We start from the raw sequence: 57,671 nt of genomic DNA on the forward strand, positions 1-57,671 counted from the left end.
CGATCCCAACTGCCAGCCGATCGATGCCTTCTCCTCGAACGCCACGATCAGCGACGCCGTCTACAATTATGTGACCGGCGACGGCAGCCGCCGCCAGCAAAACGATTTGCAGGTCTTCAACGGCGTCATTTCCGGCACGCTCGAGAAATACGGGCTCAAGAGCCCGTTCGCGACCAGCGGCATCGGCTTTGCGGTCACCGGCGAATATCGCAAATACCGCAATCAGTCGCAGGGCTTCGGCGCCTGGTCGACCTTCACCACCTTTGACGGGCGGACCAGCGTGAAGGAACTGGGCGGCGAGATCGACATCCCGCTGATCGAGGACAAGCCGTTCTTCAAGGAACTCAGCATCAACGGCGGCTACCGGATCTCCGATTACGACGTCTACCAGAAGCTGATCCGCAGCTGGAAGGCGGAGGCGAGCTGGGCGCCGGCCGACGGGCTGCGCTTCCGCGGCAGCTACAATCGCGCGGTGCGCGTCGGGGTGCAGCAGCGGCTCGAGGGCGAGAACCGCTACCCCAATAACCTCCAGCTCGATCTGTGCGCCCCGCCGCGCGCTGCGAGCGACGGCAAGGGCGCGACCCGCTATACGTTCGACCAATGCTCGATCGGGATGACGCGCGCGCAATATGACGCGCTGGGCAGCTACACCGGGTGCGATTCACAGGGCTTCTGCCCGACGACGCTGATCAACGGCGGCAATCCGGACCTGCAGCCCGAACGCTCGCGCAGCAAGACGCTCGGCGTGGTGCTGCAGCCACGCGGCATTCCCGGCTTCACGGCCTCGGCCGACTGGTACGACATCAACATCCAGGGCGCGTTCGAATGGACACGGATCGGGATGGCGTTCAACCAATGCTACGACAACAAGGTCGAATATTTCTGCCAGTTCTACAAGCGTGATCCGCAGACCGGGCAGCTGCTGGTCGCCGACGCCCGCTACAACAATTCGGGCTATACCGCGACGCGCGGGATCGACTTCAGCACCAGCTATTCACTCGATCCCAAGCGGCTCGGCATCGCCGACAACCTCGGCACGTTCGGGCTGAACTTCAACGGCACGCTGACCACCAAGTTCGAGCGGCAGTTCGCACCGGGTAATACACCCTGGTCGTGCCTCGGTTATTTCGGGTTCGCCTGCGCCGACCCGATGCCGCGCTGGCGGCATGTCGCGGGGGTCAACTGGCAGCTGCCGTGGATCAAGGGCGGCATCGGCTTCACGTGGCGCTATATCGGCGGGACCGAGAATTCGAAGCTGTCGAGCAGCACGGTGCTGAAGGCGGCCGCGGGCCAGACCTATCCGCTCGCCAACCGCATCCCCGCCTACAGCTATTTCGATTTCAACGCCAACGTGACGCTGGTGAAGGGGATCGACGTGCGCTTCAACGTCCAGAACCTGTTCGACAAGGACCCGCCGCTGATCGGGCAGGACCTCACGTACGGCACCGGGCAGTATTTCAACACCTACCCGACCTATTATCAGGTCCGCGGCCGGACGGTGCGGGTCGGCCTGTCGGCGCGCTTCTAGGTGGTGCGTGCGCCCCGGTGTCGGATTATGCGACGACACCGGGGCGCGCCAAGTATCGGCACGCTCTCATACCCGGCGGTATTGGCATCCGATCCGCAGACCCCAGGCATACATGAATATATTTCCATATTTACATAGGCTTCGGCTGCATCGATCACGTTTTTACTCCTGCACTCCAACAGGATAGATTCCACTTCGAGTTTCTTAGTAACTTGTCATATTTATTCCTCCGCCCTAATCTTTCCACGGATCGTCGGTCGAGCCGATGACCTTGGAGAGGAGTTGAACCATGTTTTCATGGAAATCAGTCTGTTGTCTGGCGTCCGCGCTGATCGCTGCGACGACGCCCGCGCTGGCGGAGTCGGTCGCGATCAACAACGGATCGCAGTTCGCCGATACGGCCGGCAATGCGATCCAGGCGCATGGAGCCGGGATCATCAAGGTCGACGACACCTATTACCTCTTCGGCGAAAACCGCACCGGCTATCTGTTCAAGGCGGTCAGCATGTACCGCTCCACCGATCTGAAGACCTGGACCTTCGCCAGTGACGTGCTGACCGCGGCGTCGGCCACCAGCCTCAACACCTCGAACATCGAACGGCCCAAGATCATCTACAACGCCGCGACGAAGAAGTACGTGCTATGGGCGCACAAGGAAAACGGCACCAACTATAACGAGGCCAGGGTCGTCGTCGCGACCTCCGACACGGTCGACGGCAATTACGTCTATCAAAGCGAGTTTCGCCCGCTCGACAACGAGTCGCGCGATATGACGTTGTTCCTGGATGACGACGGCACCGGATACCTCATCTCCGCCGCCAAGAACAATTACGACCTCAACATCTACAAGCTCAACGACAGCTTCACCGGCATCGACTCGCTGGTAAAGGTGCTGGCGGGCAATCACCGCGAGGCGCCGGCGGTGTTCAAACGCGACGGCGTCTATTTCCTCATCACCTCGGCCGCGACGGGATGGAACCCGAACCAGGCCGCCTATCAGACCGCCACCAGCATGGCCGGCCCCTGGACCGCGCCGACCACGTTCGGCGACCCGCGGACCTACAACTCCCAGTCGACGTGGGTGCAGCCGCTGACGGGGGCGGGGACGGGGCCGTGCCGAACGGCTGCGCCTTGGGCGCGATGCCTTTCCAGCGCTCGGGCATATCGACCTCAAGGTGGTCACCGCTGCCGATGTCTTGGCGATGGTGCGCAGCGTCAAGGCGCGCGGCGCACTCGACGTCAGCCGGCGCCTGAAGCAGCATGTCAGCCGGATCTACCGCTTCGCCATCTCGGTGGGCTGGGCGGAGCGCGATCCTGCTGAACATCTCGGCGACCTGCTCAAGGCGAAGCCGCGGGTGCGCCACATGCCGCGGGTCGGCGTGGACGAGCTGCCGGAGCTTGTACGCGCGATTGATGGCTATGATGGTGACGAAGCGCCGAGGTGGCGGGCGGTCACCCGCGCGGCGTTGCTCTTCACCTACTGACATGGGCGCGGACCAACGAGACGCGGCTGGCGACATGGGACGAGTTCGAGGGGCTCGATGGTCCCGAGCCGCTGTGGCGGGTGCCGGTCACCCGGATGAAGATGCAACGCGAGCATCTCGTGCCGCTGTCACCCGCAGTGGTGGCGCTGCTGGCTGACGTGCGCCGCTACAGCCGTAGCCGCTATGTCTTCGCCGGCGAGAAGCCGGAGCAGGCGATCTCGCAGAACACGATGATCTACGGCTGCTAGCGGATAGGGTATAGTGGCCGCCAGTCCGTCCACGGCTTCTGCGGTCTCGCCTCGACATGGGCCAATGAAACGGAGTGCTATCGGCCGGACTGGATCGAGCTGGCGCTCGCCCATGTCGAGCGCGACGAGGTGCGCGGCGCCTACAACACCGCACTATATCTCACCGCGCGCCGCCGCATGCTGTGTGCATGGGCGGAGTTCGTCACCGGCATGACGGCGGGCGCCGCCGGATTAGCGGCGCGGCAGCTCGTCGACGTGGAAGAACACCGGATTGTGCAGCCGGACCTCCAGCTCGCTGGCGCGCCAGCCGACGCAGCGCCTCGAGATGGCGATCTGTCGCGGGAAGCTGCCGTCCGCCACCTTGCGGTACAGCGTCGAACGGCTAGGGCCGGTGCGCTCCACCACCGCGCCTAGCCGGATGATGCGTTCGGGATGCAGTGAACGGTCCATGGCGTGCTCGCAGCTTCAAGGGGTGTTGCAGACATAGCGGGACAGGGGTGCGAGTGGTTGCAAGAGTGGCGGGAATGCATCACTGCCGCCGGGTGTGCGCCATGCCGGCACCGCGTACGATGCTTTTCATTGACCTGCGTCGAAATAAATATCAGTCAGACAGATTGGGCAGGTGCACCGTCATCGAGGTGCAGCCGAAGCCGTAGAGCAGCGGGTCGGGCCCCAGCGGATGCCGATCCTCGTAGTTGAGCCATGCTGCCACGTTGGGATGTCGGGCGCAAGCCCGATCGTCGCTAGTCTCATGTCCGACATGGTGGGGCCGCCCGGCGGCGACACGAACGTCATGCCCAGGCGCCCCTGGTGGAACATCTCGGTCCTTACGATGGTCGCGCGTGCCGATCCACACAGTTCGTCCATCCGCAAGCGGACCCTTGCGTCGGCGCTGGCATCAATCACGAGCCGTCCCTCGGTCCTTGCCTTGAGTTCGTCGATCCCCAAGGTTGCGATGTCGTCCCGCACAGCCGCGGACTGGCCCTCGTCATGCCAGAGCGCGTCGGCCAGCCGCTTCGCCTAGTCGGCCTTGTTGGCGTAGACGTCCTTAGTGCGGGCTGAATGCCGGGTCAGGTTGTGCGGGTGGATCCGGTCCTCGTCCCAGACCAGCACGTCCTCCATTCCAGAGCGGCCGAGGCTGTCGTATATCGCGCTGCCCAAGGCGCCGTGCCCAAGCAGCGCGACGGGCGGCAGCGGGGCGACGCCGGCCACCCAGCGCATGAGCGATGGTCGTGACGGATAGTCGCCGACGGTCATTTCGATGCGGGTGTCGGCGTCGAGGATGTCCTTGTCGAGATCCTGCGAGATCAGGAAGTCCCGCAATTCGAAGCTCCGGGTGGCGGGGATGTCGGAATAGCCGAAGAATGCGCTCATGATCGGCGCAGGTCGCCATACTCCTATGATGACCACCATCGCCTTCCCGCCCGGCGGCGGGCGGTGGCACCGAAAGGGGACGCAAACTGCTGGCAGACGCCCGGCGCAGCGATGCCCGCCAGCTGCTAATGTCCGCCCTGGGAGTCGGAATCGTGACCGTCACTTCGTTAATCACCGCCATCGAGGAGCCGACCAACTTCAAGCGGTTGCGATTTGTCGGCGCCTAGGCGGCGTGGACAAATTCGAGCCAGTACCTTGCTGTGGCGAGGTGAACCATGCCGAGGAAGCTGCTGGCCAGCTGGTCGTAGCGGGTGGCGATGGCGCGAATGATCTTGAGGTGGCCGAACATACGCCCGATGCGGTTGCGTTGCTTGTAGAGCGTTCGGTCATGTTCGATCCTCATTCGGCGGTTTGACCTGCCGGAGATGACGGGTTCTATGTTTCGCTTTGCAAGGTCGGCACCATCCCCGGCGTCTGGGCGGACACGTCCGCCGGCATTGCGGCGAACACGGTCCGCGTGCGTGGTATCCCGCTCGACGGCTATCGGGCGGCCGCGATCGAAGAAGACGGGCTGCCGGTGCAGCACAATACCTTGCCCTGGACCGATGTCGACCAATTCATCCGCCCGGACCTCGGTCTCGAGCCGGTTGACTATGTGCGCGGCGGACCGTCGGCGATCTTCGCCAGCAGCGCCCCGGGCGGTATCCTGAATCTGCGTACCCGCCGTGGTGGCGATCGTCGCGCGGGCGGGTGGCGCATCGGTGGCAATAGCCGTGGTCTGGTCCGCGTTGATGGGTATGCGGGCGGCCCGGCCGTTGACGGCTGGCACGTCATGACCAGCGGCACCATGACCCGCGACCCCGGCGTGCGTCGCATCGCGGCGCCCCTTGGCGGCTGGCAGGCGCGGCTGCGCGCGGATCATGACCTGAGCGCGCGGGGACGGTTGTCGCTGGGGGTACGCCTGCAGCGCGGATCCAGGCGAAGAACGTCGTGGCGGCGGTCAACCTCTTCAAGCTCGACATGACGCGTTATCCGACTGCCGAGGAAGGCGTGGATGCGCTGGTCAAGGCCCCTTCCAATGCCCAGGCTTGGAATGGCCCGTATTTGCCGCAGGAGACCGCGACCGTCGATCCATGGGGGCGCAAATATCTGATGCGGAGCCCCGGCGAGCACGGCGACGTGGATGTCTACAGCCTTGGCGCGGACGGGCAGCTTGGCGGAACCGGTGAGGCCAAGGATGTCGGCAATTGGTGAGCCTCGCGTCGCCGCGGCGCAGAGCGGGTACACGCTGCTGGAGGCACTGGTGGTGCTCGCCATTCTCGGGCTGGTCGCCGGGATCGGCTTTCCGCAGATCGACAGGGCGCTACGTCTGCAAAGCGCCCGGGAAGGCGCCGCGCGGCTCGAACGCGCGCTCCATGGGGCGCGGGCGACGGCCCCGCGGCGAAGTGAGGCGGTGCGCTTCGTCGTCACGCCAGACGGGCATGGTTTCGGCTACGGGGAACGACTCGAGCGGCTGCCTGACGATCTCGTCGCCGCGTCGCCGGAAGGCGACATCGTGTTTTTCCCGGACGGGAGCGCGCATGGCGGCACGCTTGAACTGCGCGGATCGGATCTGGTGCGCGGCTGGCGCATTCGCGCGGTCGGTGGCCTGATCGAGCGGATGCCGTGAGCCGGCGTGCGCAGACCGGGTTCAGCCTCTTGGAGTGCCTGGTGGCGCTGACCGTCATCGCGACGATGGCGGCGATCATGATGCAGGTGATCGCCAGCAACGCCCGGGCGACCCGTGATCTCGCCGAGAAGCGGATGGCGATCTTGTTGGCGCACTCGCTTCTCGCGCAATCCGTCATGCTGCGCGGCACCGCCCGGGCGCGCGACGAGGGGCGATTCGGCGTCCTCGCGTGGCGGATCGATCGGCGTGCCGCCCCGGGCGACGCCGCGGCGGCCGTCCCGCTGGAAGAGGTGGAGGTTTCAGTTGCGGACCACCACTCGGGCCGGTGGCTGACGCGGGTCAACACCCTGCGACTGGTACGCTGAGTGATGCGCACTGTCATGGCGCCGCCATCCGCCCGTGCCGGGTTCACGCTGATCGAACTGCTCGTCGGGCTTGCGGTGATGGGCATGGCGGCGACGATGGTCATGCAGGTGCTGGGCATCGCCGCCATCCTCGACAGGCGGGAGCAGCGAGGCGACCAGGCGCTCGACGAGGTAATCGCCGCCGAGCATTTCCTGCGCAGTCAGGTCGCGCGGCTCCGTCCGTTGCCCATGGTGAATGCGGAGACGCCGGCCATCCATCTGCGCGGGACCGCGACAATGCTGGGCGTCGCCGGTCCACCGCTCGACCGGAACGCGTCAGGCTCGTTGCAATGGTTTCGGCTCATCCGCAGCGCTGAGGGCGCGTTAATCCTGTACACGCTGGGAATGCGGCGAACGGGCGTCGATGTCGGTGGGCATGATCTGACCGGCTGGACACCGCACGTCGTGATCCGCGGCGTCCGCGACCTGTCGATCGCCTATTTCGGCCCGGCCCGTGGGCGCGCTCCGGGGGAGCGATTGCGCGGCTGGCAATCGGTCTGGTGGGAACGGCCGACCCTGCCCGAACTCATCCGCATCCGCATCGGCTTCGCTCCTGGCGATCCGCGCGTCTGGCCTGACCTGCTGATCCAGCCGCAAGCGACCAAATATGGCATCTGCCCGGTCGATCCGACGACCGGGCGCTGCGTGGAGGAGCGATGAACGCGTGTACCGTTCTCAACGCCGACTTGCGGACGCTCGGGCGGTGGGCGGCGCAGGGCTGGGCATGGTGGGTCACCGAATTGCACGCGATCGTCCCGGCCGGCGCGCGCCGCGAGGAGCGAGACCGGCTGCCCGCCTTCCGCCTGAACGGCGCTGCGCTTGAGCCTGCCGAGCGGGTCCGGGCAGGGGGGGGCGTGCGGCGGGGCACACGAGCGATCGTCCGCGTCCCGTCCGATCGCTGCCTCATCAGGTCGATCGAGCGGCCGCTGATGAGCGACCAGGACCTGCAGCGCATGATCGCGTTCGAGCAAGAGACATTGCTGCCCTTCCCGCCGGACACGTCACTCGTCGCTGGCACGCGGCTCGGGCCGGCCGGATGCGGATCGCGGTCGCCGGGATGCCGAAGCAGACCGCTTGCACCATCGCGGCGGCGGCCGAGCGGCTCGGCATCCAGCCCGTGCAGGTACGGCTTGACGGCCCGCTGCCGGTCGGCGCTGTCGATTTCGCTCCGGTGATGCGAGCCGTGGGGCTGACGGCGATCACCCGCAGCGCGATGCCGTGGGCCTGGGGGTTGGTGGGCTTGCTGTTCCTCCTCAACGTGGCGGTGATGATACGGCGCGATGCGGATCCGGTCGCCCGGCTCGACCGGATGGTGCAGGCGCAGCAGCCCGCGCTGGCCGTCGCCCGCTCTATCGATCGCCGCGCGGCCCGGGATCGCACGATGCGCCGTCATGTGCTGGCGGTGCGCGCGCGTCACGATGCGCTGGGCACGCTGGTGCTCGTCAGCCGCGTGCTGCCGCCGGGCGTGCGGGTCCAGCATTATGGCTGGGACGGCGAGACGGTGCGGCTGACGGGCGACAAGCCGCCGCGAACCGACATCACGCGGGCCTTGCGCCGTGCCGGCCGGTTCGTCGCGGTGCAAGCCCTGACCGACGAGGCACTGCCAGCGACATCGGGTGGCGAGCCGTTCGATCTGACCGCTCGGATCCGACGGTGACGCGCGCGCTGTCTCCTCGAGAGCGGCGGCTCGTCGCGCTTTTGATCCTCGTCGCGCTGCTGGCGCTATGCTGGTTCGTCATCGTTTCGCCGATCGTGGCCGGCTTTGCGGAGCGGGCTGCGGCCCGTGATGCCTTGTCGCTGCGCTATATGCATGATCTCCAAACCATCGCCGCCATCCCGCGGCTGCGCCGTCAAGCAGAAGAGGAGCGGGCCGCGCTGGCGCCGCTGATCCTGCGCGTCCGTGGCGGCGACGATGCGCGCGAATGGCTGAAGTCGCGACTGCAACGGACCGTCGAGCAGAGCGGCGGCGAATGGCGCGATGCAGTCGATGCCGGCGCGCCGCCCGGCTGGGCGGGGGCGCGGGCCGATGCCCGCCTGACGGAGCCGCAACTCGTCGGAGTCCTGAAGGCGTTGCAGATCGGCCCACCGTGGCTGGTGGTCGGCCGCCTGACCGTCGTCGCTGATGGAGCCGCGGTCCCGAAGGATCCATCCGTTCTGGAGGTGCAGGTCGACGTCATGGTACCGATCCGTGCTGCCGCCACTTGATCGCGCGGCGCGCCTGCCGTTCGCCCTGGCGGTCCTTCTGCTGATCCTATTGCTTTACCAGGTTCAGGCGGGGAGCGAGGTCATACCGCTAGAAGCGGGACCGATCGGCAGCGGCCCGCGTCAGCCGTCGCCTGCAGCTATCGAGGCACCGGTATCCACACCGGCGGTGATCCTCGCCCGCTCGATCTTCGCGACGGCGGGCAAGCCAACGCCGGCTTCGGCCGAGGACCAGCCGCTTGCCGGGGTGACGATCGCCGGGTCGATCCGCTCCGGCGAGCGGCAACTCGCGGTGGTGCAGGGACCGGGCGCCGTCACCCGTATCGTCGCAACCGGCGGCCGGATCGGCGACTGGACCCTGGTCGGGCTGCGACCCGACGGCGCGGTCCTGCGTCGCGGTGGCCGGCAGATCACCCTGCCGTTCGGTGCGCGGACCGCCAGCGCTGCGCCCCCCCAAAGGAGTTCCTGACGATGCGTAAGCCGGTTGTCGCGGCCACCCTTCCACTGTTGCTTGTCTCGCCCGGCTGCGCGCCGCATCCCGCGTCGCTGCCGCTCGAGACGCCGGCGCCGCCCGCGATCGGTGCCGGCGGCGAGCAGGCGGATGCGCAGCTACGGTCGACGATCCTCGGCGGGACGCCACTGGAGCCGGCGCGTAACGACCCGGCGGGCGGGGCGGCCCGCCCCCCGCGGGCCGGCACCATTGGCTTGAACCTGCCCCAGAGCGACATCGGTGCGGCTGCGGCGGCGGTCGAGCGGGTGACGGGCATCCCGATCCGGGTCGATACGGGCGCCGCCGGCACGGTGACGCTCGTGACGCCGGGCAAGGTGGCGCGATCCGGAGTCTTGCCGCTGTTCGAGGCCGCGCTGAAGACCGCCAATCTGGCGCTGGTTCCGGCTGGCGGCGGCTATGTCGTGCGTCCGGTGGCGACCGCGCAAGCACCGGTGGCGAGCGATACGGTCGGCTACGGGACGGAGGTCATCACATTACGCTTCATCAACGCCGACGAGCTCCGCAAGGTGCTCGACGGCGCAATCCCTGGCGTGGTCAGCGCGACCGACTCGTCCGGCAACCGCGTCACTATCGCCGGCACAACCGGCCAGCGCAACAGCGCGCACGATCTGATCAGGCAATTCGACGTCGACTGGCTGCGCGATATGGCGTTCGGGCTGTTCATCCCGGAGCGCACTGACGCACGGTTGATCGCGCCCGAACTCGACAAGCTCATCAACGCCGAGAATGCCCCAACCCGCGGGCTCGTGCGGCTGATCACCATGGAGCGGTTAAACGGTATCCTCGCGATCAGCCGCGAACGGCAATATCTAGACGACATAAAGCGCTGGATCGAGGTGCTCGATCATGAAGGCGAGAGCGCTGTGAAGCGCATCTACGTCTATCGTGTGCAGAACGGCCGCGCGCGCGATCTTGCACGCACGCTGAACCGCGCGTTCGGCAACGGCGGCGGCGGGGATACCGACGAGATCGGCGATCCGTTCGCGTCCACAACGGAACGCGGTGGACGGGGCGCCGGTCCCGCATCTTCCCGCCCGAACGATGCACCGAACTCACCGGTATCGCGCCCGGCGGAGCCGCGCAGCGGACAGGACCCTTTGGTCCAGACGCCGTCCGGGCGGGAGATGAACGGCCGGGTCAGCGCCGACGAGGTCAACAACGCCGTCGTGATCTATGCATTGCCGCGCGACTATGCGGTCATCGAGGATGCGTTGCGCAAACTCGATGTGCCGCCGGTGCAGGTCATGATCGAAGCTGCGATCACGGAAGTGACGCTCAACGAAACACTGCGCTACGGCGTGCAATGGAACTGGCTCACTGGCGACAGCAACTTCCGCGTCGCCGACGGTGCGACGGTGCCGACCGCCCCCGGGCTGCCGGGCTTTTCCTATTTCCTTGCCGGGCGAAGCATCCGCGCCGCGCTCAACGCGCTTGAGCAACGGACCCATGTCAAGGTCGTGTCGGCGCCGAAGCTGGTGACGCTGAACAACCGGACCGCCGCCTTGCAGGTGGGCGATCAGGTGCCGGTGTCGGCCGGCAATGCGGTGAGCGTCCAGAACCCGCAGGCGCCGATCGTAAACTCGATCGAATATCGCGACACCGGCGTGATCCTGAAGGTCACACCGCGGGTCAATGCCGGTGGTGCCGTCCAGCTCGACGTGTCGCAGGAGGTGAGCGACGTCAGCACCAACGGCAATACCGGCGCGGAGCAGACGACGCCCTCGCCGACGATCTCGACTCGTCGGATAGCGACGACCGTCGCGGTGCAGGACGGGCAGGTGATCGCGCTGGGCGGACTGTTCCGCGATGCGCGGTCCTCCGGCAAGCACGGCCTGCCGCTGCTGTCGCGGCTTCCAGTCCTCGGCAGCCTGTTCGGCAGCCACAACGACCTGCAGGCGCGCACCGAGTTGATCGTGCTGCTGAAGCCGCATGTTATCCGCACGCCGGATGACGGCCGTGCCGTCACCGAGGAGTTGCGCGCCAAGCTGCGCACGCTTGAACCGTTCCGGACTCAGGGCAAGATCCCGTGATCGCCCGGCGCGAGCGCGGCTATATCACGGTCGCCGCTGCGGCGTGTATCGTCGTCTTCGCGCTCATCGCCATGACCCTTGTGTCGTCGATGCAGATAGCGACGGACGACGCCGTTGCCGAACAGGCGACATTACGCGCGGGCGCGGCGGCGGATGCCGGCTTCGCGCTCGTCATGGCGCGGCTGCTCTCGCCGGAGGCGGGCGAACGCGCCTTTGCGGATGGTCGCACCCGCACGTTCCATTATCGTGACGCGGTCATCCACGTTCGGGTCGAGGATGAGCGGGGCAAGATCCCGCTCAACGGCCTGACCGAAGATGTCGCGACGCGCCTGCTGGAGGCGGCGGGGGTGGAGGGCGGACGGCTGCTGGTTGCACGCGACTCGTTGCTGGACTGGCAGGATGCCGACGACATGCCGCGCCCGTTCGGTGCCGAGCGCGGCGATTATGCCGACAGCGGCATCCGCCCCGCCAACGGCGATCTGGACTCGATCGACGAGTTGCGGCTGGTGCGTGGTTTCGACACGCGCACGATCGCGAACCTTCGATTGCTCGCGACGGTCTATGTACCGCCCGGCCGGTTCGACCCGCGCGTCGCGCGGCCGGAGGTGTTGGCGCTGATGTCGGGGACCGGCGCAAAATCGGCGATCGCCGCCATCGAGAGAGCCCGGGAGCGGGCCAGGCAACGAACCGCCATCGCCTTCTCCGGGCCGAAGGACTGGCGCGGTCGCTCGTTGTCGATCGCCGTCGAGGCGCAAGTGCCCGATGGCAGGGCGGTGCGCCGGAATGTCGTCCAGTTCACTGGCGACGCCGCCGTCCCGTATGTGGTCATCGCCGCCGACTGAGTCTGCGCGTCATGGTCGTCGCGGGATGGCCGGCAATGTCAGGCCCCATGGCGTGAACGGCGTCGAAACGGAAGACGGACCATCCACGTGGGTCGGCGGCAAGGCGGCTAAAGGCGCGGCTGCGATGTTCGCGCGCTGCAGATAGAAGATGTGTGCGCCGATCTTCGTCGGTCTGACCAGCGTCGACGCCCAATAGAGGTGGACGTAATCGGCGTGATAATGCGTGGCAAATGGCACGCGCGACGGCAGGCGCCCGGCCAGCGCGTCGATGGCGACGACCCGGGCGGCTTGCAGGACGCGAGCCGGAAGCTGGCGGCGGTAGAGCGAACCGTCACAGGTGAAGGTGAACTGGCACCCGGTGCGACGCTTCGCGCCCGCGAACACCACACCGCATACCGTCTTCGGAAAGGCTGCGTCGTGCCAGCGATTGAGCACCACTTCCGCCACCGCCTGTTGCCCCGCCAGACTTTCGTAACCGGCCTCATAAGCAATAGCCAAGCTCAGACAATGCACAGCCGTTGCGGGATCCTCGATAGTAGCGGGTGTGAATTCAACTGCTTCTGCACGCGCTGCGCAAGATGATAGGCAGACGGCCGCAATCAGCGCTCGTAGCATTACCTGTTCCTGCGCCGGACATCGCCTGATCGGGACTGCGTATAACAGGTGCACTATGCCTTTTTGATGACGCCCGATATTATCCCGCCCGCCTTTAATGACGCCGTCATGTTCGCGCCTGATAGGAACCGGGTTGGTCCTGCTGACCGGACGGGGCATGGGTATGATTATCAAGCCGATGATTGCGGCATCGGTCCTGGCGCTCGGAACAATGGGGGTGCTGCCGATGGAGCGAGGCGTCGCGCACCGGCAGGATGGTGCCAGGCCAGCGATGTTGCCGCCGCGCGTGCTGCACTGTTTGCTCGGTCGGGTCGTGAACTTCGACGCGTCGCGTGACCAGCCGGTCGCCGAATATCGGTACGATGGACGCCATCGCCTAACCCTGTTCCTGCCCCCCGTTCCTGCGAGAACCACACCGCCGCCCGATGCCACCGCCGCCCCTGAGCCGGTGGACCCCCGCACACGGATCGTCGCTGATCCCGATGGTATCGCCGGGGCGGCAGCGTCCAGGCCGTTCCATCGCGTAGTCGATCTATGGCCATCGCGCGTGGAGATGATGACGCCCCTCAGCGACGTGGTCGCCAACGTGATCGTGATCGCGCAGGTCACGCCCGACCAAGCCGATGCCACGATCTTCATGGCCCGCGCGAACGATGCCACCACTTATGATGTGCAGCATCTTTATTTCGGCCGATGCCGCGTTGCCCGATCCTGAGTGAACTCTGCAGGCGCAGGGACGGGCAGGGTGCCCCAACGCCCTCGCACCGGGCGAGCACGGCATGACGGTTCAGCTCGGTTGTGTTCTCGCTGACGGCAATTCACGAAAGTCGCCACACCCGGCGATGGCGGCGTTCTGTCGGACGAACCGTCAAATTAACCACGCCGTGCCGATGACGATCATCTATTAATTCATCGGGCCGATGATTGCACGAGTGGACTGCGAGTACGGCCGGGCCGATGCGGTGCGACCCCAGCGGGTGTTGGGCTTGTCCGTCATGGTGAACGTCAACGTACCGCCGGCCCGGATCTCAGAGTCTCTGAGATAAGTGCGGCCGAGCGGCCGATCGTTCAGCGCGATCGAGCCTATGTACCGGTTCGCGTCGGAAAGATTCCGGGCGTTGACGGTGAAGGTGCGCCCGTTCGGCAAGCGCAGTTTCGCGCCGGAAACGAACGGGCGTCCGATCACATATTCGTTGCTGCCGGGCGCGACCGGGTAGAAGCCGAGCGCGGTGAAGACAAACCACGCTGACATCTGACCCAGATCGTCGTTCCCGCTGAGCCCGTCAGGCGTTGCCTTATACTGGCTCGCCACGATCTGCGCGAGGCGCTCCTGCGTCCGCCACGGCGCGCCGGCATAATTGTAGAGATAGGCGACGTGATGGCTTGGTTCGTTGCCGTGGATGTACTGCCCGATCAGCCCGGCGATGTCCTCGGCATGGCTGTAATCGAGCTTGGACATGTCATAATCGAACATCGCGTCGAGTTTCTTGATCGCGCGCGCGTCGCCACCGAGCAGCCGGAACAGTCCCGCCTGATCCTGCGGCATGAACCAGCTATATTGCCACGCATTGCCCTCGGTATAATCGGAGCCGTAGTTGATCGCGGTCGGATCGAATGGCGTCCGGAACGCGCCGTCGCTGCGGCGGGCACGCAGCCAGCCGGTCTTCACGTCGAAGCTGTTGCGCCAGAAGGTCGCCCGACGATCGAAGCGCGCCGCCACGTCGGTGCGCCCCAGCGCCCCTGCCATCTGCGCGATCGTCCAGTCGTCATAGGCATATTCGGCGGTCTTTGACGCCGCCTCCGGTTCGCGATCGATCGGGACATAGCCGCGGGTCATGTACTCGCCCAGCCCGCCATAGGGAGCGTAGCTGGCGCTGGCGACCATCGCGTCGAGCGCGGCATTGGCATCGAAGCCGCGAATGCCTTTCATGTAAGCGTCGGCGATCACCGGAACCGCGTGGTAGCCGATCATCGTCCAGGTCTCACGCCCGGCAAATTGCCAGACGGGCAAGATGCCGTCCGGGCTGAAGCGCTGGCTCGCGAGCAGCGAATTGACCACATCGCTAGTCGTGCGTTCGGGCTGCACCAGCGTCAGCAGCGGATGTTCGGCGCGGAACGTATCCCAAAGCGAAAATGTCGATCGCTGCGTATACCCCTCGGCGCGGTGGACCTGATCGTCGGGTCCGCGCCAGCGACCGTCGGCATCGCTCCACACGCTGGGCGCGATCAGGCTGTGGTAGAGCGCGGTGGCGACGATCGTCTTCATCGGCGTCGGCGCATCGATCTCGATGGCGCCAAGTGCGTCGCGCCACGCTGCCTGCGTTTGCGCCCGGACGGCGTCGAAATCGCCCGGCTCGGCGTCGAGATTGGCGACCGCTCCGGCTTCATCGACCCCCGATAACGCCACCTTCACCTCGAGCGGGCGATCAAGCGCGCCGAAATCGAGCCGCGCTTCCAGTGCCCGACCCAGCTTCTCGGCGAGCATGTCGGTGCCGCGTCCCGGCGGTGCAAAGCCCTTGTACGTGACGTCCTTGTCGCGATCGAGCAACGCGTGGCCGGTCAACGGCGCGGAGAAACGCATCGCGAAGAACAACTTGCGCCCCGGTGCCCAGCCGCGCGTCTCGCGAAAGCCGGTCAGCGTGCCGTCGGGACGCAGGTGCAGCCCGGACCACAGGATCTTCCCGGGATAATTGTAGAGCGAACTGCGCAAGTCGACGATCAGATGCGCGGCCTGTCTGGCGGGAAACGTATAGCGGTGAACACCAATGCGCGTGCCCGCGGTCAGCTCGGCGCGGACCTTCGGGCCGTCGAGCGTCACCGCATAATAGCCGGGTGTCGCCTGCTCGCTGGCGTGCGAGAAGCGCGAGCGATAGCCGGGCACCGCCACGGTGCCCGGATCCATAGCGACCGTTTCGCCGGACGTGGGCATGACCAGAATGTCACCGAGATCGGAGTGACCCGCGCCGGAGAAATGCGTGTGGCTAAAGCCTTCGATGGTTGGATCATCGTGCCGGTAGCCCGCGGCATGCGCGTAGCATTCCCGGATGACGCAGGCGGTGTCGGTGTCGGGCGACAGTTGCACCATGCCGAACGGGGCGACCGCACCGGGAAAGGTATGGCCGTCGCCGCCGGTGCCGATGAATGGATCAACGGCGGCGATCGTGTCGGCGATTTGCGCCGCCACCGGCGCAGCGGTGAGGGCCATCGTCAGCGCGGCGACGCCAAATGCCGCGAGCGGGTTCCGCCGCTGATCGTTGCTCATCACGCGCTCCGTCGTTCATGCCGATCGAGCGGGGCTGATGGCATGTGAGCAGAATAAAAACAGCAATTTTCGTGATTTGCTTGGAAGGATCATTCCCGGGAAGCCAAGCCACGGTTGCACCAACAGCAGGTGGCGCAAGGAGCGTCATCGGCAACGACGATGATCTTGTGTTCCGCGTGTCCCGCGAGCCGGGTTCGCGCTGTTACCGTTATCGCAACCTGCATTAAGGCATTGATTACAAAACATTTCTGCGGGTTTCTATTTGACAAGTTGTTTTCTTTATTGCGACAAGCCGGTTGTCGTAGCGGCAACGAGCGGGTGCGCCTCTTCAGCGTGAACCGACGCCATCTCAGGAGCGTGACGTTGCTGCGACACACAGGGAGCCGGTTACGGGCTGACGCTCGGCCGGGACAAGGGAGAGGTTGAATGTCCGATCGTCACCATCGGCCGGGTGTGCCCGGGCGACGTTTGATGACGTTGCTGCTGGCGACCGCCGGCTTCAGTGTCGCCGCTGGGGTCCATGCCCAGGAAACCACGCCAGCCACCGCGCCCGCGGTCGCGCCTGATGCCGCCACGCCGGCCGCTTCGGTCCCGGATAGCAACGTCGGCACGGCGCAGGACGCCGGTGCCGCACCCACCGGAGCTGCAGCGGCAGGCGACATCGTCGTCACCGGCTATCGCCGCTCGATCGAGGAGAGCCTCAGCCGCAAGCGCGAGGCGAACGCCTTTGTCGACGTCATCACCGCCGAGGATATCGGCAAATTTCCCGACAAGAACGTCGCGGATTCGCTCCAGCGCGTCCCGGGCATCATCATCGACCGCGACGGCGGCGAGGGCTCGCGTGTCAGCATCCGCGGTCTGCAATCCGACCTGACGCTGACGCAGCTCAACGGCAATTTCATCGCTTCCGCCGATGATAACGAGCCGTCGCGCTCGTTCAACTATCTGCTGCTGCCGTCGAACATGATCGGCAGCGTCGACGTCTTCAAATCGCCCGAGGCACGGCTTGACGAAGGCGGGGTCGGCGGCACGATCATCCTCCACACGCGGCGTCCGCTCGACCTGAAGTCGTTGAGCGGCTTCGTGTCGGTCGAGGGTACCTACGCCGATGTGACCGAGAAGGTGCAGCCGCAGATCGGCGGACAATTGTCGTGGAAGAACCAGGACGAGACGCTCGGTTTCCTCGTCGGTGCGACCTATCAGGAGCGGACGGTGCGCGATCACCGCGCCGCGGCGTCGAGCTGGAACTGGTGGACCTACGACCGTGCGAATGAGCCCGCCACCGACGTCAACGGCAATCCGTACGCCAATGACGATGCGATCTCCTATTGGCCAGAGGACAGTGGCGCGACGACGCAGGCCGGGCAGCGTTTCTCGGGCTATTGGGCGCCGCAGCAGGTCAGCCAGACCGTCACCGAGCAGAACCGCAAGCGGCTGGGTATCCAGGCGACCGCGCAGATGAAGCCGTTCGACGACTTCACCGTCACCGCCAATTACTTCCGCTTCCAGGTCGACGACGATTATATCAGCAACGGCATCCAGATCCCGGAATGGGGATATGGCAACTTCTTCTCGGGCGCGACGCTCGACAAGAGCGGCACGATCTTTCAATCCGCGCAATTCCAGGTGCCCGCGGATGGCACGGGATGCCGCGTGCAGGTCGGCAACCAGCCGCCGTGCACGATGGAGACGCCGCAGATCTACGGCACGTACAGTCGTGAGAAGGCGGTTTCGAACACCTTCGACGTCGAGGGCGCGTTCAAGCGTGACCGGTTCGAGGCGGTGTTCAAGCTCGGCAAGACCCGCGCGACCGGCGGCCCGTCCGCGCGTTTCAGCGTAGCGGCCAAGCCGCGCGTCGTGAACGGCATCGTCGGGATCAACGGCAACCAGTATAGCGCGTGGAACTTCACCGATCAGTCGGCGAACTTCGAATTCTCGCCGGAGCTTCAGGACAATATCAACAACGGCCTGACGCAGATCGATCTGGGTTCGACCAATTCGTCGTTCAACCGCAGCTCGATCGCGCAACGCTATACGCAGCTGGACCTCACCCGCCGCTTCGAAGCCTTCCTCGATTCGGTGCAGGTCGGTGCCAAATGGCGCGATGGACAGGTCAATCGCGCGACCGGACGTAACGAATGGTACGCGGATCCCGCCACCGAATTGCGCTACCAGGACACGCCTGGGGCGGCGACCACCCGGCCGGGCTTCTTCTTCGACAAGCCGCTCGGCAATATTGCCGGCGGTTTCAGCGGCAATGCCTTTCCGGCGATCGATTTCCGCAACTACCTCGGCTATCTGAACAGCACCTACGGCGACGCGGTGCGTGTCGATGAGACCGGGTTCGTTTACGGCATCGGGGAACGCATCTGGGCCGGATATGTCCAGACCAATTTCAAGACGGAGCGTTTCCGCGGCAATCTGGGTCTGCGTTACGTCAACACGCGCCAGACCGGTGTCACGTCCGACCGGTTGCAGATCCTGAACGATTATTGCGTCAACGCAGAGGGTGGCCCGTTCGTGACGCCACCGGTCGGCGCGGACGGCAATTGCATCACGCTGCCGCTCGCGCAGCGCGAGACGATCGTCAACACGAAGCTCGACCAGACGCGAACGTACAGCGACTGGCTGCCGAGCCTGAACGCCTCGTACGACCTAACCGACAACCTGCTGCTGCGTGGCGCGGTGGCGCGGGTGATCGCGCGACCGGCGTTCACCAACCTGGGGTCGCAGCGCAGCCTGACCTATCGCTCGCCCGAATATGCGTTCGATCGCCGGCAATTCGGCGAGCGCGAGGGCTGGTCGGGATCGGGCGGCAATGGCGCGCTCAACCCCTTCAAGGCGTGGCAATACGACATCGGCATCGAATGGTATTTCAAGCGCGGGTCGGTGCTGGGTGCGACCGCGTTCCGCAAGGATGTGTCGGACTTCATCGTGCCGCTCGTGCTCGACGTCACGCAGAACGTGAACGGCGAGCCGGTGCTGATCCAGCCGTACAGCACGGTCGCCAACGGCTCGAACGCGCGCTCACAGGGTGTCGAGCTCTACGCGCAGCACACGCTCCCGTTCGGGCTCGGCGCACAGGTGAACTTCACCTACAACGACACGTCGGTGGCGCAGATCACGCTGGAGGGCCAGAACGTCGGCAGCTCGCCGCTGGTCGGCAGCGCCAAGACGCAGATCAACGGGTCGCTATTCTACGAGAACGATCGCATGCTGTTGCGCACGTCGTACAACCGGCGCGGCGAGGTGGTGCGCGGGCTGCAATCCGGACTGAACGTCTATGACGATCCCTATGAGCAGATCGACCTAAACGCCTCGTATAATCTGTTCGAGAATTTCGTCCTGAGCGCCTCGGTGATCAACCTGACCAAGTCCGAACAGCGCCAGCATCTCGGCAACGACACCGGCGCGCGGTTCATCTCGAACGTCTATTCCGGCCGACGTGCGTATGTCGGCGTATCGTACAAGTTCTAATGCCGGTTATCCTTCCCCCCTGGGTGGCCGCGGTGCGGCCACCCGCTTTTTTGACAAGGGGCGCTTGATGAAGAAACGTACGGTAAGCAGATGGGCGAAGGCAACGCTGGTCGCCGGCGCGGCGCTGTTGTCGGCGGGTGCGCTATGGGCGGCCAATCCGATCGTACCCGGCTGGTATGCCGATCCGGAGATCCGCATCTTCGCGGGCGAATACTGGATCTACCCGACCTATTCGGATGACCCCGCCACACCGGCCGCGTCGTCGCGCTTCTCCGCGCAGCAACTCGAGGATCGCAAGCGCCGGATGGTGCGACCGTCCTATGCCAGGCAGACATTCTTCGACGCGTTCTCGTCGCCCGATCTGGTGCATTGGAGCAGGCACCCCCGCGTGCTCGATGTCGAGAATATCGGCTGGGCCGCTTATGCGATCTGGGCGCCGTCGGCGATCGAGGTGAACGGGCGCTATTATCTGTTCTTCAGCGCCAACGACATCCAGAGCGACAAGGAAGTGGGCGGGATCGGCGTCGCGGTCAGCGACACGCCCGGCGGCCCGTTCCGCGATGCGCTCGGCAAGCCGCTGATTGGCGCGTTCCACAATGGTGCGCAGCCGATCGACCCGTTCGTGTTCCGCGACGACGATGGACAGGTCTATCTCTATTATGGCGGGTGGAAGCATTGCAACGTCGTCCGGCTGTCGGCCGATCTGTCGACGGTCGAAAAGCACCCCGACGGCACGACGTTCAAGGAGATCACGCCGCCGGGCTATGTCGAGGGCTCGTTCGTCATCAAGCGCAAGGGCGTCTATTACCTGATGTGGTCGGAAGGCGGCTGGACCGGACCGGACTATCGCGTCGCTTACGCCACCGGCGCGTCGCCGGTCGGGCCGTTCACGAAGCGCGGGACGATCCTCGCGCAGGACATGAAGGTGGCGCGCGGGGCAGGGCATCATTCGGTGGTCAACGTGCCGGGCAGCGATGACTGGTACATCGTCTATCACCGCCGTCCGCTGAACGACGACAAGGGCGAGCACCGCCAGATCGCGATTGAGCCGATGCACTTCGCCGCCGATGGTTCGATCGTGCCCGTCACGCTGACCGACACCGGCGTCACCACGCCGCACCCGCTGCGCCGAAAGGAAGTCCGTTGAACAGCAAGCTGATGCGCAAGGCCATTGCGGCGCTGTGCGCGGGGACGATGATCGCTGCACCGGCGACGACCGTGGCGCAGGACACGCCGGCCGCTGCGATCGATCTCGTCAATCCGCTGATGGGTACCGACTCCAGCTACGAGCTGTCGTACGGCAACACCTATCCGGCAATCGCGCTGCCGTTCGGCATGAACGCATGGACGCCGGTAACCGGAAAGATGGGCGACGGCTGGGGCTATACCTACAGCGCGCACCGTATCAACGGCATCAAGCAGACGCATCAGCCCAGCCCATGGATGAACGATTACGCCGCCTTCGCGCTGCTGCCGATGACCGGCGCGCTGAAGGTGAAGGAAGCCGATCGCGCCTCGTGGTTCAGCCACAAGGCCGAGGTCAGCACCGCCTACGGCTACAAGGTCTATCTCGCCGATTATGACGTGACCGCCGAGGTCGCGCCAACGGAGCGCGCGGCGCAGTTTCGCTTCACCTTCCCGAAGACCGATCAGGCGCATGTCCTGCTCGACGGCTATTCGGGCGGGTCGATGGTGTCGATCGACATGAAGCGGCGGCGGATCACCGGCTACGTGCGCAACAATCACGGCGGGGTACCCGCGAATTTTCGCAACTGGTTCGTCGCCGAGTTCGACCATGACTTCACCGTGACGCGCACCTTCGATGGCGCCGGCGCGGTGTCACCGGGGAATCGTGCCGAGGGCGATCATGTCGGCGCGGTGGTCAGCTTCGCCACGCGCGCGGGCGAGCAGGTCGCGGTGCGCGTCGCCTCGTCGTTCATCAGCGCCGAGCAGGCGCAGCGCAACCTTGATCGCGAGATCGGGCGCGATACTTTCGCGACCACGCAGGCGAAGGCGAAGGCGGCGTGGTCGCGTGAGCTCGACCGGATCCAGGTCGACGATCCGGACATCGACAATCGTCGCACCTTCTATTCGGCGCTGTGGCGGATGCTGCAATTCCCGCGGCAGTTCCACGAGGTCGATGCGCGCGGCCAGCAAGTCCATTACAGCCCCTATGACGGGCAGGTGCATGCCGGGCCGTTGTACACCGACAACGGCTTCTGGGACACATGGCGCGCGGTGTTCCCGTTCTTTGCGCTAATGTACCCCGAGCGTGACGGCGAGATCATGCAGGGGCTCGTCAACACTTACAGGGAATCGGGCTGGCTGCCCGAATGGGCGAGCCCCGGGCATCGCAGCGTGATGATCGGGTCGAACTCGGCCAATCTGATCGCCGACGCCTATCTGAACGGCGTGCGCGGCTTCGACGTCAACACGCTCTACGAGGCGATGGTCAAGAACGCGACCACCTCGCAAGGTCGCCCGCGCGATGCCAAGGGCAAGGTGCTGACCGCGGTCGGGCGCGAAGGTGTCGAGCTGTACAACCAGCTCGGCTACGTCCCCTATGACGTCGGCATCAACGAGAGTGCCGCGCGGACGCTCGAATATGCCACTGCCGATTTCTCGCTGTCGCGTCTCGCCGCGGCGCTCGGCAAGAACGACGACGCGGGCAAATATGCGGCGCAGGCGCAGAATTATCGCAAGCTGTTCGACCCGCAGAGCGGGTGGATGCGCGGGCGCAACCGCGACGGTTCGTGGTCGACGCCGTTCAATCCGTACAAATGGGGCGACGCGTTTACCGAAGGCAATTCAGTTCATTACAGCTGGTCGGTAATGCAGGACGTGGCCGGCCTGATCGATCTGATGGGCGGGCGCGAGAAGTTTGTCGCGCGGCTCGATTCGGTCTTTTCCACCCCGCCGATCTTCGACGACAGTTACTACGGGCAGGTCATCCACGAAATCCGCGAGATGCAGATCGTCGACATGGGCCAATATGCGCACGGCAACCAGCCGATCCAGCACATGATCTACCTGTACGACTGGGCAGGGGCGCCGTGGAAGGCGCAATTCCATGCGCGCGCGGTGATGCGCAAGCTCTACTCGTCGGCGCCTGACGGCTATCCGGGCGACGAGGACAATGGCCAGACCTCGGCCTGGTACGTCTTTTCGGCGCTCGGTTTCTATCCGGTCACGCCGACGGTCGGGCAATATGCGATCGGCAGCCCGCTGTTCCGGCGCGTGCGGGTGACGATGCCGGGCGGCAAGCTGCTGACGATCGAGGCGCAGAACAGCAGCCGCGACAACGTCTACATCCAGTCGGCGACGCTGAACGGCGCGACGCATGACCGGCCGTGGCTGTCGCGCGCGGCGTTGCAGGCCGGCGGCACGCTTCGCTTCGTCATGGGACCGACGCCGAACAAGGCATGGGGTGCGAAGGCGGAGGCGGCCCCGTTCTCGATGAGCGAAGGAAACGGGCTCATCGAACGACGGTGATGGTCGCAAGCGGCACCCGGTAGGAGACCATCTGGCGAGCGATGACGGAACGTCTTTCCCTTCATGCAAGGCAGTCAGCGCGGGAAGGGTAGCGGTCATTGTCTACCCGGCCTCCTGAGGGCGCAGGCGGGCCCCTATGTTCTCGCCCGCGCCGGTGCCGCCGATCGGGCGCGCGCGCTGCTCGACGGTATGTTCGAGCCCCGTCGCGGCGAGCCCGGCACCTTGAGTCACGACCTCTGGCAGCATCGAACCAGGCCCGGCCGGTTCGGGCGCGAGCGCGTGGGCCGGTCTGGCCTGTTCCGTCCGGTCGGTGGCGCGAATGGCTCAACGGTTCTTACGGCCGTGCGGCGCCAGACGACTGGCCATCGCCACCAATCCTGCTAGCAATCGCACATGCTCAGATCACGGATTAAACGCCACGAAGCGATGGTCGAACGCATGTTCGATCGCCTTGCTGCAATAGAAGCGTCGATTACAGCCTTGGGCGACGAGGATCTGCTCGATCTCGCCGACATCTTTGCCGACCGCGGCCCAAGCCCGCTTCGCGAGATGACCCAGGACGAAATGGGTCGCCGCCACATCAGCTTATGATACGACCGCCATCACGATTCCGCCGTCTGGACGGGGCGCTCGCCGACCTTCCCGTTGAGCAGCCGATGCTGCTCACCGGGCTTGATGGTTTCCTTACCGGATTGCTTGTGTCTCCGCAGGCCGTGCCGGCTGACGAGTGGATGACGGTCATTTGGGGGCCGGACACCCCGGGCGTGCCGCCCTTCGACGATCCGCTCGACGTGCGATGGTTTGTCGCGGCGGTGGCGGCCCGGCAGGCAGAGATCGCCCGCGACCTTTCCCGTGGCAGATTGCAACCGATCCTCGACATCGACGAGCGGGATCGCGACGTGATCTGGGAGGACTGGATGATCGGGTTCGCCGAGGCGGTCGCATTGCGTCCGGATGCGTGGAGCGCGCTGTCGAAGGATGACGATACCGCTGAGCCGTGGTCGCAATTGCAGACGCTGATCAAGGCGGCCCGAAACGATGGCGATATGGACAGCGTGGAGGTCAACGCTCTTCAGGACCATGCCGTAAGCGACCTGACGGACGCGGTGCTTCGCCTTTATGCGGTATTCGGTCATTCTGCCGGACTTGCCGTGGCGCCTCAGTCCACGACGCCCGCGCGGAAGACCGGCCGCAACGATCCGTGCCCTTGCGGCTCAGGCAGAAAACACAAGCGTTGTTGCGGCTGAGAGTGGCCGACGATCCATCGCCGCCCGCCCGCGGTAGTTGCCGGAAAGCGCGTTTCAGCGACCGGGACGATAGCACCGCCTGACCCGACGATGCCTCGTCGAGCGGTTCTGAACGGCGGGCGATCAGACCGGTTGCAGACCATAGGCCTTGATCCGCTCGATCAGGTCGCGGTGACGCGGCAATTTGGTCGCCATCGTGCCGGTTGCGGTGTCGTTTTCGCGGCGCAGGCGGTGGGCCAGCGACGTTTCGCCCGCGATGTCGAGCGGGTTCACCGCGGTGCGAAAGCCCATGCCGTACAGGACATATTGGTAACTGGCCGCGGGAAACACCTCTTCGAGGCGATCGAACTCGTCGTAGAACCACGGCGATTGATGCGCCCACAGCTTCAGCAGGTCATTCAGCCGCGCCGGAATCGTCGCCGGATCGACATTGTCGCGCCAGAACGCGGTATCGCGCCGTTTGGTGAGCACATAATGCAGCTTCAGAAAGTCGATGATCCGTCCCCAGCGATAAAGGGTGACGTCGTTGAAGCGCCGCGCGACGATATCCATCACGCCCCGCGTTGCGGGCATTTGCTCGGCGATCAGCTTGGCGGACAATTCCACCAGCACGATCGCCGACGCCTCCAGCGGCTCGAGGAACCCGGCGGCGAGCCCGACCGCAACGCAGTTGTTTTTCCAGAACCTTGCGCGATGGCCGGAGCGGATCCGGATCTTGCGCACCGGCAGGTCCGCCGCGCCCGCGCCCAGATACTGCCGGAGTTCGCGCTCCGCCGCCTCGTCGGTGATGTGGCGGCTGGAGAAGACGTGGCCGACCCCGCGCCGCGTCGGCAGACCGATGTCCCAGATCCAGCCGGCCGACTGCGCGGTCGAGATCGTGTGCGAGGCGATGGGGGCGTCGGGATCGTCATAGGGCATCTGCACCGCCAGTGCGGTGTCGCAGAACAGCACGTCGTCACACGGCACGAACGGCACCGCCAACGCCTCGCCGATCAGCAGCGCCGAGAAGCCGGTACAATCGACGAACAGGTCGCCGGCGACCCGGCCGGCCTGTTCGGTCACCACGGCGGCGATGTCGCCGGACTCGGTCTGCTCCACCGAGCGGACGTCGGCCGGCACATGCCGCACGCCCAGCGTGCCGGTGCAATGGCGTTGCAGGAACGGAGCGAACTTGCCGGCGTCGAGATGGTAGGCGTAATTGGCGACCGCTTCATATTCGGCGGTGGCGATCGTCTTGGGCGCCAGCCCCGCGTCGCATACTTGCCCCTGCGGACAAACGGCATCGCAGAAGCTGGTCGCGCCGCCCTCCGCCAGCCAGTGCGGCGCGAGGTTCAGTTGCGCGAAGCCCTGCGGCAGCATCAGCGGGTGGTAATAGGCATCGTCGGCAGCCCCTGTGGTCCAGCCCACGAACCGCGCGCCCTGTTTGAACGCGGCATCGCACTCGCGGAACAGATCGGTCTCTGACACACCCATCTTGCGGAGCGTCGTCCGCAAGGTCGGCCAGGTGCCCTCGCCGACGCCGATGATCGGCACGTTCGGCGACTCGACCAGCACGACCTCGAATTGGCCGGCAGCGATCCGCGCCTTGTGGCGCGCCGCGATCACCCCGGCGGTGAGCCAGCCGGCAGTGCCGCCGCCGACGATCACCACGGTCTGCACGGCCCCGCTCACTGCGCTTGCCCGGCGCATGCGCGCCGGATCGCTACCGGCCCGCGGCACGGACGATACGAGAGCGTTATCATCACTTCTGTCGCGCCCCTATCTGCCACTCTCCTGGCCGCGATATGCTGCCGTTCCGCAGGACCGGTCAATGGTGAAGCACGCAGCGCGTCCAGATTCCATGAAGTTAGGGTTCATCCCGAAGCATCGGCCATTCTTTACAACTCTGCGGTGTCACATAAAGGCAGGATGAGCGGTCGTTAGCATTGATACGATCTGCCACCGTCGCCTCCGCAGCAAAAAATGATAGCGCTAAAATTAGCGATTGTAGGCCCGGCAATGTTGTGCAACGTTTCTTATCGAGGAGCCGGGGCTGACGTGCGCAGCAAGCACGCAGATGTCCGCGGCGGTCGGTGAGGAGGGGTTTCCCATGTCCGAGAAGTGCGTCGTCGCTCGTCTTTCGTCGCGTGCAGCGTTGAGGGGGGCTTGCAGTCTGGTCGTGCTCGCGCTGGCGACACCCGCCTTCGCGCAAACGACCCCGACACCCGCCGATACCACCGACTCGACCGCGGTCAGTCTGCCCACGAACGGGCAGGGGACGCAGGGTGAGGAAGTCGTCGTTACCGGCCTGCGCGGCTCGTTACAGCGCAATCTCGACCTGAAGCGCAGCGCCACCGGCGTGATCGACGCGATCTCGGCGGAGGACATCGGCAAGTTCCCCGACTCCAACGTCGCCGCCTCGCTCCAGCGTTTGCCGGGCGTCTCGATCCAGCGCAGCGGCGCGCGCGGTGAGCCGACCGGCGTGACGGTGCGCGGCTTCGGCGGCGATTTCGTTGCGACGCTGTACGACGGTCGCCGGATCTCGACCGCGACCGGCGGGCGCGCGATCGATTTCTCGACGGTCGGTTCGGACTTCGTCGGTCAGCTCGACGTGCTCAAGACGCCCGACATGGCGCTCAATGCGTCGTCGATCGGCGCCACGATCGACATCAAATTTCCCAAGCCGATGGACCATCCCGGCTTCCGCCTCGCCAGCTCGGCCTCGGCGTCGATCCAGGACGGCGCGGGCAAGATCGTACCGTCGGGCGGGTTGTTGCTCAGCGACACGTTCGCGGACGACACCTTCGGCATCCTGGTCGACGGCATCTACACGCGCCACGATACGAGGACGAACCGCGTCGATACCAACGGCTGGCAGGGAACGCGCTTCGCGCCGTGTCAGCTGACGGCGGCCTGCGCCGACGGTGAGAATACGTCGGCGACCCAGACCAAGGTCGGCTGGTATCCGCAGGATTACACGATCGCACGCGACTATACCAAGGACGAGCGGATCGACGGCCGCATCGCGATACAATGGCAGCCCAGCGACGACCTGCTGCTGACGATCGACGACAATTTCTCGCGGCAGGACATCCACACCACGGTCAACGGAATGGGCGTGTGGTTCAATTCGGGCGCGCTCCAGAACATCAAGCAGGACGCCAACGGCACCGTCATCGACTTCACCCAGGCCGGGTCGCCGATGGACTTCGTTGCCAACGACAACCGGCAGGTGTTGCAGACGAACCAGCTCGGCGCGAACCTGAAGTGGAACGCGAGCGAGCGGCTCCATTTCGACCTCGATGCGGCATGGGGGCGCAGCTATCTCAACCCCGGCGACTTCGTCGCCAACCGCGGCGGCGACATCGGCTATGGCGGTGTGCTGGGTGCCAACACCGGCGTGCAGGTCACCGGCAAGAGCAGCGACAGCTTCCCGACCCTCGTTGGCTACGGACCGAACGGCGATCCCGCGCGGTTGATCGACCCGACGATCATCGGCACGCACGTCCTCACCGATTCGACGCAACGCAACCGCGACGACGTCAAGCAGATCCGGCTGACCGGATCGTGGGAGCAGGACCAGCTCAAGATCCGCTTCGGCGGCCAATACATCCACGACCGCTTCCAGCTGCATAACGAGAATACGTTCTACAACAATTTCTGGCAGTCCTATGCCGGCTATGGCCCGCCCTCGGGCCGCAGCAGCGGCGTGCTGATCCCGGCCGGCTTCATCACCGGAACGTTCAACACCCGCGATTTCATCCCCGGTTTCTCGGGGTCGCTGCCCGCGGCGCTGCCGATCTTCAGCGCCACCGCGCAGGAGAACCTGCAACAGAGCTTCGGCAACCCCTATGAGAAGAACATCCCGGGCTTCAATTATCCGGGCGCGACCGACACCGGTAACGGGCTGCTGAACTATCGCGGGCTGCAAACGCCCGTGACCGATCCGGGCAGCGTGCAGAACATTCTCGAGAGCACCTGGGCCGCGTTCATCACGATCAGCCAGACGACGCAGATCGCGAACATGCCGTTCCACATTGCCTTCGGTGCGCGCGAGGAAGTGACGCACATCACCTCGGCCGGTCTTGGGACGGTGCCGACCAGTCTGAGCGTGCCGTCGAGCGACCCGACGGCGTTCGTCTTCGCCTTCTCGGGCACGACGCCGGTGTCGACCAGGTCGAACTATTCCTACTTCCTGCCGAGCCTCGACCTCAGCCTCGACGTGACCGACCAGCTCAAGCTGCGCTTCGACGCGTCGCGCACGTTGACGCGGCCGCCGCTCAATCGCCTGACTCCGGTGCTCACCGGTGTCGGCGGGCGTGTCAACGCGCTGGTCGCGACGGGCGGCAACCCGAACCTGCAACCGTATCTGTCGGACAATTTCGACGTGGCCGCCGAATGGTATTATCACGCCAATTCGTACTTCTCGGTCGATCTGTTCGCCAAGCAGGTGACGAACTTCATCGTCGCCGGATCGCAGCGCCAGACGATCAACGGGGTCGTCGATCCGACGACCGGACAGCCCGCCGTGTTCACGGTGTCGAGCTATCTGAACGGGCCGAACGCGACGGTGAAGGGCGTCGAGGTCGCGTTGCAGCACGTCTTCGGCGATACCGGGTTCGGCTTCCAGGCGAATGGCACGTTCGTGCAGACGAACAAGCCTTACGACCGCTTCAATATCTCGCAGAGCGGTTTCGCCGTGACGGGACTGGCCAATTCCGCCAACTTCGTCGGCTTCTACGACAAGAACGGTTTCCAGATCCGCGGTGCTGTAAACTGGCGCGACAAATATCTGTCGCAATTCGGACAGGTCCAGAACAACTCGGCGTTCGGCACCGAGCCGACGTTCGTCGACTCACAGGTGCAGGTCGATCTGAGCACCAGCTACCAGATCAACAAGAACCTCGACATCTTCTTCGAGGCGCTCAACCTGAACAATGCGGTGCTGAGTTCGCACGGACGCTTCGACAATCAGTTGTTGCAGGTGTTCGACTATGGGCGCCGCTTCACGCTGGGCGTGCACTTCCGGATCTGACCGGCCGCACCCGCTCCGGGTCGGCCGGGGCGGGTGCGATGATGCTCGCGCCGGGGGCGATGGTTCGGGTATAGCGCGACATACACAACGGGGAGGGCATCGGAATGCAGCAATCGGGCGCACTCGCCGTCGACGTCGGTGGAGCACCGCCGGACGCCCCCGCCTGGGAGTTGCTCAACACCGATACCCATGCCGGGCTGCGCGTTCGTCCGGCGACGGCTGCCGGCCGCCATTTCGTACAGGTCGTGCCCGACGAATGTGCGAGGATGGCGGCGCGTTGTCCGTTGCTGTTCACCAAGCATCCGGAAACGGGGCAATTCTACATCGGTGCGCTGTTCGGGTTCGAGCCGGGTGAGAACCTGCTCGTCGACGCGGACGGTCGGCTCGACGGCTATATGCCGCACGATCTGGAACGGGCGGGCTTCTTCATCGCCGGCGACGACATCGCGATCGACCGCGCGCACGCGCGCTTCGCGACCGCGGATGGCGTGACGCTGTTCGATGGGGGAAGCCGGCTGCGGCAGGTTCAGCACGCACTGGCGGCGATCAACGCCGGCATCGAGCAGACCCGCTCGCACGTCGCGCACCTGCTTCGCCAGCAACTCATCGAGCCGATCGACCTGACGTTGAGCTTTGATGACGGGCGCAAGATCACGCTCGACGGATTGTACACGATCAGCCGCGACGCTCTGGCGCAGCTCGGCGCAGCGGAGGTGGCCACGCTCCACGACAACGGCGCGCTTCGGCTCGCCTATACGATGGCCAATTCGCTCGATCAGATCGCACTGCTGGCGCGTCGCCGCAACGACCGGCTCGCCGACGCCTGATCCGCCGCGGCGATGCTGGAAACCTTTGCTCCCGGCGAGATCGCGGACGCGGCCGACTTCCAGGCGCGGGTGGTCGCGCGCTGCCAGCCCGCGATCCTGCGCGGGCTCGCCCGCGACTGGCCGCTGACGGACGCGGCCGCGTCGTCATCGCAACGGTTGCTGGCCTATCTGCACGGGCTCGACGCCGGAGCAACGGCCGAAGCGTTCGTCGGCGACCGGGCGATCGCAGGCCGCTATTATTACGACAGCGATCTCACCGCGTTCAATTTCAGCCGCCTCAGCGCGCCGCTCGCGACGATCGTCGCACGGATCGTCGCGACCGCCGGCGTGCCAGACGAACCGACGATCTATGCCGGCTCGCTTCCGACCGATCTGTACCTGCCGACGTTCGCGACCGACAATGCGATGCCGCTGGTCCCGGCGTCGGCGCGCCCGCGGCTCTGGATCGGGCACGGCTCGACAGTCGCCTGCCATCACGACAATTTCGACAATCTGGCCTGTGTCGCGGCCGGGCGGCGGCGCTTTACCTTGTTCCCGCCCGACGCGATCGGCGATTTGTACGTCGGACCGATCGATCACACGATGGCGGGGCAGCCGGTCGCGATGGCGGTCGGCGCGCCGCCAGACGACCCGCGTTTTCCGCGCTTCGGCGCAGCGCGGGCGCGTGCCCTGACGGTCGAGCTCGAACCCGGCGACGCGCTCTACCTGCCCAAGCTGTGGTGGCATCAGGTCGAGGCGCTGTCGCCGCTCAACATTCTCGTCAACTATTGGTGGGATGCCTCCGCGACCGGCCCGGATACGCCCTATACCGCGATGCTGCTCGCGATCGCGACGATCGCCGAGCGACCGCCCGCCGAGCGCGCCGCGTGGCGGGCGTTCTTCGATCATTATGCCTTCCGGCCGGACGGTCATCCGCTCGCGCACCTGCCGGAGGAGCGTCACGGGATCCTGGCGGCTGGTCGTCGCGGTCAGTTGCGCGCGGCGGTCATGCGGCTGCTGCGCGGCGCCTGAGCGCGCGGCGTCGGCGTCCGCGACCATCTCTGTTCGCGAATGACCGCTAAACTCGCCGCCATTTTGCGCTAAACTACCGTGATGCGCATCCTGACCCCCGCCGCCCTGCTGTCCGCCTTCGCTATCGCCGTCGCCGTAGCGGGACCTGCGACTGCCGCCGATTATGCCACCCGCGAGGTCGGCGCCTGGATCGTCGCGGTGAGCAGCGATGGCAGGGGCTGCTTCGTTACCCGCACCTACCCCGAACCGCGGGGCACGACGTTACAGTTCGGGCTCGACATCGACGGCAGCAACCGCCTGACGCTGCTCAATCCCAACTGGTCGATCCGCGCGCGTGAGCAGCTGAAACTCGACTTCCGCCTCTCCAATTCCGCGTTTCCGCGGCATGTCGCGATTGGGATCGCGCCGCAGGGCAAGCGCGGCTTCGTCACCGACTTCGGCGTTACCTTCCCGCGCAGCTTTGCAACCTCTGATTATCTAAAGGTCCGGCGCGGCGAGGTTCCGGTCGAGGAGCTGAGGCTCGACGGCAGCGGTGCCGCCGTCGCCGCACTTCGTAGCTGTGTCGATCGTCAGCGTACCCCCGCGGTCGGCAAACCGGCGCGCGATCGTGGCGATCGCATCCCGCTGGACCCGTTTGCCGGTGCCGCGCGCCGCGATTCGAGGAAGTAACGAACCACCCCAAACCGTTCAGCAATGGTTAATAAGGAACTATTGTTGGAGTTGCGGGATGGCTGACACACATTCTATCACGAACATCACGGCAGTTCACACCTCGGTTCGGCGCATCAGGGCCTCGGTTGATCGCCTCGTCTCTTGCCGCTGCGCCATCTTCCGGGCTCCCTCGCCTGGCTAGAGATTATTTGGAAGATTGTGATGCTTACCTCCTTTGCCAAACTCTCCCCCGCGGTTGCGATCCTGCTGATCGCGCCGACCCTTGGCGGCTGCGCCACCAAGAAGTACGTGCGTGAGCAGATCGAGCCGGTCAGCGCGCGTGTCAGCACGCTGGAGACGCAGCTGCAGGCCACCGACGGCACCGCCAAGCAGGCGCTCGCCGAAGCGCAGGCCGCTTCGGGGCAGCTCCAGCAGAGCGGGCAGCGCCTCGATCAGCTCAACGGCCGCGTCGATGGCGTCGAGCAGCGCCTCCAGCAGCAGGAGCAGCGCGGCAAACGCCCGCGTCACTAAGCGACGTCATCCGGATCGTGCGTGCGCAGAAGTCCCGGCGGGTCGACTGACGCGTACGAGAGTTGACAAACATCCGGCGGCCGTCCCCAGTGGGCGGCCGCTTCCGGCTTGTGGCGGCATAGAATGATTTTACAGATACTTACCGGCATTGCGCTGATCGCTGCCGGCGCACCATCCGGGCCGAAGGCCGCGAAGGCCAAGCCACACCGTCCCGCGCCGGCAAGTTCGCCAGCATCCGCGCCGCTGCCGGTTCTGCAGCCGTCGCCCGATGCTATGCGGGTCGCCGACTGGATCGCCACGTCGCGCGACAATCACGCGCTGCCCTATGCCGTTATCGACAAGCGCGACGCCTCCCTGATCCTCTTCGACGGAACGGGTAAAAGAATCGCGCAGGTGCCGGTGCTGCTGGGGATCGCGTCCGGCGACGACGCCACGCCCGGTGTCGGCAGCAAGAAGCTCGGCGAGATCGGGCCTGCCGAAAAGACGACCCCCGCCGGCCGCTTCCTCGCGAAATTCGGTTATGCGTTCGGACGGCAGCGCGTGCTGTGGGTCGATTACACGAACAGCGTCGCGATCCACCCGATCCCCGGCGACGCCGCCCGATCGGAGAAGCGCCGCGCGCGGATGCTCTCGCCGGAACCGGAGGACAACCGCATCACCTTCGGGTGCATCAACGTTCCCACAGCCTTCTACGCCGCGGACCTTCGGCCGCTGTTCCAGAAGAAGGGCGGCTATGTGTACGTGCTACCTGACACGAAGGCGATGGAGGATGTCTTCCCGCGGCTGCGTGTCCACGCGCTGACCGCGGGCAGGGAGGCGGCCTGACCCGGCATCGTGAAGACCACACCAACGATGGTGACGATCGTCGCGTAAAGCGCTGTGAGCACTGATCGATGCGATCGCGGTGCGAAAGCCGGCGAGCAAAGGCCGAGCATCCCGCAAAAGTCGCACGCGCAGACGCTATTGCAGGTCATTATCAATGATGGCATGGGCGGTCCGAAGGGGGACCATCTATGTTGGCTATGCTGCGGGCTCGCTCCGCGAAGGCGCTTCTTTGCTCGGTGTCGTTCGTCTCCGCCGGCTCATTGAGCCCCGCGGTCGCGACCGCGCAGCAGAATGACGCAGGACCGGGCGATGACATCGTCGTCACCGCCGATCGTCAGGACAGCTTCGGAGCGGATTATGTGCAGGCTGGCACGTTCCGCGATGCGCGGCTGATCGAGACCCCGCTGACCGTTGCGGTGATGACGAAACAGTTGCTCGATGCGCAGCAGGCGCGGTCGATCAACGATGCCGTGCGAAATACGGCCGGGGTGAGCCAGGCCCAGATCAACACAAGCATCTACAGCAATCTGGCGGTACGCGGGATCACGCTGAACAATTTCACCAACGTCCGCTGGAATGGCGTGCTGCCGGTCGTCAATCTCGTCGAGCAGCCGATCGAGAGCAAGGACCGGATCGAGGTGTTGAAGGGCGCTGCCGGCCTCTATTATGGCTTCGCCACCCCGTCAGGCATCGTCAATCTCGTTACCGAGCGCCCGACCGGTGCGGCCGTGACCCGGTCCGAATGGCAAGCTGACGCGAACGGCTCGGCCGGCATGAACGTCGATGTCGGCCGTCGCTTCGCGAACGCGGGCGTTCGCGTCAACGCCGGCACGGGTATCCTCAAAACGGGGGTTCGCCGCACCGAAGGAACACGCAGCTTCGTGACCGGCGCGTTCGACTGGAAGCTGGCCGGCCGCGTCCAGCTGCTGCTGGATGCCGAATATATCGACCGTACGATCTCCGAGCCGGCCGAATTCAGCCTGACGCCGGTGAACGGCACGATCACCCTGCCGCCGCTGCGCTCGTCGCGCACGAACCTCGGCGCAGACTGGATGCAGGCGCGCGGCAGGGAGACCAATCTGCTCGCGCGCATGAATGTCGACGTTGCGCCCGGCTGGCGGATCGCGGCGGCGGTCGGGCGGTCGTATCTGACGCGCAACCGCGCCTATTCGTCGTTCGGCCGCTTTGATCCGGAGACGGGCAACGGCACGCTGACGGTCGCGCAGACCACCGGGAACGACTACACCAATGCCGTTTATCGCGGTGACCTGTCCGGGACGGTGCGTACCGGACCGGTCGAGCACAACCTTCTGATCGGCATCGCCTTTCAGACGCGCGACGGCAACGTGCCAACCGCCGTGCGTCGTACGTTCGCGCAGAACCTCTACGATCCGGTCGCCATCCCCTATCAGCCGTCACCGCCCCGAATAATACCCAGCCCGACCCGGACCGAAGATCTCGGTATCTACGGCTTCGACCGGGCGTCAGTGGGCGACTGGCTGCAGGCGACGGTCGGCTGGCGCAAGACGCGCTACACCGACGTCAGCCGCACCAGCCTTTACAAGGTGACGCCCGACACCTTCTCCTATGGCCTGATGGTCAGGCCGGTGCGCTGGATCAGCGCCTATGCCAATTATATCGAGGGTCTGGAGCCTGGCCCGATCGCGCAGCAGATCGCCAACAATGCCGGCGAGATCCTGCCCGCCGCGGTCAGTCGCCAGAAAGAGGCCGGGGTGAAGGTCGAGCCGCTTGCCGGTATATTGCTGACCGGCACCTGGTTTCATATCGCGCGTCCATCGGCCTACCTCAACAGTGCCAACGTCTTCGTACAGGATGGCGAAGCGACCTACGAGGGCGCAGAATTCAGCGCGATGGGCGAGATCGGCCGACACCTGTCGATTACCGCGAGCGCCATGACGCTTTCCGCGCGGCAGCGGACGGGCGCCGCCACTGTCGTCGGCAAGCGGATCGAGAATGCGGCGCCGTTCTCAGGGTCGATCTTCGCCGAATATCGTCTCCCGTCGCTCTCGGGGCTGAGCGTGTCGGCCGGCGTCTTCCGGGTGGCGCAACGCGCGGTCAATGCGCTCAATCAGGGTTTTGCGCCGGGTTACACGACCGTGGACGTGGGAATGGCCTATCGCTTTGCGTTGCTGGGGAAGGGCGCCACAGTCCATGCGTATGGCGACAACGTCACCGACCGGCGCCACTGGGCAGCTACCGGATCAAGCCTGCTCGCCCAGGGGCTGCCACGGACCGTTCGGCTGAGTCTGGCGCTGGATCTGTAAGAGTTCCAGGTCGCGACCGAGGGGCGCGGGTCCTTCACCAATCCTCGGCCAATTGAGGAATGCGGTCGGCCATGAAGTCGAGCCATGCGCGAGCGCGCGCCGATGGCCGCCGCCGTGCGTGTGTGACCGAATGGATGGCGCCGAGGTCGATATAGTCGGCATCGAGCGCGATCTCGACCAGCTCGCCACGCCGGATCGCGCCGGCCGCGATGAAGCGTGGTCCATAGACAAGACCTTGCCCCGCTACCGCCGCGCGCACCAGCGCCTCGCCATTGTTGGCGTGGAGCCAACCACGCACGGGCACGTGGTGGGCGCCGTCACGTCCAAAGCCCCAGAAGGCGGTACCGGTCAGCGTGGCAAGCGTGTAGCCGAGGCAATCATGGTCACCGAGGTCGGCGAGCGTCGCTGGCATGCCGCGTTCGGCGAGATAGGCGGGCGACGCACAGATCGCGAGCCGCATCGGTGCGAGCCGGCGCGCGATGAGGCTGCTGTCGCTCAGCCGCCCGATGCGGATTGCCAGGTCCCAGCGCTCCTCGAGCAGGTCGACGTGGCGATCGTCGAGTCCCAGCTCGACCGTGACGCCGGGGTGCAGGCGGTGGAACTCGGCCGCCAGCCTCGCGACGTGCATCACCCCGAACGTCGCGGGTGCGCTGACCCGCAGCAATCCCTCGACCGTCCGCGATTGCGCCGAGGCGTCGGCATCCGCCTCGGCGATTTCCGCGAGGATCCGCTCGGCGCGGTCGAGATAGGCCAGGCCGGCATCGGTGAGCGCAAGGCGACGGGTGGTGCGATTGACGAGCGTCGTTCCCAATCGGGCCTCAAGCGCGTCGAGATGCCGTGCCGCCATCGTCGGCGACATGCCCATCGCGCGACCCGCGGCCGACAGTCCGCCCAGCCGGATCGCGCGGACGAACACCTCCATGCCGGTCAGACGATCCGCCACTTGCTACTCCCGGTTCAAGGTTATTGCACAAAAACATCGATTATCACGGACGGATACACGATCCATATCGGCGGGCGAAAGGATCGAACATGCAGCAACCGACCTTCTTCCTCCCGCATGGCGGCGGCCCCTGTTTCTTCATGGACGATCCGCGCGGCACCTGGACCGGTATGGCGGCGTTTCTCCGCGCGCTGCCGGCGATGCTACCGGAACGCCCGAAAGCTGTTCTGGTCGTGTCGGGTCATTGGGAGACCAACGGATTCGCCTTCACCGGCAATCCGGCACCGCCGCTTCTTTACGACTATTACGGCTTTCCGGACCATACCTACGCGTTGCGCTACGACGCACCGGGGGCGCCGGTGCTCGCGAAGCGTGCGGCCGCGCTGCTGACCGTGGCGGGGATCAGCGCCACGATCGATCCGGCGCGCGGGCTCGATCATGGCGTGTTCGTGCCGCTGAAGGTCGCGCTCCCTGATGCCGATCTTCCGGTGGTCGAAATGTCGGTCGATCGTACGCTCGACCCGGCGCTGCACCTCGCGGCGGGCGAGGCGCTGTCCGCGCTGCGCGATGAAGGTGTGCTGATCCTCGCGACGGGAATGAGCTTCCACAATATGCGTGGGTATGGCGATCCGCGCTTTACCGCGCCGAGCGCCGCCTTCGACGCATGGCTGACGCAGGCCGCCGCCAGGCCTGGCCCGATACGTGCGCGAGAACTCGCGCAGTGGGAGGGCGCGCCCGCCGCCCGCCTGTCGCATCCTGCCGCCGAGCATCTGCTCCCGTTGATGGTCGCCGCGGGTGCCAGCAACGGGGGCGGCGAACGCATCTATTCGGAAAAGGTCATGGAAACGATGATCTCCGGCTTCCGCTTCAACTGATCCGCAAGAGGAGTAACGAACATGACGATTGCCGTTACCGGCGCCACCGGCCAGCTCGGCCGCCTCGTCGTCGAGCGTCTGACCTCGAAGGTCGACGCCGACGGGATTGTCGCGCTCGCGCGGTCGCCGGACAAGGCCGCCGACCTCGGTGTCGCGGTGCGCGCCTTCGATTATGCCCGATCCGGCGCGCTGGCACCGGCGCTTGCGGGGGTTGATACGCTGCTGCTGGTGTCCTCGAACGCGATTGGGCAGCGTACCGCGCAGCACCGCAACGTCATCGCCGCCGCAAAGGAAGCCGGCATCGGCCGGATCGTCTACACCAGTCTGCTGCACGCCGACACCTCGCCGCTCGACCTCGCCGCCGAGCATCGCGAGACCGAGGCCGCGCTCGCCGCGGCGGGTGTGCCGGTGACGATCCTGCGCAATGGCTGGTATACCGAGAATTACCTTGGCGCGGTGCGCGGTGCGCTGGCGAACGGCGTGTTGATCGGCAGCGCGGGCGGGGCCCGGATCGCGAGCGCCGCACGGGCGGATTATGCCGAGGCGGCGGCGGTCGTGCTGACCGGCCCCGGCCATGAAGGCCGCACGTACGAACTGGCCGGCGATCTCGCCTGGACGCTGACCGACTTGGCGGCCGAACTGTCGCGTCAGAGCGGGCAGGAGATCGCCTATGAGAACCTGCCTGCCGCCGACTATGCCGCTGCGCTCAGGCGCGCTGGCATGCCGGACGACCTCGCCGCTGCGATCGCCGGCTGGGACGTCGCCGCGTCGAACGGCGCGTTGTTCGATGACGGTCGCCAGCTCTCGATGCTGATCGGGCGCCCTACCACGCCGTTGCCGAACACTGTGGCAGCCGCGATCGCCTGACCCGTTCCGGCCGGGTGCGACGCGATCGCGCCCGGCATCGCTCACTGGAGGAAAGCTCTTATGTCACTCTGGCCGGCGCGTGTGCTCAGCATGCTGCGGATCGTCACCGCGCTGCTGTTTCTGGAGCACGGTTTGATGAAACTGTTTCACTTCCCCGTGGCACAGCCCGGCGCACCCGATCCGCTGCCGACGCTGCTCGTCGTGGCGGCGGTGCTGGAGATCGCACTGGGTGTGCTGCTGGCGCTCGGGCTGTTCACGCGCATCGCTGCCTTCATCGCCGCGGGCGAGATGGCGGCCGCCTATTTCCTCGGCCACCTGCCGGCGGGCTTCTGGCCCGGCGTCAATGGCGGCAGCGAGGCGATCCTCTATTGCTTCATCTTCTTCTACATCGCCTGTGAGGGCGGAGGCGGGTGGGGGATCGACGCGCTGCGTGACCGGCGGGCCGTGCGATCCTGAAGATCGTTCACCCTGACGCCGGACGGTACCGGGTGGCCGCGACGGTGGCCCAACCGGCGCAGATGCTGCTAACCGCCATCCACGCGGAGCATGGCGGGCGAAGCAGGGCAGGGCGGATGGAGCAGGCATGATACGGTTCGATGTCGTGATCGTCGGTGGCGGCCATGCCGGCGCGCAGGCGGCGATCGCGCTGCGGCAGGCGAAGGTGACGGGTTCGATCGCGATTGTCGGCGAGGAGGCCGAGCCGCCCTACGAACGCCCGCCGCTGTCGAAGGAGTATCTCGCGGGCGAGAAGCCGTTCGAGCGGATGCTGCTGCGGCCGGTCGAGAAATGGGCCGACCTCGGCGTGACGCTGCTGACCGGCCGACGGGTGATCGCGGTCGACCCCGCAGCGCACACCGTCAGCACCGGCGACGGCGAGACGCTCGCTTATGGCGACCTCGTCTGGGCGGCGGGCGGCCATCCCCGCCGCCTGACCTGCACCGGCCATGATCTGACCGGTGTCCATAGCGTCCGGACGCGCGCCGATGTCGACCGGATGATCGCCGAACTGCCGGATACGCGGCAGGTAGCGGTGATCGGCGGTGGCTATATCGGACTGGAGGCAGCGGCCGTCCTCACCAGACTGGGCAAGAAGGTTACCGTGCTGGAGGCGCAGGACCGTGTGCTCGCGCGCGTCGCCGGCGAGCCGCTGTCGCGCTTCTACGAAGCGGAACATCGCGCGCGCGGTGTCGTCGTCCGCCTCGGTGTGACGGTCGAGTGTATCGAGGCGCGCGACGGGCGCGCGTGCGGCGTACGGCTTGCCGGCGGAGCGATCGTGTCCGCCGAGATGGTGATCGTCGGCATCGGCATCGTGCCCGCGGTCGAACCCTTGCTGCGCGTCGGCGCTGCGGGCGGGAACGGCGTCGCGGTCGACGGCCATTGTCGGACCAGTCTGCCGCATATCTACGCGATCGGCGATTGCGCGCTGCATGCCAACGTCTTCGCCGACGCCGCCTCTATCCGCCTGGAGTCGGTGCAGAACGCCAACGATCAGGCGGCGGTCGCGGCGAAGACGATCGCGGGCATCGAGGCGCCGGGTAATGCCGCGGTGCCATGGTTCTGGTCGAACCAATATGACCTGCGTCTCCAGACGGTCGGGCTGTCGATCGGGCATGACACCGCGATCGTCCGCGGCGATCCGGCGGAGCGCAGTTTCTCCCTGGTGTATCTGAAAGCCGGGCGCGTGATCGCGCTTGATTGCGTCAACGCGACGCGTGACTTCGTCCAGGGCAGGGCGCTGGTGGCCGGTGGCGTCGTGGCGGACCCGGCGCTGCTCGGCGATGTGTCCGTTCCGCTCAAGTCGCTCGCGGAGTAGCAGGAGCGAGCGGCCGCACCGCTCACGTCCGGCTTCCGGCGCCATCGAGCCAGTGATCGTCAACTCGCCCGGCGATCGCGCCTCGCGAGCAGCGAGGTTGCGCTACCGCGCGTGACATGCCGGCCTGACAGTCGGAAGCGGTGTTGCCGGCGCGGCGTGCCGCCCTCTTACAACATTCTGGCGCTAATCAGAAATTTGTCAGGCCGAGGCGGCTTGACAGGTAAGACAGCTTGGTCGAGGTAGCGCTATCAATTCGGTCGATCGGTCGATCCGTCGGGTGCGCGTCAGCGCGGTCCGCGGGATCGCCGGGGAAGCCAATGAGCGTCCGGAAACGGGCGCCGGAACGACATGGGCGCGCTCACGAAGAAGCGGTGCCCAAGGGAGAGGAACAACCAATGAAGAGCCGTGATTTCGCTCGCGCCACCCGTACGCTGCTGCTCAGTGCAACCGTCCTCGGCGCTGCCACTTCGTCCGTGGCCTCGGCGCAGGCGGTTCCGCCCACCGCGACGCAGGCGCCCGCAGATGGCCAGGACAATGGCCCCGCGACCGCGCCGATCCCGCAGACGGATTCCACCCAGGGGGCGCCGGGCGAAGACATCGTCGTCACCGGCTATCGCTCGTCACTGGCCAAGTCGACCGAGTCCAAGCGCGCCTCGACCGGCTTCACCGATTCGATCTTTGCCGAGGACATCGGCAAGTTCCCAGACACCAACATCGCCGAGTCGTTCAACCGCATCCCCGGCATCACGATCACGCGCGACGTCACCGGCGAAGGCACGAACGTCGCGATCCGCGGGCTCGGCTCGAACTTCACCAACGTCACGCTGAACGGCGCGACGATCGCGGTCGCGTCATCGGGGTCGACCGACGCGCAGGGCACCGACCGTTCGGTCGACCTCAGCTTCTTCCCGACCGACCTGTTCACGAAGCTGACCGTCAACAAGAGCTATACCGCCGACCTGCTCGAAGGTGGTGCGGCCGGTAACATCGATCTGCGCTCGGCGCGGCCGTTCGATCGCCAGACGGGATTCCTGGCCTATAACATCCAGGGCACCAAGCAGTCGCCCGAGGACCGGATCGGCGCGCGCGGCTCGCTGATCGGCAGCTGGCGCAGCGAAACGTTCGGCATCCTTGCCGGCGTGTCGGCGCAGCGGCTGTTCACCGACACGCGCGGGTTCGAGACGATCGGTTATACCAACCCGGCGCTCACCGCCGCGCAGTGCGGCGCGACCTCGGGCTGCAACACCACCGGCGGCGGCAACTGGACGATCCCGGCGACGGTGCCGGTTGGCGCCGGAGCCGGGCTGGTCGCCGGCACGACGATCGATCAGGCCTTCCTGCTCGCCAACAATCCCGGCGCGACGATCCAGCAGATCGACAACGGGCTGCTCCCGCGCCTCGGCCGCTCCACCAGCATCCGCGGTCCGCGCGATCGCTTCAATGCGATCGTCAGCGCCGAATGGCAGCCGACCGACACGCTGCATTTCTACATCGACGGCCTGTACGGCTATAAGAAGAACGAGCTGATCCGCGAGAACATGGCGTGGATCGTCCGCAACGGCGCAGCGATCCCGACCAATCTCACCTTCGACAAATCGGATTGCAGCGCGGGCTGCACCGTCACCGGCGGCACCTTTGCCAACGTCCAGTTCTTCAACGAATATCGGCCCTACATCGAGACCACCAAGCTGGTCAGCGTCAATCCGGGCGGCGAGTGGGAGATTTCCGACCGCCTGAAGCTGACGCTGCAGGGCAATTACGCGCGCTCGACCTTCCACCGCGAGAACCCGACCGTCGGCATGACCACGCCGCTCGGCGTCGGCAACACCGTCACTTTCGCCAGCGATGGCGGCGTTCCGACGATCACCAGCGGGCTGGACCTCAACGATCCCAACAACTTCGGCTGGTACACCGGCAGCCGCGTCGGCGTGAACGACGAACGTCGCGTCAACGAGAACAAGGGCTTCCGTGGCGACGTGATGTGGGGCGACAAGTCGCTCAACCTGCGCGTCGGCGGCTCCTATGACGACGTGTCGCGCCGGATCAGGAGCTTCGACGCGTCGCAGCAATGGCAGAACGCGGTCTGCGGCAACAATCCCAGCGCGTTTGTGCCGTCGCCGAACAGCCAGCCGCCGTGCGAAGGGCTGAACGCCCCCGGTGCGGCCCCGACCGGCTATCCGACCTATCCGGGGCTCGGCACCGGCTACAGCGCTGGCACCGCGACCCCGCTGACCTATGGCGGCTCGCTCGTCCCCAACAGCGCCGCGCCGACCTATCTGAAGCCCGGCCCGGCCGGCTTCGTGACGGTCGACTTCCCGGCGTTCGCTGCGGCGACCAACTATGATTTCTACCACGACAATGCGGCCGAGAGCGGTTCGTCGACGACGGGGGCGAGCGGTGGTTTGATCCGCGAGGTCAACAAGGGCCTGTTCGCGACCGTCAGCGGTGCGCATGAACTCGGTGAGAACATGCTGCGGTTCAACGTCGGCGTGCGCTGGGTCAACACGATCCAGACGATCTCGGGTCGCGTCTCCGTCCCCGATCCGCGCAACACCACGGCAAGTGGTGCCAGCTTGCCGGACGGCAGCCGTTATCCCAACATCGTCACCATCGCCGATACGCGCAACGTCTATTCAGAATGGCTGCCGGCGGCGACCTTCGCCTATGACGTCGGCGAACATGCCGTCGTGCGCGTCGCGGGCTCGCGGACGATGACGCGCCCCGATCCGTCGGCGCAGTTGCCGGGCGTCAACTTCAGCGCTCCCTCGGCGGATCAGGCCGGGATCGGCAACCCGGCGCTCGCGCCGTATCTGTCGACCAACCTCGATCTCGGCTTCGAATATTATACCGGGCGTGAGGGCGTGGTCAGCTTCAACGCGTTCCGCAAGTCGATCGAGGGGTTCACCACCACCGCGATCAACACGGTGCCGTTCTCGAACCTCGCGCAATACGGCATCACCTACGACACGCTGAACCCGACCCAGCAGATCGCGCTCAACTCGCGCGGCGGGCCGACCGCGGCGCAGGTGCAGGTGACCTCGCAGGTCAACGTCGCCAACAAGCTGACGATCAACGGCCTCGAATTCCAGTGGGTGCAGCCGCTCGACTTCCTGACCCGTGCGATCGGCGTGACCGGCTTTGGCTTCAACGCCAATGCCACGATCGTCGACCAGCGCAGCGATGGCCCGGCGGTGGCGTTCGGCGTCTCGCCGTTCACGTACAACATCACCGGCTATTACGAGAAGAACGGCGTGATGCTCCGCGTTGCGACGACCTCGCGGCAGGGATCGCAGAACAGCGGTGCGGCGCAGAACGGCATCCCGGCCGCGGCGCTGTACGGGACCGACTATACGACCTACGATTTCTCGTCGTCGTTCGATCTCGACAAGCTGCTCGGCATTCCGAACGCGCCGCAGCTGACGTTCAACATCGCCAACTTCACCGACGCCACGCTGCGCTCGTACTTCCAGTTCGAGAACGCAACCTTCACGCAGTACAAGCCCGGTCGCCAGTTCCTGATCGGCCTGCGCGGGACGTTCTAGGAGCTTGTCGGTCAACCCTGAACCGTCGTCCCGGACTTGATCCGGGACCCCGCTTCTTCGCCACTGAAGTGGAAAGCGGGACCCCGGATCAAGGCTCTACTGAGCTTGTCGAAGTATCCGGGGTGACGAACGAGGAAGATAGTCGATACGAACAGTCAGGAACATTCGATTATGAGCGCGATTGACGATGCGGTCTCGCGGCGCGCGATACTGTCCGCCGCCGGCTTCAGCGCGATGCTGGCCACCATGCCCGCACATGCGGCAACGGCGGGTGGCGATGGAGAGACGCTCGACCCACGCACCGCCTTCCCGCTGATTCAGGGGAGCCGCGTCGCCACCGTCGTCGTCGATCGCGAGGCGGACAGCGCGGTCCAGCGCGTCGCCACCAGCCTTGCGAACGACCTCGCCCGCGTCGCCGGTACGCGCGCGAAGCCTATCCCACAGCAGGTCGACGGCGTCAGCGGACCGGTCGTCCTGATCGGCGTGCTCGGCCAAAGCAAGGCAATCGACGCGCTGGTCGCCGCCGGCAAGATTGCCGCAGACGATCTGCGCGGCGAATGGGAGGCGTTCCGCCAGATCGTTGTCGAACGGCCGTGGCCCAACGTGCCGCGCGCGCTGGTGATCGTCGGTGCGGACCGGCGCGGCGCGGTGTTCGGCAGCTATGACGTGTCGGAACGGATCGGTGTCTCGCCGTGGCACTGGTTCGCCGACGTGCCGGTCGCTCGCCGCAAGGAGGTGCTGTTCCCCGCCGGCTCGCGCAGCGACCAGCCGAAGGTCCGCTATCGTGGCTTCTTCATCAACGACGAGGACCCGTGCCTGAAGGGCTGGGCGACGAAGAAGTTCGGCGGCGTCAATTCCGCGATGTACGCGCACGTCTTCGAGCTGCTGCTGCGCATGAAGGGCAATTATCTGTGGCCCGCAATGTGGGGCAAGGCGTTCGCCGACGACGATCCGAAGAGCATGGTGCTGGCCGACGCGATGGGCGTGGTGATGGGCAATTCGCATCATGAACCGATGCTGCGCGCGCAGGCCGAATGGCATCGCCACAAGGAAGACCCCACGCGCGGCGGCGCGTGGGATTATACGAAGAACACCGCCAATCTGCGCACCTTCTGGCGCGGCGGCATCGAACGCATGATGTCGAAGGGCGACGGCACGGGCTATGAGTCGGTCGTCACCGTCGGGATGCGCGGCGACGGCGACGAGGCGATGGCGGAGGGCACCGCGACCGAATTGCTCGAACGCGTCGTCGCCGACCAGCGCGCGATCATCGCCGAGGTCACGCACCGCCCCGCCAGCGAGACGCCGCAGGTCTGGGCGCTCTACAAGGAAGTGCAGGATTATTACGACAAGGGCATGAAGGTGCCTGACGACGTCACCTTGCTGTTCTCGGACGACAATTGGGGGCAGATCCGTCGCCTGCCCAATGCCGGCGCCGCACCGCGCACGGGCGGCTACGGCATCTATTATCACTTCGACTACGTCGGGGTGCCGCGCAACTACAAATGGATCAACACCAACCAGATCGAAAAGGTCTGGCAGCAGATGGACCTCGCCTATCGCGGCGGGGTGCAGACGATGTGGATCGTCAATGTCGGCGACATCAAGCCGATGGAATATCCGCTCGGCTTCTTCCTCAAGATGGCGTGGAACCCGGAGGCGATGACCCCGCAGGCGCTCGCCGACTATCCACGTGCGTGGGCAACGGCGACGTTCGGTGCGGCGCAGGCCGAGGCGATCGGCGCGATCGTCACCGACTACAGCCGCTATGCCGCGCGGCGGAAGCCCGAGCTGATCGACCAGAACAGCTTCCCGCTGGGCGGCGTCACCGCGACCGAACTGGACGGCGGCGTGTTCGGCGCGCTGGTCGCCGAATGGGACGATCTGGAGCGGCGGATGCTTGCGGCGCGCGCGATGCTCCCGCCTGCATCCCGTGACGCCTATTTCCAGCTTGTCGAGCATCCGGTCGCCGCGATGGCGAATTTGTACCGGTTATTTTACGCCGCGGCGTGGAACCAGCGGCTCACCGGCAGCAACGATCCGCGCGCCAATTACTTCGCCGACCAGGTCGAGGCGACCTTCCGCCGCGACGCCGAACTGACCCGACAATACCACGAAATCAACGGTGGCAAGTGGGACGGGATGATGGCGCAGGTCCATATGAGCTACGTCACCTGGAACGACCCGACGCAGCAATCCATGCCCAGCATCACCCGCGTCGCCGCCGACACACCAATCTCCGAGCGCAACCGCCTGCCACGCTTCGCGAAACCGCCGGCGGGCCGCGCGAGCGAGGTCACCGTTGAGGCGATCGCTTTCACTCGTGCCCATGGAGCAAAAGGGCTACGCTGGACTGCGATCCCGCATCTCGGGCGAACGCGCGGCGCGATGGTCGCACTGCCGCAGGGACGACCCGCCACGACCGCCGAGGATCAGGTGGCGCTCGACTATGATGTGACGCTCGCCGCTGGCGGAGAGGCGCAGCTCACGCTCGATCTGGCGCCGTCGCTCGACACCACCGGCGGCAAGGGCGTGCGGGTCGCAGTGGCGTTCGACGATGGCCCGGTCCGACTGCTTCAGGCGCGGCTCGAGGCGACTGGTGGCGCGCAGGACACGCCGGCTAAACAGGCGTGGGCGGCGGCGGTGAGCGACAATGTCGTGCGGCTCTCGGTGGATCTCGGCCGGGTCGTCGCCGGCCGGCATACGATCAGGGTGTTGCGGATCGACGACAATGTCGTGCTGGAACGGCTGATCATCCGCACCTGATCGCGCGCCCGATCAGCGCCGGTCGAGCCCGATCCGCGCACCGATGTAGAAGAACCGGCCCAGCGGCGAGATCGGCACATTGGTGCCATAGGCCGCCGGGTCAGGCTTCTGGTCGGTCAGATTGGTAACGCCGCCGTAGAAGCCGAACCCGTCCGGGACCTGATAGGCGATTTGCAGATCGTGCTGCCACAGGGGCGCGAAACGCAGATAGTCCGCGGCGGCGATGTCGGGATTGGCAGCGGTCTCGTTACGGGTGAAGGCACGCATCGCGTTGAACCAGCGCAGATTGTAGTTAACCGACACGCGGTTCAGCGTCCAGGTTGGCGCGAAGTTCGCGTTCCACTGCGGCGCGCCGGGCGTGTCCAGAATGTTGGTCTGCGGCGCCCCCGGGATCGCGACGAACGCCAACCGGTTGAGATAGCCGCCGATCAGTCGCACATCGAACGTCCCGACGCGGGCGGTGGCGAGACGATAATCGAGATTGAGGTCGAGCCCGGCCGTGCGATAGTTCGCGACATTCTGCGGCGAAACCGTGAAGCCGTTGAGCCGGCCGGTGCCGCTGGCGCGCGTGTAGGAATCGCAGAAAGCGTTATCGAGCGTCGGCTGGTCGACGCACAGGTTGATGAGGTCGTTGGCCTGGACGGTGTTGATCGCGTCCTTCAGCAAAATGTCGTACCAGTCGGCGGACAGCGTCAGGCCGGGGACGAAGCGCGGGCGCAGCACGACGCCGGCCGTCCAGGTCCGCGCACGTTCGGGGCGCAGCGCCAGGTTGCCTTGCGAGACGCCATTGATGACGAAGCCGGTGTCGCTCTCGCCGAGCAGTGTCGTCCGCCCGGCTGCGGTGAGCTGCGCGCGGCAATTGGCTTCGCGATACTGGGTGCCGTTGCCGACCGAGCGCGTGGTGCAGGGATCGTCGAGGAAGCCCTGCGACGTGCTACGTGGCTGGAACAGCTCACCGATATTAGGTGCGCGCACCGCTTGCCCGTAGGAGCCACGGAATGAGATATCGTAGATCGGTGCGTAGATGCCGGTGAACTGCCAGGTCTCGGTCTTCCCGACCGTCGAATAATGCGAGTAGCGTCCAGCAGCACCGACCGACAGCAGCTCCGCGAACGGCCGGTCGCGGACGATCGGTACGTTTAGCTCGCCGAACGCCTCCCACACCTCGAAACTGCCGCGGCTCGGCAGGACGACCGCCGGCTCGTCCGTGCCGAAATAGGCACCGGCGACGAGATTGGCGTTGGGGTCGAAGCGGCTGCTGTCCTTGCGATATTCGCCGCCGAACGAAAACTGCACGGGCCCGCCCGGCAAGTGGAAGAGCTGGCCGAAGTCGCCGCTGACCGAGGCGCTGGCGACCTGCTGCTCGATCCGCGCATAGCTGCGGTCATTGCGCTGGAAATAGCCGAGCTGCGCATCGCCGGTCGGGCCGGCGCCGAACGGATTGATCGGCCGACAGCCATTCGACGGATCGGTGAGCGTCGAGCGACACACGACCGAACCGCCGGGGCCGGCGACCGCGTCGAGTGCTTGCAGATACGGCGCGGCCAGTCTGCTGCCCAGCCGGGTAATCTGCACGTCGGTGCGGCCAAATTGGTAATAGCCATCATAGGTCGCGTGATCGCTCAGCCGCCCGGAGGCGGCGATCACGCCGCGATACGTCTCGCGCAGGTCGCGCTCGCCCAGCCGCCCGAAGTCGATGTTGTGGCGGTTGAAGAACAGCCCGTCGGCGCCCGCCGTTGCCGCCGCGGTGCGGATCGATGCCGGCACGAATGGATTGTCGAGTGCGATCGGCAGATAATAGGTCTCGGGGTACTGGCCGAACGTCGTCGCCTCGGTACGCACATATTTGGCGTCGATCGACAGCTTGAACGCGTCCGACACCGCGAACGAAGACAACAGGTTGACGGCGTGGCGCTCGATGCCGGGCGTCAGATCGCCCTGATAGAAGCCGGGGACGTCGGTGCTGACCCCGCCCTGCCAGTAATAAGCGATCGGGCGCCCCGGATCGTAGGGGCGGCCGAGCCCGTCGAAACTGGGGTTGGACTCACCACCGACGAAGATCGCGCCGAGCGGCGACACGTAGGTGTAATGCAGGTCGCCAGCGAGGATCTGGTCGGGAGCGCGCGGATCGTCGGGCTGGTCGGCGGGGTTGGGGACCAGGAACTTCCGCCGGCCCTGCCGAAGGTATTTGCGGGCCTCGTAGGAAATGCGGGACTCGCCGCTGTATTCGTAGGCGAGCGTCACGTTGGCGCGGCCATCGGCGAAATTGCGGCCGGCCAGCAGCGAGGCGAAGCGGGTCGCGCCATCGCCATATTGCGAAACGCCCATCTGGGCTCGGGCGGCGACGCCGTCGAAATCGCGGCGCAGTACGAAATTGACCACACCGGTCACACCGTCCGCGCCGTAGATCGCCGAAACCGCGCCGGTCAGCACGTCGACCCGGCTGATGAGGTCGACCGGGATCGCGTTGATGTCGACCGCGGCGTTGCTCGCCTCCGCCGCGACATGGCGACGACCATCGACCAACGTCAGCGTCCTGTTAACACCGAGATTACGCAAATTCAGCTGGTTGAGCCCGGCCTGACCGAACTGCGCGTTTGAAACCGCATCACCGCCACCGGCACGCGTGCTATCGCGCGAATTGACCAACGCAGGAACGCGCACCAGGAAATTGGTCACGTTGACGTTGCCTGACTCGCGGATGGCCTCGGCGTCGCTCGAGATGATCGGATTGGGAGCCTCGTAATCGGGGCGCCGAATGCGGGATCCGGTGACCACGATGTCGTCGGACGCGGGTGCCTCCGCATCGCTCGTCGTTGGCGTGGTTGGGGCCGTTTGCGCAAGCGCAGCCATCACCAGCAGCGGTTGGGCGAGCATTGTCGTACATGTCAGCAATGTGCGGATCGTGGTGGTCGGCATGTCCTCGCCCCTCTGTCCGGAGCGGGCGGTTCGGATATCCGCACTTGTTCTCCAGCGTTCGGCACTTGTTCCATGATTTGCCTTCGTAGGCAACTTCAAGTAATAACACGAATTAATTAACCCGTTGATGTATGTTCGTCGGGATGGCGACGATGCGGCAGACACAAATGGCCCGGGGGTGGGGCGGCCGAAGCTACTGGTCGCCTTCAGCCACCACTGTCACAAGCCGTGTGATGAACGACGGAAAAGAGCTGGACTGGACGCGCCGCATGGCGCTGCGTGCGGCGTCGGCCGGAAGCGCGGCGTTGCTGCTCCCCGGCTGTCTCTCGCGGCGCGATCCGTCCGCCTTGACGTTCTGGGCGACCGGCTACGAGGGCGATTATGCGCCGCACCTGATGACCGCGTTTACCGCGCACACCGGCATTGCGGTCGAGACGCAGTCCTTGCCCGGCACCGCGGCGCACGAAAAGTATCTCACCGCGCAAGCCGGCGGCACGCTTCCGGACGTGATGATGCTCCCGTCCGGCTGGGTCGGCGAGTTTGCGATGATCGGGGCGATCGCACCGCTGCCGGACCTGGCCTTAGCCGGAGACACTTTTCCCGGCGTGGTGCCACCATTGACGGTGGCCGGTGTGCCGTACGCCATTCCATGGTCGGTCGGGAGCCAAGCGCAGTTCTTCCGGCGCGATCTGCTCGCCGAGGTCGGCTATGATGAAGCGCCGCTCAGCTGGGATGGCTGGCGTGACCTGGGTGCGCGGCTGAAGCGCCGCCATCCTGACCGTTATGCGGTGCTGATGTTCCTCAACTGGTGGGACACGTTGATCACCTTTGCAGGCCAGACCGGCGCCTATCCGCTCCGCGACCGCGACACCCGCGGCAACTTTCGGACCCCGGCCTATCGCGAAGCGCTTGCCTTCTACGTGTCTTTATTCGCGGACGGCTTTGCGCCGCCGGTGGCGTCGAACGAGGTGCAGGACCCGTTGGCGGCGTTCGCGCAAGGGTGGTTCGCGATCTATCCAAGCGGTCCGAACCTGCTCACCGATCTCCACCGTCGCACCGCCGAGATCGCGCCCGAACGGTGGGGCGTGGCTCGGATGCCGGGACCGAACGGCCCGGGCCCGGTCTCCGCGATCAACAACAGCATCGCGGTCGCGGCACACACGCGGCGCCCCGACGATGCATGGCGGCTCGCCCGTCACGTCACCTCTGCGGAAAGCGAATTGCGGTTCCAGCACATGATCGGCGTCCTGCCGGCACGGCGCAGCGCCTGGCGCGACCCGCAGCTGGCCGATCCGGTGCTGCGGCCGTTCGCCGATCAGATCGAGCAGCCGGCGCGGCAGCCGGTCATCGTCGAGTGGGAGCGGATCCGGCTGGAGGTGCAGATCGTCGCCGAGCGTGTCGTCCGCGGCGGGCTGACGATCGACGAGGGGCTGGCAGCGATGGATGCACGTGTCGATGCGCTGCTGGCGCAGCGCCGCCGGCTGGTCGCAACGGGAAGGATCACATGACCCGGCAGGAGCGCACTGCCTGGACGTTCGCGGCGCCGGTGCTGGTGGCGATTGCGCTGGTCTTTGTGCTGCCGACCTTGTTGGCGCTGGGATTGAGCGTCACCGACTACAGCATCTACGCATTGGCGGATTGGTCAAATCTGCGCTTCGTTGGGTTCGGCAACTTTACCGACCTGCTGACGACCCCCTTATTCTGGCGAGCGTTGCGCAACACCGCGCTCTTCGCGCTGCTCGGCGTCCCGCTGGCGATCGGTGCGTCGCTGTTCACCGCGTTGCTGCTCAACGATGCGACGGTACGCTGGAAGCCGTTCTGGCGGCTGGCGCTGTTCGCCCCCTATGTCACCGGGATCGTTGCCACCGCCGTGGTCTGGAGGTTCCTGCTGAACACGCGTTTCGGGTTGCTGAACCGAGGACTGGCGGCGCTCGGCATCGCCCCGGTCGACTGGCTGGGTGACCCGCGCTGGTCAATCCCCGCGATCCTGCTCTTCGTGACCTGGAAGGTTTTCGGCTACAACATGATCGTCTTCACCGCCGCGCTCGCCGCCGTGCCACAGGACCTGATGGAGGCGGCGCGGCTCGACGGGGCGGATGCCTGGGGGCGCTTTCGTCACGTCACCTTGCCGGCGATCGGGCCGACGCTGTTGCTCGCCGCCGTGCTCAGCGTCGCGGGCTTCCTGCAATTGTTCGCGGAACCCTATGTCATGACGCTGGGCGGGCCGTCGCAGTCGACGGTCACGGTGCTGTACTTCATGTTCGACGAAGGCTTCAAATGGTGGAACCTCGGCCAGGCGTCGGCGGTGGCGTTCGTGCTCTTGATCCTGATCCTCGCGGTGACCTGGGTGCAGGCGCGGATCGGGCGGCGGTACGAATGGCTGTGACCCCGCGGCGGATGCGCGCAATCGTGCTCAACGCGCTGGTGGCAATCGTCACCTTCGTCACGCTGGTGCCCTTCGCATGGATGGTGACGGTGTCGTTCATGCCTCGCTACGATTCCAGCCGTATCCCGCCGCCGTTCTGGCCGCGCCGCTGGACGCTGGAGAATTACCACGAACTTCTAGTGCGCCGGCAATATGACGGCGCGTGGTTCGACTATCGCATCCTGCCGGCGCTGGGGAACAGCCTGATCATCGCGGCCGCGTCGACACTCCTCGGGCTGCTGCTGACGGTGCCGGCCGGCTACGCCTTTGCCAAGTTGCGCTTCCGCGGGCGCGAGCGGCTGCTGCGGGTGCTGATCGCCAGTCTGGTCGTACCGGGGCAGGTGGCAATGCTGCCGCTGTTCCTGATCTGTCGCGCGCTGGGACTGGTCGACAGCTATGCCGGGGTGATCCTGCCAAGCCTTGCCGGGGTGTTTGCGGTGCTGTTCGTCCGTCAGGCGACGCTTGGCATCCCCGACGAGATGATCGACGCCGCGCGGCTGGACGGGGCGGGGGAAATGCGGATCTTCACCTCGATCGTGCTGCCGCTACTGGCGCCGATCACCGTCACGCTGGCGCTGTTCATGTTCCTGGGGAGCTGGAACGACTTCCTGTGGCCGTTGATCGTGCTGTCGGATCAGCACCATTATACGCTGCCGGTGGCGGTGGCGGCGATCTCCCGCGAACATGCCGCCGATGGCGAGTTGATGATGGCCGCCGCGATGGTCACGACGGCGCCGGTCCTGCTGCTGTTCCTCGCGCTGCAGCGCTATTACATCGGTGGATTGCTGGGCGGGAGCATCAAAGGCTAGCGGCGATGCGTGGCAGCGCATGGCCGTCGCCCGCGAACACGTGCACCCGCGCCGGCGCGATCCCGAAGCGCAGCGTCTCGCCCAGCGTCACTCGCCGATCGCCCGGCAGCTGCGCGACGATCGTCGTCTCCAGCCCTGGCGCACCGAGATGCGCGAATGACAGCGGGCCGAGCCGTTCGAACAGCTCGACCGCGCCGGCGAAGGCGCCGCACTCATCGGGGACGAGATGCTCGGGTCTTGCGCCCAGCGTCACTGGCGCGCCCGGCCGCGCGCGCACGGCCGCGTCAACGACCGCACCGCCCGTCACCCGTACCGTGGCACCACGCGCGTCGACACGCACGACCTCACCCGACAGCAAATTCATCCCCGGCGAGCCAATCGCGCGCGCTACCGCCAGCGTCTCCGGCGCATCGTAGAGCGCGAGCGGCGCGCCGACCTGCTCGACCCGGCCGGCGTTCATCACCACGATGCGATTGGCAAGCGTCATCGCTTCCAGCTGGTCGTGCGTGACATAGATCATCGTCGCCCCCAACGCGGCGTGGAGGCGCGCAAATTCATGCCGCATCCGGACGCGCAGCTCGGCATCGAGGTTGGACAGCGGCTCATCGAGCAGCAGGACGCGCGGCTCGCGCACGATCGCACGCGCGATTGACACGCGCTGCCGCTGCCCGCCCGACAGCGCGCGGGGGCGACTTGAGAGTAGCCCAACGAGGTCGAGCGTCTCCGCCACCGCGGCCACGCGCCTCGCGATTTCCGACCGGGGCCGTCCGGCGACGCGCAGCGGGAAGGCGATGTTTTCGGCGACTGTCAGGTGCGGGTAGAGCGCGTAGGATTGAAAGACCATTGCCAGCCCGCGCTCGGCAGGCGCCACATTGGTCACGTCGCGCGCGTCGATCAGCACGCGGCCGCGCGTCGGCTCATCAAGGCCGGCGATGAGGCGGAGCAGTGTCGACTTGCCGCAGCCGGACGGTCCGACGATGGCGACGAACTCGCCGTCTAGGATCGACAGGTCGGTGGCGGCAAGGACATCGGTCGCACCGAATCGCTTGCTCAGGCCCTGGGTCTCGACACTCGCCACGCATCACCTCTGGCACGCTCCTTCGCGGGAGGGCGGCAGAAGCGCAAGAGGAACAGGTGCTTGCAATACGAACGCTGCAAAGGCGACCGGTCGGCACCGGGCAGCGCCCGATGACGACCGGTCCGGTCTCGATCAGAAGTTAAAGCTGGCGCCCGCGCTGAAGCTGCGGCCGACGAGCCCGGCGTAATGCCAGCTGACGAGATAGTTGGGGTTGCTCGTATACGCCCCCGATGCGAGCGGAGCGCGCGCATTGGTCAGGTTCTGAACGTTGAAGAAGAAGCGGAATTGATCGTTGACCCGCAGCGCGGCGTTCAGGTCCACATAGATGAACGGCCGGATGTAGCATTGCTTGTTGGGGTCGGTTCCCTTGACGATCGGCGCCAGCGTGTTCTTGCACGACAGGTCGATCACGTTGTCGACCGCGGTTATCCGGTCCGCCGCCACCTGCTTGATGCGACCGACATAATAAGTGGTGGCGGTGAGCGAGAAATTGCCCGCGTCCACCGAATTCTGCCAGTTGCCGCGGATGCGCGGGGTCCCGCCACCCGACGACAGCTGATACGGCCCGAGCGTACCGGCATATTTCTGGACCACGCCGTCCGGCGTCACCAGATCGAGGCGCAGCACGCGGGTCACGTCGAGCCGGCTGGTCAGGCGCGTGCCGTTGGCGATCCGGCCGCTGGCAGTCGCCTGCACGTCGATCCCCGAGCTGAGCTGATAATTGGCGTTGACGTAAGGGACGTCGAACACCAGCAGCCGCGGCAAGGCGTTCGGGTTCGACGGATCGGGCGCGTCGATGATGTTGCAACGATTGCCTTCGCCGACCTTGGCGAGCGCCGCGCAGCCATCCGCGGCATTCGTCGCCCCGTAATAGGCATCGATGGCGGCCGAGCGGCGCGGTCCGCTGACGATCAGGTTCGACTTCTTGATGTTGTAATAGTCGGCGGTCAGGTTGAACCAGCGCGTCGGGTTCAGGATCATGCCCGCCGTGAAGCTGCGCGAGACTTCCGGAAGGATGGCCGGATTGCCGGTCGAACCGCTGCCGATATTGTACGTGCCGCTATACGCCGTGTTCCCCGGGTGCGCGGCGATGAAGCTGCGGGGCGGGATGAACGACGAATAGCCGGCGTAGCTGCTCGCCGGATTGTTCTCGGCGAACGTCGGCGCGCGGAAGCCCTGCGAATAGGTCGCGCGCAACGACGCGAACGACGCCGGGGAGAACTTCATCCCGACCTTGGGCGAGAAATGGCCGTAACCCTGCGAATAATGATCGTAGCGCCCGGACACGTTGAGGTCGAACTGCTCGGCCAGCGGCGCGTCGATCTCGAAGAACCCCGCCGTGACGGTCTGTTGACCCTGCGCCGACGACGTGTTGAGGCCGTAATAGCTCAGATCGGCATTCGCATTGCGGTTCATCAGCGTTTCGCGGCGCAGCTGGAAACCGGCGCCGACGTTGAGGTCGCCGCCCGGCAGCTCCATCAGCGACTTGAGCAGCGATCCGCCGATCGTCGCGACCGTCGAATAGGAGGGCGTGGTGCGCGCCGGCGAAATCTGGTTGCGCACTGCGGCCGAGTTCTGGCTCGGATCGACGAAGTTATAAGCGCCGGTGTTGATCGCCTTCAGCAAGCCCCGGATGTTGATGAAGCCATATTGCGTCACGCTGAGCTCGTCGCGCGCATAGACACCGTTCAGCCGGAACTTGAAGCCGTTGCCCAGATCGCCCGAGATGCCGGCGGTGGTACGGAAGACGTTGAGCGAGCGCTCGCTGCGCGCGGCGATGTCGCCGAACAGATAATAGATGCGCGCCGCGCCCTGCGTCGGGTTGGCGGCATAGGCGGCCGCATAGGGATTGTTCGGGTTCAGCCGGCGATCGCTCGCCGATACGCAATCGACGCCGGCCGCGCAGACATAGACCGGCAGCACGATCCCGGGGCTGCTCGACGCGAGCGCGGAGGCACCGCCGAACGGCTGCGCCTGGCGGATCCCCTGCGGTGCGCCGGTGATGGTGACGTCGGAATGCGAATAGCTGGCGCTGGCGAAGCCTTCGAGATTGTCGCTCAGCCGTACCGTGAGCCGCGCGGTCGTCGAGTAACGCTGCTGCTCCGGCTGGATCAGATTGTATTCGTCGGGGAGGTTGTGCGCGCAGCCCGTGCCGATCTCCGACCCGCTGGTGAGCGTGAAGGTGCCGTACGGGCAGGAATTCGGGTTGATGAGCTGATATTGATTGGTGAGCGGCGCACCGACCTTTCCGGCCAGCGGATCGTTGAGGTCGGTCTGCGTCACGCGCGTCACCACCGCCTGCGGATTGGGCGTGGTCAGCGAGTCATCGTTGCGGTTGCGATCCAGCAACCCGCTCGGGCGCAGGTCGGTGGTGTTGTACGGATAGCCGCGCGAATGATTGGTGATGAAGCCGTCGTGCGTGTACTCGCCGTTCACATAGAAGTTGAAGCCCTGCGAGGGATAGTCGCCGAACCCGGCGGTCAGCGTGGCGCGATAATGTGCGCCATCGGCCTTGTCGGTCGCGCCGCCCTGTACCGAGCCCTGCACGCCCTGAACGTTCTTCTTGCTGATCAGATTGACCACGCCGCCGATCGCGTCGGCACCATAGGTCGAAGACGCGCCGTCCTTGAGCACCTCGATCCGGTCGACAGTGCTGAACGGGATCGAGTTCAGGTCGACATAGGCGTTGTGACCATCGTCGTTCAGCGGGAAATTGGCCGAGCGAAGGCCGTCGATCAGCACCACTGTTGACGACACGCCGAGTCCACGAAGCGACACCGCCGCGCCGCCCGCCGAGAACCCACTGCGGAAGCCGGTCGAGATCGATCCGGCGCTGTCCGCGGATACGGAGCGGATCGCGTCCTGCGCGGTGGTGATGTTCGCGCGCTCGAGCGTTGCTCCGCTCAGCACCGTGACGGGCGATATCGAGGTGGCGTTGGAGTCACGGAACAGCGTGCCGGTGACGACGACCGTGGGAGCCTCTTCGGCTGCGGTGTCGGCGGTCGGCGCAATTTGCGCGGACGTGGCGGCATCGGCGGGCGCTGCTTCGTTCGCAGTCAGCGACAGCGCCGCCGCGGCCGGAACGAGCTCCTGCGCGTTTGCCGGAGCGACGATCGCGGTGGCCAGTGCCACAGCCGAGATCCCGTTACGCAGCGCGCATGGCGCTGCCTTGATCAACTTCACGACGATTTCCCCTTCTGAACGCAGCGGCGACTTCTGCCGCGGTGTTCCGGACGTGACGGTCCGGCGCTGCGATGCGGGGCGTCTATCGTCGGCGGCGTTACCGTATGGTTAAAATCGGGCCTTAACGCGATGCTGGCGACGAGCGTGAGGGAAGACGTCGCAACGGGCCGCAAACACGATCCGGTTCAGACGGTGCAGGTTTTCACCGCCTCCGCCAGCGCAGTCAGCGGATCGCCGACCGGCACGAACTCGTGCGCAAAATAGCCTTGGAACTTCAAGTCGGCGACGCTGCGCGCGACGGCCTGCCAGTTGACCTCCTGCGTCGCGTCGAGGTTGTGGCGTCCCGGCACGCCGCCGGTGTGGAAGTGCCCGATCCATTGAATGTTCTTCCTGATCGTGTCGATCAGGTCACCCTCCATGATCTGCATGTGATAGATATCGTAGAGCAGCTTGACGCGCGGCGACGCGACTTCCTTTGCCACCCGGACGCCCCACGCGGTATGGTCGGCCATATAGTCGGCATGGTCGACCTTGCTGTTGAGCAATTCGATACAGATCGTCACGCCATGATCTTCGGCAATCCCCTTGATGCGGTTCAGCCCGGCGACAGCGTTGGCCGCGCCCTCTTCGTCGGACATGCCGCGGCGATTGCCGGAAAAGGCGATCACGTTCGGCACGCCCGCCTTCGCCGCCTGCGGAATGCCGACCCGAAACGCCTTTTCGATGGCGTCGTGGTTCTCACGACGATTAAGACCATTGGGGATCGTCATGATCTCCGCGGCATAGCCCATCGTACAGCGCAGGCCGTGGCGACGCGGCACGTCATATTCGGCGGGCTGCAGCAGATCGATACCCTGCAACCCCATACCGACGGCGGCGACGCACAGGCGATCGAGCGGAATGTCCTGATAGCACCAGCGGC

The 57,671-nt window shown here is 65.9% G+C and carries 47 protein-coding genes and 1 pseudogene (2 of these 48 cut by a window edge); 35 read left to right on the forward strand and 13 right to left on the reverse strand.

What is annotated here, in order from left to right:
- The 4 genes and pseudogenes from BACI71_RS07290 to BACI71_RS17890 all read left to right on the forward strand — a co-directional run.
- Positions 1-1,528, forward strand: the 3' portion of a protein-coding gene (locus BACI71_RS07290; protein WP_159756970.1) for a TonB-dependent receptor domain-containing protein. Its footprint begins 1,502 nt before the window's first position; only the last 1,528 of its 3,030 coding nucleotides appear in the window; the start codon falls outside the window, past its left edge; the stop codon is at positions 1,526-1,528.
- Between the two features lie 289 nt (positions 1,529-1,817).
- Positions 1,818-2,546, forward strand: a pseudogene (locus BACI71_RS07295) (family 43 glycosylhydrolase); the annotation flags it as partial.
- Between the two features lie 157 nt (positions 2,547-2,703).
- Entirely contained in the window at positions 2,704-3,012 is a 309-nt protein-coding gene (locus tag BACI71_RS18240) for a phage integrase central domain-containing protein (protein WP_443018455.1), read from the forward strand.
- A complete protein-coding gene (locus BACI71_RS17890; RefSeq protein ID WP_236552879.1) occupies positions 2,970-3,260 on the forward strand; it encodes a hypothetical protein in 291 nt (96 codons plus the stop codon). The genes BACI71_RS18240 and BACI71_RS17890 overlap by 43 nt, the downstream gene beginning before the upstream one ends.
- A 231-nt stretch (positions 3,261-3,491) precedes the next feature.
- On the opposite strand, the gene BACI71_RS07305 is transcribed toward BACI71_RS17890, so the two are convergent.
- The 3 genes from BACI71_RS07305 to BACI71_RS18245 all read right to left on the reverse strand — a co-directional run bounded on the left by BACI71_RS07305 (position 3,492) and on the right by BACI71_RS18245 (position 5,037).
- Positions 3,492-3,710, reverse strand: a complete 219-nt coding sequence (locus tag BACI71_RS07305; RefSeq protein ID WP_159756973.1) for a helix-turn-helix transcriptional regulator — start codon at positions 3,708-3,710, stop codon at positions 3,492-3,494.
- A 570-nt stretch (positions 3,711-4,280) separates the two neighbouring features.
- Complete coding sequence (locus tag BACI71_RS07310) at positions 4,281-4,634, reverse strand: ThiF family adenylyltransferase (protein WP_159756976.1); 354 nt, start codon at positions 4,632-4,634, stop codon at positions 4,281-4,283.
- A 223-nt stretch (positions 4,635-4,857) separates the two neighbouring features.
- On the reverse strand, positions 4,858-5,037 hold the full coding sequence (locus BACI71_RS18245; RefSeq protein ID WP_268894075.1) for a transposase: 180 nt from the start codon (positions 5,035-5,037) through the stop codon (positions 4,858-4,860).
- Between the two features lie 114 nt (positions 5,038-5,151).
- Here BACI71_RS18245 and BACI71_RS18250 point away from each other — a divergent pair, with 114 nt between their 5' ends.
- The 10 genes from BACI71_RS18250 (at position 5,152) to BACI71_RS07360 (ending at position 12,292) form a co-directional block, all read left to right on the forward strand.
- Positions 5,152-5,658 carry a hypothetical protein gene (locus BACI71_RS18250; RefSeq protein ID WP_443018456.1) on the forward strand — a complete coding sequence of 169 codons (507 nt, stop codon included), beginning with the start codon at positions 5,152-5,154 and terminating at the stop codon, positions 5,656-5,658.
- Positions 5,625-5,888, forward strand: coding sequence for a type II secretion system major pseudopilin GspG (gene gspG, locus BACI71_RS07320; protein ID WP_236552880.1), 264 nt, complete (start codon positions 5,625-5,627; stop codon positions 5,886-5,888). Before BACI71_RS18250 ends, gspG begins: the two co-directional genes overlap by 34 nt.
- Complete coding sequence (locus BACI71_RS07325; RefSeq protein ID WP_159756979.1) at positions 5,872-6,303, forward strand: pilus assembly FimT family protein; 432 nt, start codon at positions 5,872-5,874, stop codon at positions 6,301-6,303. The genes gspG and BACI71_RS07325 overlap by 17 nt, the downstream gene beginning before the upstream one ends.
- On the forward strand, positions 6,300-6,668 hold the full coding sequence (locus tag BACI71_RS07330; RefSeq protein ID WP_236552881.1) for a type IV pilus modification PilV family protein: 369 nt from the start codon (positions 6,300-6,302) through the stop codon (positions 6,666-6,668). The genes BACI71_RS07325 and BACI71_RS07330 overlap by 4 nt, the downstream gene beginning before the upstream one ends.
- A gap of 15 nt (positions 6,669-6,683) precedes the next feature.
- Positions 6,684-7,367, forward strand: coding sequence for a prepilin-type N-terminal cleavage/methylation domain-containing protein (locus tag BACI71_RS07335; protein WP_236552882.1), 684 nt, complete (start codon positions 6,684-6,686; stop codon positions 7,365-7,367).
- A gap of 376 nt (positions 7,368-7,743) precedes the next feature.
- Positions 7,744-8,364, forward strand: coding sequence for a hypothetical protein (locus tag BACI71_RS07340; protein WP_159756988.1), 621 nt, complete (start codon positions 7,744-7,746; stop codon positions 8,362-8,364).
- Positions 8,361-8,912: a type II secretion system protein GspM gene (gene gspM, locus BACI71_RS07345; protein WP_159756991.1), complete on the forward strand. Its 552-nt coding sequence runs from the start codon at positions 8,361-8,363 to the stop codon at positions 8,910-8,912. Before BACI71_RS07340 ends, gspM begins: the two co-directional genes overlap by 4 nt.
- Positions 8,896-9,378 carry a hypothetical protein gene (locus BACI71_RS07350; RefSeq protein WP_159756994.1) on the forward strand — a complete coding sequence of 161 codons (483 nt, stop codon included), beginning with the start codon at positions 8,896-8,898 and terminating at the stop codon, positions 9,376-9,378. The genes gspM and BACI71_RS07350 overlap by 17 nt, the downstream gene beginning before the upstream one ends.
- A gap of 2 nt (positions 9,379-9,380) precedes the next feature.
- Positions 9,381-11,450 carry a type II secretion system secretin GspD gene (gene gspD, locus BACI71_RS07355; protein ID WP_159756997.1) on the forward strand — a complete coding sequence of 690 codons (2,070 nt, stop codon included), beginning with the start codon at positions 9,381-9,383 and terminating at the stop codon, positions 11,448-11,450.
- Positions 11,447-12,292 carry a general secretion pathway protein GspK gene (locus tag BACI71_RS07360; RefSeq protein WP_159757000.1) on the forward strand — a complete coding sequence of 282 codons (846 nt, stop codon included), beginning with the start codon at positions 11,447-11,449 and terminating at the stop codon, positions 12,290-12,292. Before gspD ends, BACI71_RS07360 begins: the two co-directional genes overlap by 4 nt.
- A gap of 9 nt (positions 12,293-12,301) precedes the next feature.
- On the opposite strand, the gene BACI71_RS07365 is transcribed toward BACI71_RS07360, so the two are convergent.
- Entirely contained in the window at positions 12,302-12,907 is a 606-nt protein-coding gene (locus tag BACI71_RS07365) for a cell wall hydrolase (protein WP_159757003.1), read from the reverse strand.
- 133 nt (positions 12,908-13,040) lie between these two features.
- On the opposite strand from BACI71_RS07365, the gene BACI71_RS07370 reads away from it, so the two are divergent.
- Complete coding sequence (locus tag BACI71_RS07370; RefSeq protein ID WP_159757006.1) at positions 13,041-13,622, forward strand: hypothetical protein; 582 nt, start codon at positions 13,041-13,043, stop codon at positions 13,620-13,622.
- Between the two features lie 189 nt (positions 13,623-13,811).
- On the opposite strand, the gene BACI71_RS07375 is transcribed toward BACI71_RS07370, so the two are convergent.
- The gene (locus BACI71_RS07375; protein ID WP_159757009.1) at positions 13,812-16,169 is read right to left on the reverse strand and encodes a GH92 family glycosyl hydrolase; all 2,358 of its coding nucleotides are present in this window, start codon (positions 16,167-16,169) and stop codon (positions 13,812-13,814) included.
- Positions 16,170-16,595: 426 nt separating this feature from the next.
- Between BACI71_RS07375 and BACI71_RS07380 the strand changes: the two genes are divergently transcribed.
- The 3 genes from BACI71_RS07380 to BACI71_RS07390 all read left to right on the forward strand — a co-directional run bounded on the left by BACI71_RS07380 (position 16,596) and on the right by BACI71_RS07390 (position 23,138).
- Positions 16,596-19,646 carry a TonB-dependent receptor gene (locus BACI71_RS07380; protein WP_236552883.1) on the forward strand — a complete coding sequence of 1,017 codons (3,051 nt, stop codon included), beginning with the start codon at positions 16,596-16,598 and terminating at the stop codon, positions 19,644-19,646.
- A gap of 67 nt (positions 19,647-19,713) precedes the next feature.
- Complete coding sequence (locus tag BACI71_RS07385) at positions 19,714-20,793, forward strand: glycoside hydrolase family 43 protein (RefSeq protein ID WP_159757012.1); 1,080 nt, start codon at positions 19,714-19,716, stop codon at positions 20,791-20,793.
- Positions 20,794-20,804: 11 nt separating this feature from the next.
- Positions 20,805-23,138 (forward strand): GH92 family glycosyl hydrolase, encoded by a 2,334-nt coding sequence (locus BACI71_RS07390; protein ID WP_159760976.1) that lies wholly within the window; start codon positions 20,805-20,807, stop codon positions 23,136-23,138.
- Between the two features lie 102 nt (positions 23,139-23,240).
- On the opposite strand, the gene BACI71_RS07395 is transcribed toward BACI71_RS07390, so the two are convergent.
- Positions 23,241-23,384 (reverse strand): hypothetical protein, encoded by a 144-nt coding sequence (locus tag BACI71_RS07395; protein ID WP_159757015.1) that lies wholly within the window; start codon positions 23,382-23,384, stop codon positions 23,241-23,243.
- Positions 23,385-23,540: 156 nt separating this feature from the next.
- On the reverse strand, positions 23,541-23,717 hold the full coding sequence (locus BACI71_RS17900) for a hypothetical protein (RefSeq protein WP_236552884.1): 177 nt from the start codon (positions 23,715-23,717) through the stop codon (positions 23,541-23,543).
- An 8-nt stretch (positions 23,718-23,725) separates the two neighbouring features.
- Here BACI71_RS17900 and BACI71_RS07405 point away from each other — a divergent pair, with 8 nt between their 5' ends.
- Positions 23,726-24,385 carry a UPF0149 family protein gene (locus tag BACI71_RS07405; RefSeq protein WP_159757018.1) on the forward strand — a complete coding sequence of 220 codons (660 nt, stop codon included), beginning with the start codon at positions 23,726-23,728 and terminating at the stop codon, positions 24,383-24,385.
- Between the two features lie 123 nt (positions 24,386-24,508).
- Here the strand turns inward: BACI71_RS07405 and BACI71_RS07410 are convergent, their stop codons facing one another.
- Positions 24,509-26,074 (reverse strand): tryptophan halogenase family protein, encoded by a 1,566-nt coding sequence (locus tag BACI71_RS07410; RefSeq protein ID WP_159757021.1) that lies wholly within the window; start codon positions 26,072-26,074, stop codon positions 24,509-24,511.
- 400 nt (positions 26,075-26,474) lie between these two features.
- On the opposite strand from BACI71_RS07410, the gene BACI71_RS07415 reads away from it, so the two are divergent.
- From BACI71_RS07415 to BACI71_RS07445, 7 genes are all read left to right on the forward strand, one after another.
- On the forward strand, positions 26,475-29,399 hold the full coding sequence (locus BACI71_RS07415; protein WP_159757024.1) for a TonB-dependent receptor: 2,925 nt from the start codon (positions 26,475-26,477) through the stop codon (positions 29,397-29,399).
- 104 nt (positions 29,400-29,503) lie between these two features.
- On the forward strand, positions 29,504-30,226 hold the full coding sequence (locus BACI71_RS07420) for a SapC family protein (protein ID WP_159757027.1): 723 nt from the start codon (positions 29,504-29,506) through the stop codon (positions 30,224-30,226).
- Between the two features lie 12 nt (positions 30,227-30,238).
- Positions 30,239-31,237: a cupin-like domain-containing protein gene (locus BACI71_RS07425; RefSeq protein WP_159757030.1), complete on the forward strand. Its 999-nt coding sequence runs from the start codon at positions 30,239-30,241 to the stop codon at positions 31,235-31,237.
- An 81-nt stretch (positions 31,238-31,318) separates the two neighbouring features.
- The gene (locus BACI71_RS07430) at positions 31,319-31,906 is read left to right on the forward strand and encodes a hypothetical protein (protein WP_159757033.1); all 588 of its coding nucleotides are present in this window, start codon (positions 31,319-31,321) and stop codon (positions 31,904-31,906) included.
- Positions 31,907-32,110: 204 nt separating this feature from the next.
- A complete protein-coding gene (locus BACI71_RS07435) occupies positions 32,111-32,419 on the forward strand; it encodes a hypothetical protein (RefSeq protein WP_159757037.1) in 309 nt (102 codons plus the stop codon).
- A gap of 123 nt (positions 32,420-32,542) precedes the next feature.
- A complete protein-coding gene (locus BACI71_RS07440) occupies positions 32,543-33,244 on the forward strand; it encodes a hypothetical protein (RefSeq protein ID WP_159757040.1) in 702 nt (233 codons plus the stop codon).
- Between the two features lie 188 nt (positions 33,245-33,432).
- Complete coding sequence (locus BACI71_RS07445) at positions 33,433-35,529, forward strand: TonB-dependent siderophore receptor (protein WP_159757043.1); 2,097 nt, start codon at positions 33,433-33,435, stop codon at positions 35,527-35,529.
- 34 nt (positions 35,530-35,563) lie between these two features.
- Here BACI71_RS07445 and BACI71_RS07450 read toward each other — a convergent pair whose 3' ends face one another.
- Positions 35,564-36,472: a LysR substrate-binding domain-containing protein gene (locus tag BACI71_RS07450; protein WP_159757046.1), complete on the reverse strand. Its 909-nt coding sequence runs from the start codon at positions 36,470-36,472 to the stop codon at positions 35,564-35,566.
- A gap of 89 nt (positions 36,473-36,561) precedes the next feature.
- On the opposite strand from BACI71_RS07450, the gene BACI71_RS07455 reads away from it, so the two are divergent.
- From BACI71_RS07455 to BACI71_RS07480, 6 genes are all read left to right on the forward strand, one after another.
- Positions 36,562-37,347, forward strand: coding sequence for a DODA-type extradiol aromatic ring-opening family dioxygenase (locus BACI71_RS07455; protein ID WP_159757049.1), 786 nt, complete (start codon positions 36,562-36,564; stop codon positions 37,345-37,347).
- 21 nt (positions 37,348-37,368) lie between these two features.
- Positions 37,369-38,214: an SDR family oxidoreductase gene (locus BACI71_RS07460; RefSeq protein ID WP_159757052.1), complete on the forward strand. Its 846-nt coding sequence runs from the start codon at positions 37,369-37,371 to the stop codon at positions 38,212-38,214.
- Between the two features lie 60 nt (positions 38,215-38,274).
- Positions 38,275-38,670 (forward strand): DoxX family protein, encoded by a 396-nt coding sequence (locus tag BACI71_RS07465; RefSeq protein WP_159757055.1) that lies wholly within the window; start codon positions 38,275-38,277, stop codon positions 38,668-38,670.
- A 127-nt stretch (positions 38,671-38,797) separates the two neighbouring features.
- Positions 38,798-40,027 carry an NAD(P)/FAD-dependent oxidoreductase gene (locus tag BACI71_RS07470; protein ID WP_159757058.1) on the forward strand — a complete coding sequence of 410 codons (1,230 nt, stop codon included), beginning with the start codon at positions 38,798-38,800 and terminating at the stop codon, positions 40,025-40,027.
- 395 nt (positions 40,028-40,422) lie between these two features.
- Entirely contained in the window at positions 40,423-43,569 is a 3,147-nt protein-coding gene (locus BACI71_RS07475) for a TonB-dependent receptor (RefSeq protein ID WP_159757061.1), read from the forward strand.
- Between the two features lie 171 nt (positions 43,570-43,740).
- On the forward strand, positions 43,741-46,335 hold the full coding sequence (locus BACI71_RS07480; protein ID WP_159757064.1) for a glycosyl hydrolase 115 family protein: 2,595 nt from the start codon (positions 43,741-43,743) through the stop codon (positions 46,333-46,335).
- A gap of 12 nt (positions 46,336-46,347) precedes the next feature.
- Here BACI71_RS07480 and BACI71_RS07485 read toward each other — a convergent pair whose 3' ends face one another.
- Positions 46,348-49,254 carry a TonB-dependent receptor plug domain-containing protein gene (locus tag BACI71_RS07485; protein WP_236552887.1) on the reverse strand — a complete coding sequence of 969 codons (2,907 nt, stop codon included), beginning with the start codon at positions 49,252-49,254 and terminating at the stop codon, positions 46,348-46,350.
- A 233-nt stretch (positions 49,255-49,487) separates the two neighbouring features.
- On the opposite strand from BACI71_RS07485, the gene BACI71_RS07490 reads away from it, so the two are divergent.
- From BACI71_RS07490 to BACI71_RS07500, 3 genes are read left to right on the forward strand one after another with little or no spacing between them, the layout of a single operon-like run.
- Entirely contained in the window at positions 49,488-50,762 is a 1,275-nt protein-coding gene (locus tag BACI71_RS07490; RefSeq protein WP_159757068.1) for an extracellular solute-binding protein, read from the forward strand.
- Complete coding sequence (locus BACI71_RS07495; protein ID WP_159757071.1) at positions 50,759-51,640, forward strand: carbohydrate ABC transporter permease; 882 nt, start codon at positions 50,759-50,761, stop codon at positions 51,638-51,640. Before BACI71_RS07490 ends, BACI71_RS07495 begins: the two co-directional genes overlap by 4 nt.
- A complete protein-coding gene (locus BACI71_RS07500; protein WP_159757074.1) occupies positions 51,631-52,488 on the forward strand; it encodes a carbohydrate ABC transporter permease in 858 nt (285 codons plus the stop codon). The genes BACI71_RS07495 and BACI71_RS07500 overlap by 10 nt, the downstream gene beginning before the upstream one ends.
- Here the strand turns inward: BACI71_RS07500 and BACI71_RS07505 are convergent.
- The 3 genes from BACI71_RS07505 to BACI71_RS07515 all read right to left on the reverse strand — a co-directional run.
- A complete protein-coding gene (locus BACI71_RS07505) occupies positions 52,478-53,566 on the reverse strand; it encodes an ABC transporter ATP-binding protein (RefSeq protein ID WP_159757077.1) in 1,089 nt (362 codons plus the stop codon). The genes BACI71_RS07500 and BACI71_RS07505 overlap by 11 nt on opposite strands.
- 132 nt (positions 53,567-53,698) lie before the next feature.
- A complete protein-coding gene (locus BACI71_RS07510; RefSeq protein WP_236552888.1) occupies positions 53,699-56,749 on the reverse strand; it encodes a TonB-dependent receptor domain-containing protein in 3,051 nt (1,016 codons plus the stop codon).
- 185 nt (positions 56,750-56,934) lie between these two features.
- Positions 56,935-57,671: the 3' portion of a hydroxypyruvate isomerase family protein gene (locus tag BACI71_RS07515; RefSeq protein ID WP_159757080.1), read on the reverse strand. 100 nt of this gene lie beyond the right edge of the window; only the last 737 of its 837 coding nucleotides appear in the window; its start codon lies off the right edge, out of view; its stop codon occupies positions 56,935-56,937.

The sequence above is a fragment of the Sphingomonas sp. 8AM genome, assembly GCF_902506455.1.
Lineage (GTDB): Bacteria > Pseudomonadota > Alphaproteobacteria > Sphingomonadales > Sphingomonadaceae > Sphingomonas.

Excerpts from the sequence above, each read along its gene's own strand:
- BACI71_RS07305 (WP_159756973.1), bottom strand. The coding sequence starts at position 3,710 with ATGGACCGTTCACTGCATCCCGAACGCATCATCCGGCTAGGCGCGGTG.
- BACI71_RS07310 (WP_159756976.1), bottom strand. The coding sequence starts at position 4,634 with ATGAGCGCATTCTTCGGCTATTCCGACATCCCCGCCACCCGGAGCTTC.
- BACI71_RS18245 (WP_268894075.1), bottom strand. The coding sequence starts at position 5,037 with ATGAGGATCGAACATGACCGAACGCTCTACAAGCAACGCAACCGCATC.
- BACI71_RS07325 (WP_159756979.1), top strand. The coding sequence starts at position 5,872 with ATGTCGGCAATTGGTGAGCCTCGCGTCGCCGCGGCGCAGAGCGGGTAC.
- BACI71_RS07335 (WP_236552882.1), top strand. The coding sequence starts at position 6,684 with ATGGCGCCGCCATCCGCCCGTGCCGGGTTCACGCTGATCGAACTGCTC.
- BACI71_RS07340 (WP_159756988.1), top strand. The coding sequence starts at position 7,744 with ATGCGGATCGCGGTCGCCGGGATGCCGAAGCAGACCGCTTGCACCATC.
- gspD (WP_159756997.1), top strand. The coding sequence starts at position 9,381 with ATGCGTAAGCCGGTTGTCGCGGCCACCCTTCCACTGTTGCTTGTCTCG.
- BACI71_RS07365 (WP_159757003.1), bottom strand. The coding sequence starts at position 12,907 with ATGCTACGAGCGCTGATTGCGGCCGTCTGCCTATCATCTTGCGCAGCG.
- BACI71_RS07375 (WP_159757009.1), bottom strand. The coding sequence starts at position 16,169 with ATGAGCAACGATCAGCGGCGGAACCCGCTCGCGGCATTTGGCGTCGCC.
- BACI71_RS07380 (WP_236552883.1), top strand. The coding sequence starts at position 16,596 with ATGTCCGATCGTCACCATCGGCCGGGTGTGCCCGGGCGACGTTTGATG.
- BACI71_RS07385 (WP_159757012.1), top strand. The coding sequence starts at position 19,714 with ATGAAGAAACGTACGGTAAGCAGATGGGCGAAGGCAACGCTGGTCGCC.
- BACI71_RS07390 (WP_159760976.1), top strand. The coding sequence starts at position 20,805 with ATGCGCAAGGCCATTGCGGCGCTGTGCGCGGGGACGATGATCGCTGCA.
- BACI71_RS07395 (WP_159757015.1), bottom strand. The coding sequence starts at position 23,384 with ATGCTGCCAGAGGTCGTGACTCAAGGTGCCGGGCTCGCCGCGACGGGG.
- BACI71_RS07405 (WP_159757018.1), top strand. The coding sequence starts at position 23,726 with ATGATACGACCGCCATCACGATTCCGCCGTCTGGACGGGGCGCTCGCC.
- BACI71_RS07410 (WP_159757021.1), bottom strand. The coding sequence starts at position 26,074 with ATGCGCCGGGCAAGCGCAGTGAGCGGGGCCGTGCAGACCGTGGTGATC.
- BACI71_RS07415 (WP_159757024.1), top strand. The coding sequence starts at position 26,475 with ATGTCCGAGAAGTGCGTCGTCGCTCGTCTTTCGTCGCGTGCAGCGTTG.
- BACI71_RS07420 (WP_159757027.1), top strand. The coding sequence starts at position 29,504 with ATGCAGCAATCGGGCGCACTCGCCGTCGACGTCGGTGGAGCACCGCCG.
- BACI71_RS07425 (WP_159757030.1), top strand. The coding sequence starts at position 30,239 with ATGCTGGAAACCTTTGCTCCCGGCGAGATCGCGGACGCGGCCGACTTC.
- BACI71_RS07430 (WP_159757033.1), top strand. The coding sequence starts at position 31,319 with ATGCGCATCCTGACCCCCGCCGCCCTGCTGTCCGCCTTCGCTATCGCC.
- BACI71_RS07435 (WP_159757037.1), top strand. The coding sequence starts at position 32,111 with ATGCTTACCTCCTTTGCCAAACTCTCCCCCGCGGTTGCGATCCTGCTG.
- BACI71_RS07440 (WP_159757040.1), top strand. The coding sequence starts at position 32,543 with ATGATTTTACAGATACTTACCGGCATTGCGCTGATCGCTGCCGGCGCA.
- BACI71_RS07445 (WP_159757043.1), top strand. The coding sequence starts at position 33,433 with ATGTTGGCTATGCTGCGGGCTCGCTCCGCGAAGGCGCTTCTTTGCTCG.
- BACI71_RS07455 (WP_159757049.1), top strand. The coding sequence starts at position 36,562 with ATGCAGCAACCGACCTTCTTCCTCCCGCATGGCGGCGGCCCCTGTTTC.
- BACI71_RS07460 (WP_159757052.1), top strand. The coding sequence starts at position 37,369 with ATGACGATTGCCGTTACCGGCGCCACCGGCCAGCTCGGCCGCCTCGTC.
- BACI71_RS07465 (WP_159757055.1), top strand. The coding sequence starts at position 38,275 with ATGTCACTCTGGCCGGCGCGTGTGCTCAGCATGCTGCGGATCGTCACC.
- BACI71_RS07470 (WP_159757058.1), top strand. The coding sequence starts at position 38,798 with ATGATACGGTTCGATGTCGTGATCGTCGGTGGCGGCCATGCCGGCGCG.
- BACI71_RS07475 (WP_159757061.1), top strand. The coding sequence starts at position 40,423 with ATGAAGAGCCGTGATTTCGCTCGCGCCACCCGTACGCTGCTGCTCAGT.
- BACI71_RS07480 (WP_159757064.1), top strand. The coding sequence starts at position 43,741 with ATGAGCGCGATTGACGATGCGGTCTCGCGGCGCGCGATACTGTCCGCC.
- BACI71_RS07485 (WP_236552887.1), bottom strand. The coding sequence starts at position 49,254 with ATGCCGACCACCACGATCCGCACATTGCTGACATGTACGACAATGCTC.
- BACI71_RS07490 (WP_159757068.1), top strand. The coding sequence starts at position 49,488 with ATGAACGACGGAAAAGAGCTGGACTGGACGCGCCGCATGGCGCTGCGT.
- BACI71_RS07495 (WP_159757071.1), top strand. The coding sequence starts at position 50,759 with ATGACCCGGCAGGAGCGCACTGCCTGGACGTTCGCGGCGCCGGTGCTG.
- BACI71_RS07500 (WP_159757074.1), top strand. The coding sequence starts at position 51,631 with ATGGCTGTGACCCCGCGGCGGATGCGCGCAATCGTGCTCAACGCGCTG.